The organism is [Pseudopropionibacterium] massiliense, from assembly GCF_900607225.1.
GTDB lineage: Bacteria > Actinomycetota > Actinomycetes > Propionibacteriales > Propionibacteriaceae > Arachnia > Arachnia massiliensis.
Genome location: NZ_LR027842.1, coordinates 505,858 through 563,528, shown reverse-complemented (window position 1 = coordinate 563,528; position 57,671 = coordinate 505,858). Strand labels below are relative to the sequence as shown.

At 67.8% G+C, this 57,671-nt stretch carries 30 protein-coding genes and 2 pseudogenes (1 of these 32 running past the window's edge); 16 read left to right on the top strand and 16 right to left on the bottom strand.

Going from position 1 to position 57,671, the window contains the following annotated elements; translation table 11 throughout:
* The 4 genes and pseudogenes from E0E39_RS16530 to E0E39_RS02305 form a co-directional block, all read left to right on the top strand.
* Positions 1-87: pseudogene (locus E0E39_RS16530) on the top strand (aldo/keto reductase) (its annotated part extends 51 nt beyond the left edge of the window); the annotation flags it as partial.
* Positions 88-169: 82 nt separating this feature from the next.
* The gene (locus E0E39_RS02320; RefSeq protein WP_342770208.1) at positions 170-841 is read left to right on the top strand and encodes an aldo/keto reductase; all 672 of its coding nucleotides are present in this window, start codon (positions 170-172) and stop codon (positions 839-841) included.
* 70 nt (positions 842-911) lie between these two features.
* Positions 912-1,604, top strand: a pseudogene (locus E0E39_RS02315) (flavodoxin).
* A gap of 49 nt (positions 1,605-1,653) precedes the next feature.
* Positions 1,654-2,343, top strand: a complete 690-nt coding sequence (locus E0E39_RS02305; protein WP_207302387.1) for a prolyl oligopeptidase family serine peptidase — start codon at positions 1,654-1,656, stop codon at positions 2,341-2,343.
* 31 nt (positions 2,344-2,374) lie between these two features.
* Here E0E39_RS02305 and E0E39_RS02300 read toward each other — a convergent pair whose 3' ends face one another.
* Positions 2,375-3,643, bottom strand: a complete 1,269-nt coding sequence (locus E0E39_RS02300) for an ATP-binding protein (protein WP_130873299.1) — start codon at positions 3,641-3,643, stop codon at positions 2,375-2,377.
* 223 nt (positions 3,644-3,866) lie between these two features.
* Between E0E39_RS02300 and E0E39_RS02295 the strand changes: the two genes are divergently transcribed.
* Positions 3,867-4,355 carry a flavodoxin family protein gene (locus E0E39_RS02295; protein ID WP_165444604.1) on the top strand — a complete coding sequence of 163 codons (489 nt, stop codon included), beginning with the start codon at positions 3,867-3,869 and terminating at the stop codon, positions 4,353-4,355.
* Positions 4,356-4,419: 64 nt separating this feature from the next.
* On the opposite strand, the gene E0E39_RS02290 is transcribed toward E0E39_RS02295, so the two are convergent.
* From E0E39_RS02290 to E0E39_RS02275, 4 genes are all read right to left on the bottom strand, one after another.
* Complete coding sequence (locus E0E39_RS02290; RefSeq protein WP_130873297.1) at positions 4,420-4,701, bottom strand: type II toxin-antitoxin system RelB/DinJ family antitoxin; 282 nt, start codon at positions 4,699-4,701, stop codon at positions 4,420-4,422.
* Positions 4,702-4,985: 284 nt separating this feature from the next.
* The gene (locus tag E0E39_RS02285; protein WP_130873296.1) at positions 4,986-6,029 is read right to left on the bottom strand and encodes an aldo/keto reductase; all 1,044 of its coding nucleotides are present in this window, start codon (positions 6,027-6,029) and stop codon (positions 4,986-4,988) included.
* A 300-nt stretch (positions 6,030-6,329) separates the two neighbouring features.
* Positions 6,330-7,007: a response regulator gene (locus E0E39_RS02280; RefSeq protein WP_245988170.1), complete on the bottom strand. Its 678-nt coding sequence runs from the start codon at positions 7,005-7,007 to the stop codon at positions 6,330-6,332.
* A complete protein-coding gene (locus E0E39_RS02275) occupies positions 7,004-8,224 on the bottom strand; it encodes a sensor histidine kinase (protein WP_130873295.1) in 1,221 nt (406 codons plus the stop codon). The genes E0E39_RS02280 and E0E39_RS02275 overlap by 4 nt, the downstream gene beginning before the upstream one ends.
* A gap of 106 nt (positions 8,225-8,330) precedes the next feature.
* Here E0E39_RS02275 and E0E39_RS02270 point away from each other — a divergent pair, with 106 nt between their 5' ends.
* The 4 genes from E0E39_RS02270 to E0E39_RS02250 all read left to right on the top strand — a co-directional run bounded on the left by E0E39_RS02270 (position 8,331) and on the right by E0E39_RS02250 (position 12,776).
* The gene (locus E0E39_RS02270) at positions 8,331-9,314 is read left to right on the top strand and encodes an ABC transporter ATP-binding protein (protein WP_130873294.1); all 984 of its coding nucleotides are present in this window, start codon (positions 8,331-8,333) and stop codon (positions 9,312-9,314) included.
* 1 nt (position 9,315) lies between these two features.
* Entirely contained in the window at positions 9,316-10,458 is a 1,143-nt protein-coding gene (locus tag E0E39_RS02265) for an ABC transporter permease (protein WP_130873293.1), read from the top strand.
* Positions 10,445-11,629: an ABC transporter permease gene (locus E0E39_RS02260; RefSeq protein WP_207302386.1), complete on the top strand. Its 1,185-nt coding sequence runs from the start codon at positions 10,445-10,447 to the stop codon at positions 11,627-11,629. Before E0E39_RS02265 ends, E0E39_RS02260 begins: the two co-directional genes overlap by 14 nt.
* Positions 11,630-11,927: 298 nt before the next feature.
* Complete coding sequence (locus E0E39_RS02250) at positions 11,928-12,776, top strand: SDR family oxidoreductase (protein WP_130873292.1); 849 nt, start codon at positions 11,928-11,930, stop codon at positions 12,774-12,776.
* Between the two features lie 134 nt (positions 12,777-12,910).
* On the opposite strand, the gene E0E39_RS02245 is transcribed toward E0E39_RS02250, so the two are convergent.
* Complete coding sequence (locus tag E0E39_RS02245; RefSeq protein ID WP_207302385.1) at positions 12,911-13,495, bottom strand: ATP-binding protein; 585 nt, start codon at positions 13,493-13,495, stop codon at positions 12,911-12,913.
* 168 nt (positions 13,496-13,663) lie between these two features.
* Here E0E39_RS02245 and E0E39_RS02240 point away from each other — a divergent pair, with 168 nt between their 5' ends.
* Entirely contained in the window at positions 13,664-14,632 is a 969-nt protein-coding gene (locus E0E39_RS02240) for a Fic family protein (protein WP_130873291.1), read from the top strand.
* A 7-nt stretch (positions 14,633-14,639) separates the two neighbouring features.
* On the opposite strand, the gene E0E39_RS02235 is transcribed toward E0E39_RS02240, so the two are convergent.
* From E0E39_RS02235 to E0E39_RS02195, 9 genes are all read right to left on the bottom strand, one after another.
* Positions 14,640-15,923 carry an ATP-binding protein gene (locus E0E39_RS02235; protein WP_245988169.1) on the bottom strand — a complete coding sequence of 428 codons (1,284 nt, stop codon included), beginning with the start codon at positions 15,921-15,923 and terminating at the stop codon, positions 14,640-14,642.
* Positions 15,924-16,152: 229 nt separating this feature from the next.
* Positions 16,153-18,795 (bottom strand): YhgE/Pip domain-containing protein, encoded by a 2,643-nt coding sequence (locus E0E39_RS02230; protein ID WP_130873290.1) that lies wholly within the window; start codon positions 18,793-18,795, stop codon positions 16,153-16,155.
* Positions 18,792-21,437 carry an MMPL family transporter gene (locus E0E39_RS02225; RefSeq protein ID WP_130873289.1) on the bottom strand — a complete coding sequence of 882 codons (2,646 nt, stop codon included), beginning with the start codon at positions 21,435-21,437 and terminating at the stop codon, positions 18,792-18,794. Before E0E39_RS02225 ends, E0E39_RS02230 begins: the two co-directional genes overlap by 4 nt.
* A 167-nt stretch (positions 21,438-21,604) precedes the next feature.
* Positions 21,605-22,600 carry a CPBP family intramembrane glutamic endopeptidase gene (locus tag E0E39_RS02220; protein ID WP_130873288.1) on the bottom strand — a complete coding sequence of 332 codons (996 nt, stop codon included), beginning with the start codon at positions 22,598-22,600 and terminating at the stop codon, positions 21,605-21,607.
* Positions 22,601-22,743: 143 nt separating this feature from the next.
* Complete coding sequence (locus E0E39_RS02215; protein WP_130873287.1) at positions 22,744-23,520, bottom strand: thioesterase II family protein; 777 nt, start codon at positions 23,518-23,520, stop codon at positions 22,744-22,746.
* Positions 23,520-29,129 (bottom strand): non-ribosomal peptide synthetase/MFS transporter, encoded by a 5,610-nt coding sequence (locus E0E39_RS02210; protein ID WP_130873286.1) that lies wholly within the window; start codon positions 29,127-29,129, stop codon positions 23,520-23,522. Before E0E39_RS02210 ends, E0E39_RS02215 begins: the two co-directional genes overlap by 1 nt.
* A complete protein-coding gene (locus tag E0E39_RS02205) occupies positions 29,126-41,638 on the bottom strand; it encodes a non-ribosomal peptide synthetase (RefSeq protein WP_130873285.1) in 12,513 nt (4,170 codons plus the stop codon). The genes E0E39_RS02210 and E0E39_RS02205 overlap by 4 nt, the downstream gene beginning before the upstream one ends.
* Positions 41,635-49,617, bottom strand: coding sequence for a non-ribosomal peptide synthetase (locus E0E39_RS02200; protein ID WP_130873284.1), 7,983 nt, complete (start codon positions 49,615-49,617; stop codon positions 41,635-41,637). The genes E0E39_RS02205 and E0E39_RS02200 overlap by 4 nt, the downstream gene beginning before the upstream one ends.
* A 90-nt stretch (positions 49,618-49,707) precedes the next feature.
* The gene (locus E0E39_RS02195) at positions 49,708-49,926 is read right to left on the bottom strand and encodes an MbtH family protein (protein ID WP_130873283.1); all 219 of its coding nucleotides are present in this window, start codon (positions 49,924-49,926) and stop codon (positions 49,708-49,710) included.
* A 1,285-nt stretch (positions 49,927-51,211) separates the two neighbouring features.
* Here E0E39_RS02195 and E0E39_RS02190 point away from each other — a divergent pair.
* Entirely contained in the window at positions 51,212-51,811 is a 600-nt protein-coding gene (locus E0E39_RS02190) for a TetR/AcrR family transcriptional regulator (protein ID WP_165444603.1), read from the top strand.
* A 103-nt stretch (positions 51,812-51,914) separates the two neighbouring features.
* On the opposite strand, the gene E0E39_RS02185 is transcribed toward E0E39_RS02190, so the two are convergent.
* Complete coding sequence (locus tag E0E39_RS02185) at positions 51,915-53,075, bottom strand: hypothetical protein (protein WP_130873281.1); 1,161 nt, start codon at positions 53,073-53,075, stop codon at positions 51,915-51,917.
* Positions 53,076-53,223: 148 nt separating this feature from the next.
* Here E0E39_RS02185 and E0E39_RS02180 point away from each other — a divergent pair, with 148 nt between their 5' ends.
* From E0E39_RS02180 to E0E39_RS02160, 5 genes are all read left to right on the top strand, one after another.
* A complete protein-coding gene (locus E0E39_RS02180; protein WP_130873280.1) occupies positions 53,224-53,631 on the top strand; it encodes a hypothetical protein in 408 nt (135 codons plus the stop codon).
* Positions 53,628-53,957 (top strand): winged helix-turn-helix domain-containing protein, encoded by a 330-nt coding sequence (locus E0E39_RS02175; RefSeq protein ID WP_130873279.1) that lies wholly within the window; start codon positions 53,628-53,630, stop codon positions 53,955-53,957. Before E0E39_RS02180 ends, E0E39_RS02175 begins: the two co-directional genes overlap by 4 nt.
* A 48-nt stretch (positions 53,958-54,005) precedes the next feature.
* Entirely contained in the window at positions 54,006-54,608 is a 603-nt protein-coding gene (locus tag E0E39_RS02170) for an MBL fold metallo-hydrolase (RefSeq protein ID WP_130873278.1), read from the top strand.
* Positions 54,609-55,627: 1,019 nt separating this feature from the next.
* Positions 55,628-56,191, top strand: a complete 564-nt coding sequence (locus tag E0E39_RS02165; protein ID WP_165444602.1) for a CPBP family intramembrane glutamic endopeptidase — start codon at positions 55,628-55,630, stop codon at positions 56,189-56,191.
* A gap of 21 nt (positions 56,192-56,212) precedes the next feature.
* Positions 56,213-56,857, top strand: a complete 645-nt coding sequence (locus tag E0E39_RS02160; protein WP_130873276.1) for a hypothetical protein — start codon at positions 56,213-56,215, stop codon at positions 56,855-56,857.
* The last annotated feature ends 814 nt before the right edge of the window (positions 56,858-57,671 follow it).

Genomic DNA, 57,671 nt, shown 5'->3' with positions numbered 1-57,671 from the left:
GTCCTCGGCTACGGCGTCTTCCAGACCCCGCCGGAGGAGACCGCGCGCTGCGTGCGCGAGGCCCTCGAGGTCGGCTACCGCCTGATCGACACCGCCCAGGCCTACGACAACGAGGAGGGAGTCGGCGCCGGCCTGAAGAGCTCCGGCCTCGCCCGGGAAGGACGTCTTCCTGACGACGAAGATCGCCCCGGTCAACCTCACCCACGACCGCGCCGCCGCCTCCGTCGACGAGTCCCTGCGCCTGCTCGGCACGGACTACATCGACCTGATGCTCCTGCACCAACCGATCGCCGACTACCCGGGCGCGTACCGTGCCCTGGAGGAGGCGTACCGGGCGGGCAAGCTGCGCGCCATCGGCGTGTCCAACTTCTACCCGGACCGTCTGGCGGACATCGCCCTGCTCACCGAGGTCCCGCCGATGGTCAACCAGGTGGAGACCCATCCCTTCCGCCAGAACGCCGAGGCGCACGAGCTCATGACCTCGCTCGGTGTCATCCACAAGGCCTGGGTGCCCTTCGCCGAGGGCCGCAACGGCATCTTCACCGATCCGGTGCTGACCGCCATCGGCGCGAAGTACGGCAAGACCGCCGGGCAGGTGACGCTGCGTGCCCTGATTCAGCAGGACGTGATCGTCATTCCGAAGTCCACGCACCGCAATCGCATGGAGGAGAACCTCGACGTCTTCGACTTCGAACTGGGCGCCGATGACATGGCCGCCTTCGCCGCCCTGGACGACGGCTCCTTCCCACGCATCTTCGATCACCGTGACCCGACGATGATCGCCTGGCTGGTCAGCGAGCGCATCCGCAAGGCCGACCCGTCCGGAGCGGCCCTCTACTGACACACCGGCGGTTCCCCACCCCCGGCCACCACCCTGCCTGAGAAACCATCGCGATCGGAGAAAGCAACCCATGACCACACCGGACAAACCGCACGTCGCCCCGACCCGCAGAACCTTCCTGACCCGAACGGCGCTCCTGGCCACCGCGGCGTCAGGAGCCCTGCTCGCCGCCTGTGGAACGACCTCCCCATCCTCCGGCGGCTCGACGGCACCCGGTGGTGATGCGACGACCCCCTCCCCGTCGCAGAGCGACGCATCGGCCCGGCCTTCCGCGGGTGGTTCCGTGCTGGTCGCCTACTACTCCGCGCAGGGTCACACGAAAACCGTCGCGGAGACGATCGCGAACACGCTCGGCGCCGGTGTCTTCGTGATCGAACCGGAGAATCCCTTCAGCGAGAACGACCTCAACTGGCGGGACACCTCGAGTCGCGTCGTCACCGAGTACGAGAACGCCGATCAGCGCACCACCCGGCTCGTGGCCAACGCCCCCGACGACTTCGCGCGCCACGACACGATCTTCGTCGGTTATCCCATCTGATGGCAGAGCGCCTCCTGGGTGATGACGGATTTCGCCCGCCAGAACGACTTCACCGGCAAGACCGTCATTCCCTTCTGCACGTCGCTGTCCTCGCCGATCAGCAACAGCGGCACCGAACTCGCCCAGCTGGCAGGCAACACGGGGCAGTGGCAGGAGGGCATGCGTTTCTCGGAGAACGCGAGCGCCGAGGAGGTCGCCCGGTGGGCGGGGCAGTTTCGCCCCTGAGGCGCGAGACGCAACGACACCGGGAACGCAGACCTATCGCGGGTTCACGATGGACAACGTGCTGCACTCGTCGGCGCACGGCGACATCCACTTCCACTTGAGCGTTCCGGACGGGTATGACGCGGCCACACCCCACGCGTTGTTCGTCACGCTGCCCGGCTGGCAGGGGCTCTACTTCCAGGGCGTGGGCGTCAACCTGCGAACCGAGGAATTCGCCTTCGAGGCTCCGGCGCATCGCGGCGACATGATCATCGTGGCGCCGCAGCTGAACGACTGGGGACAGACCTCGGCGGACCAGACCATCGCGCTCGTGGAATACCTGGAGGCGACGTACTCGATCGACCGTACCCATGTGTTCCTGGAGGGGTATTCGGGAGGCGGCGAGACGGCCTCGCTCGCGGCCGCCACACGCCCCGACCTGTTCTGCGCGGTGCTGCACTGCGCCTCCCGGTGGGACGGTGACCTGGCGGCCGTGGCGGATGCTCGGCTGCCCGTGCGCTTCGTGATAGGAGAACGCGACGAGTACTACGGCGCCGAACCCGACCGAACCAGCCACCGCCAGCTGGTCTCGCTCTACGAGGCCCGGGGTGTCGGTACGGATGAGACGGCGCGGTTGGCGGTGCTCGACGTCAAACCGGACTCCTACTTCTCCGAGCGCGGCGCCTCCGACCAGCACGGCGCCGGCAACACCCTGTTCGCCCGGGACCGGGAGGTCATGGCCTGGCTCTTCAACCGCTGATCCTTGCTCACTCGCGGCGCCCCAGCCGGCTTCAGGGTCGAAGCTCGTGCAGTGGGAATGTGATCGTGCCATCCGGCAGGGTCGCCTTGAACCCTGTCCCGGTGATCACCGCTTTGAATGCGGGAGGTGCCATGTCGATCTGGGCGATGGCTGAGGCCAGGCTCTGGGCTCCGCGCTGTACCTGCCCGCCACCGATCTTGACCTCAATGGCGGCCCAGGTTCCATTGGGCATGGTGATGACCGCGTCGATCTCGTGTCCGTTGGAGTCGCGATAGTGGTAAAGGTGCCCTCCCAAGGCCTCGGTGTAGACCAGCAGGTCATGGATGACCGCGGACTCGAACAGGAAACCGAGCGTCTCGAGATCTGCGCCAAGGCGGGCGGCGTCAGCATGCAATGCGGCCGCGGCCAGCGCCGGGTCAGCCAGGTGGTACTTGGGTGAACGACGCAGACGGGCCTTGGAGCGCAGGGAGACCGCCCAGGGCTGGATCGTCTCAAGGATGAAGACGCGCTCCAACAGCTCGAGCAGCTTGGCAACAGTGGCCTCCGACGGTGCGGGTAGCGTTCGCGATATGTCCCGACGCAGGGTCGACTGGGAGACATCGCTTGCGGTGGAACGGGCCAGTGACGTGATGAGCTGCTCGATGACTGCGGGCTCGGAGCGCAGGTTCGCAAGTCGGTTGAGGTCTGTGGTTGCGATGTCCTTGATGTAGCTCTCCATACTGCGTGCCCCGATGTCTGATGGAGCGTTCAGCAGACCAGGGAATCCAGGGCGCAGGATGGTGCGGATGATCTCGTCGAGCGGAGCCGTGGACATGGACGACGACGGGCGGGCCCCGTCGAGCAGCGCGCGCAGCGAGACGCCGTCGTCGTTGAGACGGTTGTCCTTCTCCGCCCAGGTCATGGTGCGCTGCCGGACTCGGATGAACCGTGCCGCACCGGTGTGCCGGATGGGGTCGGCGGCCGGGGTGGCCGAGCCGGTGAGGATGAAGCGCCCGTGCTCGGCAGAGAAGTCGACCTCTCTGCGTGCGAGGTTCCAGATCTGGGGAATGAGCTGCCACTCGTCAAGGAGACGTGGGCTGGCTCCGACCAGCAGCACATGCGGATCGATCTCGGCAGCCGTCTGTGCCTCAGGGGTGTCAAGCAGGGCATAGGAGGACGCGTGCGCCAACCCCGTCATTGTCTTACCGCAGCCGCGAGGGCCTTCAAGGATGGCCGCCCCGGTCGACTCCAGGACGCGGGTCATCAGCGGATCAATGGCACGCGGCAGGTAACTGGTCCCCGTGACCTCAGCGGTGTCCATGCCGTCAGTCTAGGTGAAGCGAGGAACTTGCAGGAAGTCTAGTAGAGAATCTGCAGGCGCCGTAGTGAGGAGTTTGCAGGGATCGACGTGAGGAATCTGCAGAACTGGGGAGAGGTATCCCCCGCCGCCGGCTTGGCAGGAGACGTCCGTGCAGAGCACCGGATGGGCTCATCGACCGATGGTGAACAGCTACCCTTGGGACGGCCACGTCGAAAGGACACTCATGCTTCTGTTCGTCAACGCCTCCTCCAAGCGTGACGGCAACACGACCGCCATGGCGGAGAGGCTTCTTGCAGGAACCGGCTACGAGACGCTCCACCTCATCGATCACGCCATCCACTCTCGCGGCTCTTCACTGCCCGGTGACCAGTGGCCCCGGGTCTGGGAGCGCATGTGCGCGGCGGACGCGCTCGTGTGGGGTACGCCGGTCTACTGGCACGGCATGACCGGTGCCCTCAAGACCGTCATCGAGCGGATGAACGACGAGCCCGCCGAGCAGATCGCCGAAACTCCCCTGGCCTTCTTCTTCCAGGGCTCCGGGCCCGGCCCTGCCGTCGCCGAGGTCATGCGCACCACCATCGAACGGCTCACGGAGTTGTACCGCATGCCACTGCTCGGCATCGCCGACGGCGCCCGCGGCATCCCAGCCCTGCGGCGGCAGATCGCCCGGAACCGAGGCGACAGCCCCGGTCACGGTCGAGGATCGGAATGACTTCCGGGTTTCTTCGCTCGCTTGAGGGCCTTCCTGCACTTGTTCGAGACAACGATCTCGAGCATCAAAGATCCAGGTCTTTGCGCAGGTCAACAACACTGCGATAGCGCGTGGCAGTGCCCGCGGCGATTGCTGCGTCAGTCTCCTCGTAGGCGCGCCGTGCCTCAGCACTCATGCGGTAAGGGCGGGAGGTGTCGAAGGGGAATCCCTGGAAGTCATTGAACGCACGCACGAACATGCGTATGGCATTGGAGGGGGTCGTCCCCATCTGATGAACGAGTTCGACGAACAGGCGCTTGTCCTCGGCGTCGATCTTGACGTTGAGATTCTCCATGGCAGTTGACATCGCACCCTCCTCCCCTGACACAGGGGATAGCACGGCGTATCACGGTGGGACACGATGTCGCCAGTACATCAGCGCGCCCCTTCACCAGGTTCACCCGGCCTGGGCGAAACGAAACCTCTTCTTCACCGACGACGAACGACGTGGTCGCCTGGAGCCGCCAGTCAGCTGGCGCATTTTCGGCCACTACGACCTGCAACCATCACGTGGCTGCTGCGCGACCACGTCAGTTGGGCAGCGCATCTATCGCACACCCGGGCATGCTCTGCCGTTCCGGGGCCGCGCGGTCATCGCTGTGGGGTGTCCTGTCCGGTGAGCGTCACCCGATCGGTGGTGGAGCCGGGCAGCGGGGCGTCCCCGGGCCGGGCCAGCGGACCCACGAGCTCGTGGGGGACGTAGGGTTCCTCGAGGAAGGCGACCTCCTCCCCGGTGAGCGTCAGGTCGAGGGCCCGCACGGCGTCGTCGACGCGGCTAGGGCGCGAGCAGCCGACGATGGGGGCGGCCACCCCCTTGGCCCACAACCAGGCCAGGGCGACGTCGGACATGGGCACCCCGTGACGCCCGGCGAGTTCGGCGACGCGCCCGATGATGGGCATGTCGGTCTCGCGGTCGCGGTCGTACTTGCCGCGCATGGTGGCGTCGGTGGTGGAGCGCACGGAGTCGGAGTCCCAGGTGGGGCGCGTCAGGTGCCCGGATGCGAGGGGGCTGTAGGGGGTCAGTGACATGCCGTACTGGCGGCACACGGGGATCATCTCCCGTTCGTCCTCGCGGTAGAGCAGGTTGTAGTGGTTCTGCATGGAGGCGAACCGGGCCCAGCCGTGGGCGTCGGCGCTCACCTGCATGGTGTGCAGCTGGTAGGCGTACATGGCCGACGCACCCAAGGCCCGCACCCTCCCGGAGCGCACGAGGGAGTCGAGGGTCTCCATGGTCTCCTCGACGGGGGTGTCGTAGTCGAAGCGGTGGATGATGTAGAGGTCGAGGTGGTCGGTGCCCAGGCGCTTGAGCGTCCCGTCGATCTCCCGCTCGATGGCCACCTTCGACAGGTGCCCCTCGTTGAAGTAGACCTTGGAGGCAAGCACCACGTCCTCGCGCCTGACACCGAGGTTCTTCAGCGAGGCCCCGATGAACTCCTCGCTCGTGCCGTGGGCGTAGACGTTGGCGGTGTCGATGAAATTGACGCCCAGCTCCAGGGCGCGGGCGATCACCGCCTGGGTGGCCTCCTGGTCGATGACCCACTGGTGGAAGTCCGGGAAGACCTCCCCGAAGCTCATGCCCCCGATGCACAGCCGGGGAATGGTGATGTCCGTGGTGCCGAGTCGGGTGTATTCCATCGCCTGTCCTTTCAGGTCCCAACGGCTCTCACATCCGGGCGACGGCGACCGGCCGTTCCCCGGAAGCAGCGGGTGGAAGCAGCCCGCCGCGCGGAGCGCATGTCCGAAACGCTACCACCCCTCCCTCCGCGGCCCGGCTGCTGAGAGGGGCACTGTCAGACCCTGGCTCACCTCACCCGGCGCCCACGGACAAGGGGTTGTTTTCTGCCCCGCCATGCGGACGCGACGCCCCACCCCGGTCGATGAGACCCCCGGCGCCTCGTGACACGAGCCGGTGGGGCACGTCAACGGGAACCACTGTTACCCGGTCTGCGCACAGCGGTAGTACAGCACCGCCACCTGGGTGCGGTTGCGCAGGCCCAGCTTGGCCAGGACCGAACTGATGTGGTTGCGCACCGTGCCCTCGCTCATGAACAGCCGCGCCGCCACCTCGGCGTTGTCCAGCCCCTCGGCAACGGCCTCGACAACCTCGTACTCGCGGTCGGTCAGGGCCGCGAAGGCCGTGCTCCTCGGGGCCCGGCCCTGGTCCGCCCCCGAATCGCTCCGGCCGCTCAGCCCCATGGTGGCGCTGCGTTCGAGCACCTCCCCCTCCAGCACGCACACCCCGGCCATCACCGACCGCAGCGCCGGGACGATCTGGGCGACGTCCTGTTTGATGAGGTAGCCGCGCGAACCCATCCTGAGGGCCCGCACGATGTACTCGTCGTCGGAGAAGGTGGTCAGGAAGACGATGCGCGCTCCTGCGTCCTCGGCCAGGATCCGCTCGGCCGCGCTGAGCCCGTCGCCGCCGGGCATCTGGATGTCCATGAGCAGGATGTCGGGTTTCAGTTCCCGGTACCGCTCGACGGCCTCGGGCCCCGAACCTCCCAGGCCGACGACGTCGACGTCCTCCTCGACCGACAGGATCGTGGTCAGGGCCTGGGCGACGAGCGCGTCGTCGTCGACGATGAGAACCCTCATCGGGGTGGCTGCCTTCACTGTTCTCCTTCCCTGCCTGCTGGGTCCCTGGGGATCGTGGCGAAGACCGTGAACCGCGGCCGCGGTGTGATCCGCACCCTACCGCCCAGGGCCTCGACCCGCTCGGTCATGGAACGCAGGCCCAGGCCGGCGTTCCCGCCGTCCACGGGTGGTTCGTCCCCGGGCGCGACGACGCCGTCGTTGTCGACCGTGACCTGCCAGAACGCGGGATATTCGGCGACCGCCACGCGGGCGGAGGCGGCCCGGCCGTGACGGGCGGCGTTGGTGAGGGCCTCGCGCACCACGGCGACGACGCAGCGCACCACCGCAGGCGGGGGCTCCGCCTCGATTGAGCAGTCGACGCTCACCGTGGCGATACCGCAGCGAGAGCCCAGCAGGTTGAGGGAGGTGGCCAGCTCCTCGCCCTCGTCGGACAGGGCGTGGACGGACCGGCGCATGGAGTCGAGGGCCTCGCCGAGCCCCGAATCCAGGGCGGCGAGGTCGGCGACGACGCCCGGTTCGTCGCGGTGGGTGACCTGGAGGGCCTTGAGCTGCAGCAGGAGGCGGGTGAGGACGTGCCCGACGCCGTCGTGGATCTCGCGGGCGATCCGGGTGCGCTCGGACAGGGCGGCGGCGCGCAGCTCGTGGTCCTGGGCGCGGAGCAGCCGGGCGTTCGCGCCCTGCAGGGCGAGGACCTTCTCCCGTAGGTCGTCGCGCATCGCGTGCAGGCGCGCCCGCGAGGTCTCCTCCTGGGTGGTGCGCAGCGCCAGGAGGGCCGCGAGCGCGCAGGCGACCAGGGCGAGCGCCAGCACCGGCGTCCCCGGCACCCGCCCGGCCACGACCACCAGGAACGGTGCGCAGCCAATCGCCGCCACCACCCGCTCCCGCCGGGTCCCGAGGACGGCGAGGCGAGCCAGGTCGTAGGCGGCCAGTGGCGCCCCCGCCACCGATGTCGACGCCGTCGCGAGGGTTCCGAGCAGGAGGTAGCCGGCCGGGACGGCAACGATCCAACGCCGCCGGTCGGCCGCCACGCTCAGTCCGCTCGCGGCCACGGCCAGGAGCAGCCAGATCACGGCGGCCGCGTCCACCCCACCGGCGAGCAGGGCCAGCAAGGCGCAGCCGCACAGGATCACGCCTTTGTCGACCAGGACCTTCACGCCTCGATTATCGGCGATGACCGGCGCTCCGGCCCGCACCCCGTTCCCGGCGCCCGTGACGAGGCTCGTGACAGATGTCATGGCCGCCCGCACCAGGTCATGACAGCAGGCACTTCTGCCGCGACCGGCCCGGCGGGAGCATGGGAACCGTGAGCCGGGAAGCACCGGCAGGAGGCAAGGAGTTGAGATGGAACCCAAGGGGAGAATCCGGGACGCGGATCACGCCGTGGAGGTCGAGTCCCTGGTCAAACGCTACGGGGAACTCGTCGCGGTGGACGGCCTGTCCCTGAGGATTCCGCGCGGTCAGGTGCTGGGCCTGCTCGGACCCAACGGTTCGGGCAAGACGACGACGATCAGCTGCATCCTCCAGTTGCTCACCTACGACAAGGGGTCGATCCGGGTCTTCGGCCATCCCATGGCGCCCACCGCCTACGGGCTCAAGCGCCGCATCGGTGTGGTACCCCAGGACGTCGCCGTCTTCGACGAGCTCACCGTGGCGGAGAACGTCAACGCCTTCTGCGCCCTGTACGTGCGCGACCGCGCCACCCGTCGCCGCCTGGTCGACGAGGCGATCGCCTTCGTGGGCCTGGAGAAATTCGTGAGGTTCAAACCCAGGAAGCTCTCCGGTGGTCTGCTGCGCCGCCTCAACATCGCCTGCGGGATCGCCCACGGCCCCGACCTCATCATCCTGGACGAACCCACGGTCGCGGTCGACCCGCAGAGCCGGGGCGCGATCCTCGACGGCATCAGACGCCTCAACGAGCGGGGCGCCACCGTCATCTACACGAGCCACTACATGGAGGAGGTGGAGCAGCTGTGCGACCGGATAGTCATCATGGACCGCGGCAGGCAGGTCGCCTCCGGCACCTCCGACGAACTCAAGGCCATGATCGGCACCGGTGAGCGCATCCGGGTGGAGATCGCGGACCCGGTCCCGCTGGGCGAGGAGACCCTGGAGGGTCTGCGCCGCCTGGAGCACGTGCGCACCGCCACCTACCGGGAGCCGGATGTCCTCGTCGAGTGCTCTCCCGGGGCGCACAACCTCTCCGACGTCATGGGGGCACTGGCCGCGGCAGGCGCGACCTGCGGCCGGGTGACCTCCGAACCCCCGACCCTCAACGACGTCTTCCTGGAGATCACCGGGCGGGCCCTGCGGGACGAGGCGGCCTGAGATGCTGACCGTCTTCTCCCACCAGGTGCTCAGGCTCCTGCGCGACAAGGTCCTGCTCGTGTGGACGCTCGGTTTCCCGATCGTCCTGTCCATCATCTTCATGGCGCAGTTCTCCAACCTGGAGGAGGCCTACGAGGCCAGCCCCATGAGCTTCGGCATCGTCCAGGACGATGCCTACCGGGCGGCCCCCGGCCTGGACGCCCTCGTGGAACGGATCTCCGCCGACGACGCCGACCCCCACCTCATCACCAGGGTCACCCACTCCACCGCATCCGAGGCCGAGGTCGCAGCGAAACGCGGGGACACGAACGGCTACCTCGCCGTCGAGAACGGCGAACCCGTGCTGCACGTGACCCAGAAGGGCGACGCGCAGGAGTCCCTGCGGGTCCTGCGGGTGGTCATGGACTCCTACACCCAGACCCGGGCCGAGCACGAGGCCCTCATCGAGGCCGGGACACCACCGGAGCAGGTGGCGTCCCTCCCGGCCGGGCACGACTTCACCCAGCCGGTCTCGGTGACGCCGGCCCCCGTCAAGCCCGCGACCCGCTACTACTTCGCGCTGCTGGCCTTCGCCAGCGGCATGGGCACGACCGTCGCGATGATCGCCGTGCAGGGCATCATGGCCACCTCGCCCCTGGGAGCGCGGTACACCTTGGCGGGCCTGCCCCGCTGGAAGGTGCTCACGGCCACGCTCGCGGCCTCGTGGGTGTGCGTCCTGGGCTGCCTGCTCATCGCCTTCGCCTTCATCGCCACGGTGGTGGGGGTGAACTTCGGGCCCCACGTGCACCTGTGCCTGGTGGCGATCGGGGTGGCCAGCCTCATGTCGAGCGCGGCGGGCGCCGCGCTGGGAACGATCGGAAGACTGGGGGGCGGGTTGGTCTCCGCAATCACCTGCCTGCTGTCGCTGTTCACCGGCCTGTATGGACCCGGGGCGCAGTCGCTGGCCGACTCCGTCGAACGCGGTGCCCCGCTGCTGGCGCAGGCCAACCCCCTGTGGCAGGCCGCCCGCTGCTTCTACGGGCTGCTCTACTACGACTCCCTGGAACCCTTCGCCCGCAGCTGCGCGGCCCTGCTGGGCATGACCTGCCTGTTCCTCACCCTTGCCCTGATCCGCGCCAGGAGGCTGAACCATGAGCACCTTTAAGACATCGTTGAAGATCGTGGCGGCCCATCGGGTCTACATCCTGATCTACCTGGTGGCGCTGTCCCTGCTCGGCCTGCTCGCAGGGATGACCCAGGCCCAGGAGACGTCCAGCCAGGTCAAGCAGGCCACGGCGAGTGTCGCCGTCATCGACCGCGACGGCTCCACGATCTCCCACGGGGTCAGGGACTACGTCGAGTCCGTCGGCGAGGTGAGGCCGCTGGAGGACTCCAGGCAGGCCATCCAGGACGCAACCGCGCAGAACCGCATCAACTACATCCTCATCATCCCCGCCGACTACGGGCAGCGACTCCAGGAGGCAGCCCGCCGGGGCACCGAGCCGCCCCGGATGGACACGGTCATCGGCTACGAATCGGCCGCGGGATCGCTGATGAACGTGCGCACCGACTCCTACCTGGGGCAGGTCGCCGACTACCTCTCGACGCTCACCGACGACCCGGCCCGGGCCGTCTCCCTGGCCCGGGACACGATGAACCACTCCGCCCCGGCCGAGCGGGTCGCCCAGGACGCGACGCCCCTGCCGTACAGCCTCATCGTCTACGCCAAGTTCTCCATCTACCCGATCATGGCCTTCGCGATCGTGACGATCTCGACGCTCATGGCGTCGCTGGGGCGCCGGGCGGTGCGTTCCCGTCTCACCGCGGCACCGGTGAGCAGCAGGTCCCGCAGCCTCGGGGTCATGGGCGCCTGCCTCGTCATCGGCCTGGTCGGGTGGCTGTGGATCTCCGGACTGGCCGTCGCGGCCTTCGGGGCCGGTGCAGTGACGACATCGGCGCCGCTGCTGGGGGTTGTCGGAGCGGCCCTGGGTGCCTACATGCTCGTGGCGGTCTCGCTCGGATTCCTCATGGGCCAAATCGGCCTGGGCCAGAACTCGGCCAACGCGGTAGCCAACATCGGCGGCATGGCGCTGTCCTTCCTGGCCGGGACCTGGGTCTCCATGGAGTGGCTGCCCGATGCCGTCGTCCAGGCCGCCAGGCTCACCCCCGGTTACTGGGCCAGCCAGGCGATCTCCGGAGCGTTCACGGCCGCCTCGACATCCGCCGACGTCATCGGTCCCCTGCTCGTCGACTGCGGGATCTGCGCCCTGTTCGCCGTCGCGATCCTCTCCGTCGCCATGGCCGTGGGCCGCACCCGGGCCCGGTCATCGCTGTGAGACGATTTCCCCACGATGCCCGCGGGCGCCGCCGGCCAGGAATACTGCGCCTGCACCTCGGCCAGCAGGTACTCGACGGCCGGGTAGTAACGGTAGAAGGTTTTCTTGTTGATACGCGCCCGCGCACTGAATGCGGCCCACCCGCCAAGGGTACGGCCATGCGCCTCGAGTTGCTCATCCACCCATTCGTGCCGGAACAGGCCATCGACGGCGCTCGCGCGGCCCCGTAGATTGAATGCGGACGAACGGACGAGCAGCAGCGATTCGCACTGCAGGTGCTCCACGAAAGGACCACCGAATGATCTTCGACCGCAACGAGAACCGGCCCGTCACCGCCCTGCTCGGGGCCGGCTCCATGGGCACCGCCATCGTCCGCCGCATCGCCGGCGGCGGACGCATCCTGCTCGGCGACGTCTCCGGGTCGAGCCTGGAGGCCGCCGCCCGCGATCTGACCTCCTCCGGACATGACGTCACCACCCAGCGGGTGGACGCGCTGGACCGGTCCTCCGTCGAGGACTTCGCCGCCAGAGCCGCCTCGCTCGGTGAGGTCCGCCACTTCGTCGACACCGCCGGCGCATCCCCCAACCAGTCCTCGCCCGAGCACATCGTCGCCCTGGATCTGGTGGCCACCGCGGTGGCGATCGACGTCTTCTCCGGCGTCATCGCCCGCGGCGGGGCCGGGCTCGTCATCTCCAGCCAGGCCGGCCACATGATGCGCCTGAGCGACGAGGTCGAGCGGCAGCTGGCGCTGTGCCCCACCGAGGAGCTCGCCGACCTCGACTTCGTCAGGAACGACGCCGTGGCGAACCCCGGGATCGCCTACATGGTGTCCAAGCGCGCCAATCACCTGCGTGTGCGCACGGCGGCCGCGACCTCCTGGGGCGACCGCGGGGCCCGCATCAACACGATCAGCCCCGGCATCATCGTCACCCCGCTCGCCTACGACGAGTTCCGGGCCGCGGGCGAGGGCTACCAGGCGATGATCGACGCGTCCCCCGCGCGGCGCGTGGGAACCCCCGACGAGATCGCGGCGGTTGGCGCCTTCCTGCTCGGGGAGCAGGCCTCCTTCATCACCGGCACGGACCTGCTCGTCGACGGCGGCGTCATCGCCGCGATCAACGCCGGCCGCTACACCCTGGGAGGTTGATCGCGCACACGACGACGGCCCACCGAGGAAGGGATCAGGGCTTCAGGACTCGCTCCGCCCCTCGCCGGCGCGGACGGCGTCGTGGCCGCACCCGGGCCCGGTCATCGCTGTGAGCCGTCCTCTGCCCGGCGCCGTCAGATCGACCAGACGGGGATCGCCTTCACTGTGGCCGTCACGGGGTAGGGCTCCCGGGTCTGGCAGATGACGGCGCCCGCCCCCACGTCGTAGTCGCCGAGGTCGTTGAGAACGGAGAAACCCGCTGCAGCCTCACGAGTCACCGTTGCCGACGTCTTGATCTCGACGGGATGCAGCACACGCCCTTCCTGGATGATCAGGTCGATCTCCCGTTGACGGGCATCCCGGTAGAAATGCACATTCCGGGCGTCGCCGCCGGCGTTGAGACAGGACTTGATGACCTCGCCGACGACGAGGGTCTCGAACATGGGGCCGGCCATCGCCCCTCTGCGCAGGGTCTCCGGAGAACTCCATCCCAGCAGGTGACAGGCCAGCCCCGTATCCGTGAGGTAGAGCTTGGGAGTCCTGGTGAGCCGCTTGGTCGCATTGGACCAGAACGGGCGCAGCAGGCGCACGACACCGGAGGCCTGCAGGACCGAGAGCCAGCTCTGCGCCGTCTTGGTGTCGACCCCGGCATCCCGGGCGAGGTCGCTGTGATTGACGAGCCTGCCCGTGCGTGCGGCACAGGCGACGAGGACCGGCAACAGGTTTTCTCCCCGATCACCCGGCGCTTCCTGACACAGGTGAGCGCGACCCTCGAGGAGGAAACCACGAACGCGGCCGGCAGTGATCACCGCCACTGGCGGTAAAATGTGGCGGTAATCGTCTTCACGCCCCGAACACGACGACAGCGACACCTGAGGGGCAATCGCATGGTCTACGAGCCGCCGCTGAACCGCACCTCCGAGATCGACGGGTTGTGCATGGAGATCGCCGAACTCGTCGGGACGCTCGGCCCCGCATCGGCCCTGGGGACGAACCCCGTGCTGCACCGCGAGCTGCGCATCACCACCATTCACTCCTCCCTCATGATCGAGGGGAACACGCTCTCACGCGAGGCCGTCACGGCCATCCTCGACGGCAAGCGCGTCCTCGGTCCCGCTGATCAGATCCTCGAGGTGACCAACGCTCGTCGCGCCTACCAGCTCATGGATGACCTGGACCCCCTCTCCCCGGACGATCTCCTGCGCGCCCACGGCATCATGATGCGCGGGCTCATCGGCGACGCCGGACGATGCCGCTCCGGGAACGCGGGGATTTTCGAGGGGAGCAGGCTCATCCATGCGGGCACACCGGCCCGATACATCCCCGAGGTCATGTCGGATCTGTTCGGCTGGATGGCCTCGACCGATCTCCACCCGCTGCTGGTCTCCTGCGTCTTCCACTACGAATTCGAGTTCATCCACCCCTTCTCGGACGGAAACGGGCGGACGGGACGCCTGTGGCACACGCTGTTGCTGTCGCGGTGGCGGCCGACGCTGGCGTGGCTGCCGGTCGAAAGCGTGATCCGGGACCGCCAGGAGAGCTACTACAGAGCCATCGCCCGCTCGAACGCGCAGGGCTCAGGTGAGGCCTGCGTAACCTTCATGCTCACGGTCATCCGTGACGCGCTCACTCCCTATACGACGACTCCCTCGATTCGGGACCGCCGAGAACGGGCGCTGTCGTTCCTCGGCGCCAACCCGGATGCGACCATCGCGACGCTGGCCGAGCACCTGGGATGCTCGCGCAGGACGGCGGAGCGCCTGGTCGCCGGGCTGCGTCGGTCGGGACGTCTGGCCCGGCACGGCAGCGCCCGGGCGGGGACTTGGCGGATCATCGGCGACGCCGACCCCACGTGAATGCCGGTCAGGGTCGCAGGGCCTGCAGCGGGAAGGTCACGGCACCATCGGGGAGCGGCATCGTGGGGCCGTCGGCAGTGACGACGGCCCTGAACTCGGGAGGAGGTGTCCGGGTCGTGTCGATATCACCCACGAAAGCCATCAGCGATGCCTGGGCCGCCGGAATCTGTCTCTGCCCCAACTTGACCTCGAAAGCCGCCCATCGCCCGTCGTCGAGCTCGACGATGACGTCGGCCTCCCTGCCCGATTTGTCCCGGAAGTGGTAGATCCGGCCACCCAGCGCCTCGGCAAAGACACGCAGGTGTTGCACGACCTGCGACTCGAACCAGAGTCCGGCGGTCTCCAGATCCTGCATGAGCCGGTCCGCTGATGTCGCTGTCACCGCCGCTGCGAGGGCCGGATCGACGAAGTGCAGTTTCGACGACATCCGCACCGCGTACCGGGACCTCAGATGAGGTGCCCACGCCGGTTGCTCCTCAACAATGAACAGCCGTTTGAGCGCGTTCACATAGGCGATCGCGGTCTCGGCCGCCAGCGACTGCCCCGCGACGTCCTTCGCAATGGTGGTGAATGAGGCCTCGGTCGCCACATGCCGGGCGAGGGAGCGTATGAGGGCCTGCATCCTCACGGGATCCCGCCGCGGTTCACCATCCAGCCGGCCAACATCGACATGAATGATGTCATCGACGTAGTCCCGCAGGTGACGCTGCGCCTGTCGGGTCGTCAGGTCACGGTCCCCCGGCCAGCCCCCGTGGATCAAGGCGTCCAGGGCCTCACGCACACTGATGCCCGAGTCGAACACCGGGCCGGGCATCCGGCCATCGAACAGCTCGGCGAGCGACACACGTGCATCACCCAGGCCGCGCTCGAACAAGGTCATCGGCCGCATCCGGATCCGAGAGACGCGGTGCGCCCCCGAGTGCCGTGCCGCATCCTCGGCCGGGGCAGAGGAACCGGTGAGGATGAACTGTCCCGGGGCCCGGCGGGAATCGACCTCCCTGCGCACGAGGTTCCACAGCGATGGTTCGATCTGCCATTCATCGATGAGGCGCGGTGTATCACCGGTCAGGAGCAGGGAGGGGTCGAGATCCAGGGCCGCACGTAGCTGAGGCAGTCCGGAATCGAGCGCAACCTCCGAGGATGCGTGCCGCCGCCCGGTCATGGTCTTGCCACACGCCCGAACCCCCTCGAGGAGGACGCCCCCCGAGTAGCCGAGGCCATCCTTCACCATCCGGTCCACGACCCGCGGCAGGTAGTCGTCCTGAGCCGCCATTCCTCTCGTCCCCTTCACCAGCTGCCATCCCAACCCGGTAGTTGGCGCCCATTCAACCGTCCATATGGCGTCTTTTCAACCCTGCAAACGGCGCCACTTCAACCGGGCGTTTGGCGCTTCCGCATCAGTTGGACGGCACCCGGCCGTGCTCTCCCGGGACACGACCACTGCGGCATGGATCCCACTCGACGTCCGGGTTCTGTTCCGAAGGTGCCACGCAACCGGGCTTCCTGACGCCCACGCTCGGCTACACCCCGGCACCCCCGACCACGCGGCTGCGGAACTGGTCGGCGGTCAGGTGCCGGCGGGACGCGATCGCCAGGTACGACAACCCGACGGCGACAGCCCCGAACAGCAGCGCCGCCCCGCCGAGCGCCACCAGACCCGACCCACTGGCCAGGAAGGTGCGCACCAGCAGCAGGCCGTTGTGCAGCGGCGAGATTCCTGCGATTCCCTGGACCCAGCCCGGTGTGGTGGAGGTCAGCCCGAGGGCGACGGTGATCACCAGGGCCAGCACCGAGATCCCGCGCCCCACGTTGCCGAACCAGCCGGTCAGGGCGTGGTTGACGACGGCGAAACTCGCCCCGACCATCGTCAGCAGGGCGGCCGCCCCGATGGTGCGTCCCGGCGTCAGGTCGAGCGCCATGCCGACCGCGACACCGAACAGCAGGCCCTGGACAGCGCCGAGCGCGGCCGGGGGCCAGAGGGTGCGCAGCCACAGGGTCGCGCTGGTGCGGGAGGACGCGATCAGGTCGGAGGGAACGGGACGGGCGAAACTCCACGACAGCAGCGACCCGAGCCACAGGGCCGCCACCGCGAGCAGCGCGGCCAGCGGCACCATCATCGCCTCGTAGACGTTTCCGTCCTTCAGCACGGGCGAGGCGACCACCTGCGACAACGTGTCACGGTCGGAGTCGCTGTAGCTGGGCAGTTTCGACTTTGCCTCGGAGAGCCTGTCGTGGAAGGCCCCGAGTCCCTGCGACAGTTCCCGCGACCCCGCTCCCAGCCGCAGCAGCCCAGCGGCGAGCTGGGTGGCGCCGTCGGCGGCCTGGCCGACGCCGGTCACGTACCTGCCGGTGCCGTCGGCCAGTTGCCCGGCCCCGGAGGAGAGCTGCCCCACCCCCGAGGAGAGCTGCCCGGCCCCATCGGCCAGCTGCGATGACCCGTTGGCGAGCTGGTTGGCCCCCTCGGCCAGGCGGGCCGTCGCGGCCGGGAGCGCGGAGGTCTGGTTCCGCAGCTGCTGCAAACCACCCAGCAACCGGGTGGCGCCGGTGCCGAGCTGTTCGGCGTTGGTGCGCAGCGGCTCGGCCTTGGCGAGGATGGTGTCTGCGCCCTCACGAAGCTTCGTGACCCCGCCGTTCAGTTTCTGCACCTGCTCGGTGATCCTCGACGGCAGCTGTTCCAGAGCGGCCAGGGGATCGGTTCCGGCGGGCACGATCTTCGCCATCGCGTCGCGCAGCTTGATGATCGACTCGGTCATGCCCAGCCCCATCCGCGAGAACCCGCGGGCGGTTTCCAGCAGGGTCCTGCCGGTCCTCGGGTCGGTGCGCTGCAGCACGCCGAGGGCAAGTTTCGCTCCCTGCTGGAAACCCGTGGTCAGGGCGTCGCCGACCCCCTCCTGGTAGGCGTCGCGGAGCAGCTTGCAGGTCTCGGCGTCCTCGATCGGGCATTTCCAGTTCGCGACCAGTCGCTGGGCGAACTCCTTCAGCTCCGACGGCGGCGGCGTCTCGCCGGAGGCGTACCCGGCCAGGGTGGAGTCGAGCTTGTCCAGCTGGGCGTCGAAGGCCGCGAGCTTGGAACGCACCTCCTCGATGGTGATGTCGCTCACCCCCGGGAAGTACTGCGTGAGGGCCTGCCGGGCCTCGCGCAGGGTCGGGACGAGCTGCCCGAGGGCCGCCTGCGCCTCCTTCATGGCCTCGGGGTCGAGCTGGGAGTTCAGACCGGATTCGAGCTGGGCCAGGCCGTCTCGCAGCTCGCCCACCCCGTCGAGGACACCGACGGTGCCCGAGGTGTATCCGGGGACCCCCTCCAGCAGCGGCGTGGCCCCATCGGTGAGCTGGTTGACCCCGTCCGCGAGCCGCGGCGCCTGGGCGTTCAGCTGGGCGATGCCGCCCGCGAAGGTTCGGGTGCCGTTCGCGAGGTTCCCCGCCCCGCCCGCGAGGGTTCCGGCGGCGTCGGTGAGTTTCTGCGATCCCTCTGCCAGGGTGGTCGCGGCGCTGTTGAGTTTCTGCCCCTGCGTGGACAGCTCACCCAGCCCGTCGGCGAGTTTCCCGGAGCTCTCGGCGGCGGTTGATGCGCCGTCGGCGAGCTGGGAGCCGGCCTCGTCGAGTTTGCCCGCCCCGTCGACGACCTGCGTGAACTGCTCCCCCACCCTGTTGAAGCCGATGTAGATGTTCTCCAGGTAGGCCTTCGTGAGGGTGGCGTTGATGGTGTCGGTGGCCAGGCCCGCGATGTCGTGGGCGAGGGCCGCATCGGCGAAGGGCGCGTTCTTGGAGACCACGACGTTTATGGTGGCCTGTTTCGCGATGGCGGCGTCGTTGCTGCTGAAGGAGGTCGCGGCCTCGGAGAAACCCTCGGGGATGGTGACCACGGCGGAGTAGCGGCCGTCGTTCAGCCCGGCCTCGGCGTCCTCGGCGTCGGCGATGGTCCACGAGATGTTGGGCCCCTCACGGGCCACCATCTCGGAGGCCAGCTGCCGCCCCAGCGGCACTGTCCGGCCGTCGACGGTCACCGCCTTGTCGTGGTTGACCACGGCGGCGTGGATTCCCTGCTCGTTGCCGCCGCGCACCACCCCCAGCAGCGCACCGACCGCGAGCAGCGGCACCAGGGCCAGCACGACGAGCCCCGGCCAGCCGAGGCGATGTCCGGAATGAATGCTTTCAGGTCTCATCGGATACTCCTGACGGGCTGGCCGACGACGAACACGCCGTCGACGGGAAGGGCTTCGAGGATCGATTCGCTGCTGGCGCACAGCACCAGCGCCGAGGTTCCGTCGCCGCGGAACCGGTCGATCAGATCGGCCAGGCGTTCGTCACCGACGTCGATGGTCTCCACCGAGTCGACGAACACGACACTACCCGGCATCGGACGCAGCAGGACCAGGGCAGCGGGGTCATTGGCCAGGTCGGTGTAGCGGGTGCGGCGGTGCACGGCGGTGGCGGCTCCGGGGAGCAGCTCCCCCGCCACCCGGGCACGCCCCGAGGTGATGCCGAGCCTGCCCGACAGCGCCAGCGCCAGCCCGGTGCGGGAGGAGACGGGACCCGCGACGCCGATCACGTTCCCGGCCTCCAGCACCAGGCTGGTGGGCGGCAGCAGGCCCTCGACCGCCACGTCCTCGGCGTAGAGCACGTGGCCGCCACCGGGCCACCGGGCCAGTTTCAGTTTCTCCGTGAGGACCTCCCCCTCGACGTCGAAGGTGGGCAGGATCCTGTCCAGCCAGCGCGGCAGCCACCAGGCCCGCTCCCCCAACAGCGCCATCACCGCGGGCACCAGCGTCATGCGCACGCAGAAGGCGTCGATCGCCACACCGACGGCGAGGGCGAAGGCGATCTGCTTGATCGAGCCGATACCCTCCGGAACGAAGAACGCAAACACCGAGAACATGATCACGGCGGCGGCCACCACCACCGGCCCGGATGCGACCATGCCGTCGCGGATCGCGTCGACGGGTTTCTTGCCGTGCACGTACTCCTCGCGGATCCGGGAGACGAGGAACACCTCGTAGTCCATGGCCAGGCCGAACAGGATTCCCATCAGCAGGATCGGCAGGAAGGAGATCACCGGCATCCCGCGCTCCAGGTTCACCATTTCCTTCAGGTATCCGTCGTTGAACACGAGTGTGGTGGCACCGAAAGCGGCCCCGACCGACAGCAGGAAACCGAGGGTGGCCTTGACGGGCACCCACACCGACCGGAACACTGCGGCCAGCAAAACCAGCGACAACCCGACCACGAGCACCCCGAACGGCAGCAACGCCCCCACGAGGCGGGAGTTGACGTCGATCTGCAGGGCGGTCATGCCCGTGACTGCGGTCTCGACGCCGTAGCGTTCCAGCCACTGGTCGTTCCGGTCGCGCAGGGTCTGGACGAGGTCGGCGGTGGCGGGGTCGTCGGGTCCGGTGGTGGGCACCACCTGGAGCATCGCGACCTCCGCGTTCTGGTTGGGGGTGGCCAGCGGAACCGCGGCGACGCCGTCGATCGCCTCCACCTCCTCCTTGAGGTCGGCGACCAGTTTCAGCGGGTCCCTGCTGGAGATGACGTCGGCGGTCAACACCAGCGGGCCGTTGCGCCCCGGACCGAAGTGCTGGGAGATCAGGTCGTAGGTGACGCGGTCCGGGGCGCCGACGGCGTGCTGCCCGGAGTTCGGCAGGGCGGTGCGCAACCCCAGCCCCGGGATCGTCAACGCCCCGAGACCAATCACCACGACCAGCAGTACCACGACGGGATGCCCGGTGGTGACGCGACCCCACCGGGCGAACACACCGCCCCCGCGGGACCCGCGGCGCCGGGGCTTCCTCGGCCGGGGCCGCAGTCGCTCCCCCAGCAACCCCATCAGCGCGGGCAGCATCGTCAGCGCGATGATCACCGCCAGCACGATGCCCAGGGCCGCGAAAGCGCCCATCACGGTGAGGAACGGAATCCCCGAGACCCCGAGCCCCAGCAGGGCGATGAACACCGTCAACCCCGCGAACACCACCGCCGAACCGGCGGTCCCGACGGCACGGGCCGTCGATTCCTCCGCCGTCATGCCCTCGCCGAGCTGGTTGCGGTGGCGGGAGAGGATGAACAGGGCGTAGTCGATGCCGACCGCGAGTCCCAGCATCACCGCGAGCATCGGGGTGGTCGAGTTGATGCTGGCCAGGCGGGTGATGAGCAGCATGACCGACATCGTCACCGCCACCCCGGCCACTGCCGTCACCAGCGGCAGCCCGGCGGCCACCAGGGAACCGAGCACCACCATCAACACCACGAGCGCCACCCCCAGCCCGACGGCTTCCGTGACGCTCAGCCTCGGCAGTTCGATGTTGAAGGCTTGCCCGCCCATGTCGAGGGTGGCGCCCTGCGGCAGCCGCTGGGACATGCGTTCGGCGACGGCGGTGAGCTGCGCGAGCTGCTCGGTGGTCGGGGCGCCCTTGACGTCGATCAGGATCGCGACGATGGCTGCCCGGCCGTCGTCGGAGACCATTCCCGTGATTCGCTCGTTCCACGGCGAGGTGGCCGAGTTCACGAAGTCGATCGCCTCCAGCTCCGTGATGGTGTCCTCGATGACGTCGCGGAAATCGTCGACCCGGCCGCCCTCCGGTGCGACGAAGATCGCTGCCGCCTGGGTCATGGCACCTTGCGGGAAGGTCATGCGCAACTTGTCGAGGGCCACCTGGGAGGGGGACCCGGGGATCTTGAACACGTCGGCGAAACTTCCCCGGAAGGCCAGGGCCGCACCGCCGACTGCCAGGACGACGATCAGCCAGGCGGCGAGGACCAGTTTCGCGTGTTGGAAACACCAGCGACCGAGGGCATAGAGCTGAGCAGACATCTTCTTCCATCAGTGCAGACTTGGATTCGGGGCACAGCCTACTGCGCGCACCGATGCCTCCACATCCGGGAAGACCGGGATCCCGGACGAAACACCACTGCTCCGTCCGGGACCCGCCGTCACTGCGAGCGATCCTTCCGGCGAGGTCCCCCGATCTGCTCCGGGGATCAGGTCAAGGAGGCTCCCTCGCCTTCGGCGTGCTGCTCCGACTGGATGGGCTCAGGCCTTCTGCGTACGGACCAGACCGGCGCCACGACACGCTCGTGACCACGCCGCGCCAGCATCACGACCAACACGATGGTCAGAATAGAGATCATGCCCACGGTGACACCGCTGCTCTCGGCGCCGAACTCGCCTCCGGTCAGCCAGTCCGGTCCGGTCACGGTGACCTGCAGGAAGGCCGGCAGCTCATTTCCGGAGACCGGTATCCCCAGCAGCGGGCCCTGCACGACGTTCCAGGCGGCGTGGTAGCCGATCGTCACCCACAGGGAACGCGTCAGGGCGTACAGCGTCCCGAGCAGCATCCCACCGGCCAGGGCCACCGATATGCCTCCCCACAGGGTGGCACCGGGATTGGCCATGTGCATGAGCCCGAACACCAGCCCGGATCCGATGATGGCCGCCCACGTGCCGAACATCTGCTCCATCAAGCGGTAGCCGATCCCGCGGTACAGCAGTTCCTCACCGATAGCCGCGCTGGCACCTGCCCCCAGGATCGTCACGGCGATGGCCCCCAGGTCCGGCTGCTCCACGACGCTCCACCGGTACCCACCGGCCAGCGCGATGACACCGCAGCAGACGAGAAAGGCTGCCGCACCACCGGCCAGGCCGATCGCCAGCCCCCGGACCCAGTGCGTTCTGAGCTCATGGATGTTGCGACGCCGTTCCAGAAAGCGGACGACCAGAAAATACACACTGCTCAGCGTCACTATCTGTATGAGCGCAGCGGGAACGGCAAGGACCGTTTGCAGTTCCTCCGCAGGCACGAAGTTGGCCATGACGGCGGTCAAGATCTGGTTTACCAGGATCGTGCCGATCACGAAGACGACGAGCCGGACGACGATGCCGGCAGCCGTCCCGACCCGCCCAGGACCCCAGTACGCGCGTGTTGGGATGTCGGGCACGAGGCCGTCGGATCGTGGTGTGCCGGGTTTTTCGGACAAGTGGACAGAGTTTGTCACCAGTGAACCTCCTCGTGGTGGAAAACGTGGTTCGGGTACAACATCGACAACAGCAGCACCGGGGCCGTCCCGTTGACGCGAGACCGCTCCCGAAATTTCTCGTCACACATGCTCACGACTCCGTTTCAGCCGCGGGAGAAAGCGGCAATGGCACCGGATACGTGAGTGCTGACGATGCTCAGGAACCTCTCCAGGTCATCACGGTAGTAAAAATGTCCGCCCTCGAAGAGAGATATCCGAAACTCGGCATCGGTGCATTCCCTCCAGAAGCTCAGGGCCTTCGGATCGACACGATCATCGCCGTGTCCGCCCAATGCCACGATGGGGATGTCCAGACGAGGAAGTCGATGACCGTGGTACCGATTCGTCGCATCGTGATCGGCCCGGATCGCGGGCCACACCAGTTCGCGCAGCTCCGGATCGTTCAACACCTCACCAGTGCCCGGATCCATGTCGCACAGCGTCGCGGCCAGCTCCGCGTCGGACTGGTGTCGTCCCGGCGTGAGTGCCGCGACCGGGAGCCTCGCGGAGACCAGCAGCAGCGCGACGGGCAGCCCGGCCCCGCGCAGGAGCACCGCCACCTCGTGGGCGATGGATCCGCCCATGCTGTGTCCGAACAGCACCAGCGGGAGGGGCGCCTCGGCGTGCAGGTTCTCCAGATCAGCGGCGACCATTCGCGCCATGGCGCGAAGGGACGGCACCGGAGGGTCGAGGAGACGGTCCTCACGTGCCGGATAGCGCACGGCAACCAGTTCCACATCCTCCGCGCCCCCTGCGAGCCCGTTCCGCCACGCGGCGTATGCGCTGGCGTTCCCCCCTGCGTGGGGGAAGCACACCATCCGGACACCGGGGCAGGGACCGGTTGCGCCGTAGTCCCGCAGCCATTCCCGGCGTCCCGACATCAGGATCCCACCTTCTCCAGCTCCGGCTCCAGGGTCCCGGTCTCCTCGATCGCACGTACGACATCCGTCCTGCCGTCGCGACGTGACCTGGACTGCGCCAGGCCGATGAGGTCATCCGGGCGCGCATCGGGCACCTCGTCGTCGAACCGGACCAGCGCGTTCCACCGCCTCGTGGAGATCACCAGGGCGAGAACGACCAGGCCGCACACCACATAGACCATGGCGATGGCACGCCCGGGGCCGTCACCCAGCACCGCATGGACCGCGGGTTCGACTCCGGGAACGTTCGCCATCAACCACTCCATCAGAACCGTGCCCTGGGGTGCCAGCACGCCGAAACCCAGCGGCGCACTCGCGGTGGACACCATCGTGTTGATAGCGAACACGCGGCCCTGGAGACGGGCCGGCACCTTTGTCTGGATGATCGTCATCACGACACCGTTGACCAGCAGGATCGATCCTGCCAGCCCGAAAACCCCCACGCACACCAGCGGCAACCAGGGCCGGGAAGCGATGATGAGGGCACAGACTCCCAGCACCACCGACATCACGCGCACCGCATCCATGCGACGGCGGCGTGGGCCACCCCAGATGCTCATCACGATTCCGGCGAGGATGCCCGCGCCGCCGGAGACCGCCGTGACGACGGCAACCTCGCTCAGGGACGCGAAGGTCAGCACCAGTGGAGCGACCAGCGAGAGGAGGGGCGCCAGGAACAGATTGATCAGCGCGAAGTACAGCAGCATGGAGCGGAAGTACCTGTTGCGCATCGAGAACCGGAAACCACCGCGGATCTCCTCCCACAAGGACTCCGGGACCTCCGGCATGGCGGCCGGGAAACGGATCAGGACGACGGTGGCGATCGCGAACACGTAGGAGACGACGTCGAACGCCAGAATTCCCGGCAGTCCGAAGACGGCGAGCAGGCCGACCCCGAACAATGGGGCGATGAAGTTCGCGGCCCCGATGGCGGATTGCAGCATGCCGTTCGCGTGTCCCAAGTAGCGCTTCGGGACGATCTGCGGCAGCGCGGACTGGAAGGCCACACGTTGGAAGGTGACGGCACAGGCCACGAGGCCGAACACCACCATCATGTTCCACAGCTCCATGGTGTTGGTGGTCGCCAACAGCAGAAGCATGCCGAGCAGCGCCATGCAGGCCGCGTCGAAGATCATGATGAGCGTGCGGCGGTTGAACCTGTCCACGATCGCCCCCGCGATGGGGGAGACGATCAGATTTGGCAGGACTCCCAGCACCCCGACGATCCCGAAGAGCATCAGGTCGTTGGTCTGGGTCAGCACCCACAGCGGCAATGCGAACTCGGTCAACGTCGATCCCGTGAACGAGATCATCTGCCCCGATGCGATGATGGCGAACTTCCCCAGTCCGGGTAGTGTTTCGGCGGATTCCCGACCGCTCGGCAGCACGGACCCGAGCCTGGGCTGGTGGCCGGGTCTGACCGTTTCCCTCGCGACCCTGCTGTCGTGCAGCCACCACGTCGCGGCGCCCCCCCGGGCGGGACGGGTGAGACCGGACTCCGTGTGCTCCGCGACCCGGTGATGCACCGTGGTGAGGATCTCGGCCAGTTCGTCGGGTCGGTAGTTGAGGAAGTAGTGGCCGGCGTCCTGGATACAGACGGACGCGGTCCGATCGGAGTACACGGACCATTCGTCGCTGCGTTCCTCCCAGAACCGGGTGGCCTGATCGGCTTCACCGATGACGCTGATCACCGGGGCCTGGATGCGTTGTACGTCGCCGCTGAAGACGTCGGTGAAGTAGTCCTCCGCGAACCGGGTGTCCTGGCGCATGGCCTTGACCATGTGGGCTGCGTGTTCCGCGTCCATGGCGTTGATGTCGGTCCCCATGCCGGCCAGCCAGTTGGCGTGGTTCCTGTCTGCGGTGAGCCGGTCCCGGGCGGACCACCTGGACAGGGTCGCGAGAATCCTGTTGGCCGGCCGGGCCACGGGAAAGGCACCCCCGACGTAGAGGGCCTCGATGTCACGTCCCCGGCGGGTGAGTTCCTCCGCGAGGGCAGCGGCCACGGCAGATCCGGGGACGCAGTGCCCGTAGATGATCAGCCTGCCGTTGATCCGCTCACATATCTCGTCGGCGACGGCTGCGGCCACCTCGGTGGTGGGGAGGACCTCCTCGCCCAGAGTCACGTCGTGGCCCGGTGGCTCCACGGAGTGGAGGGAGTATCCCCTCGGAAGTGCTCTGGCCAGATCGCCGAAGACGCTGGCGTTGGCGCCGCCGTAGGGAACGGCGATGATCGACGCGACCCTTTCCCGGGCGTCGAGTGGTTCGGTGAGTTCGTACAGCAGACGGGTCTCAGCACCACCGCCGCCTCGCCTGTCCTCGATCAGACCCGCCAGCTTCTCGACCGTGGGATGGGAGATGATGTCCATCACGGCGACGACCACCTCATCCCCCACGATCCTCCTGATACGGGAAACGGCCTTCGTCGCCAGCAACGAGTCGCCACCCAGGTCGAAGAAGTCCGCGGCCACGCTGGGGATCTCGATGTCCAGCAGGTCGGCGTAGACGGCGGCGAGAGCCGCCTCCAGTTGGGTGCGGGGAGCGACGTCGGGTGCCGCGACCACGCCGCGTTCCGGCTCGGTCAGGGCGGCCCGGTCCACCTTGCCGTGTCCCTTGGTCGGGAACACGTCCACCGTGGCGTAGGCCCGGGGAATCATGTAGTCCGGCAGGGTGCGCGCCAGGTGGTCACGAATGCCGGCATCGGCGACGGGCACAACACCCTCGGCCCACCGGATCCACCCCACCAGTCGCTCACGGCCGGGCTCGCCCCGCAGGTCGACGACGCACTGCGCGACACCGTCCATGGTCGCCAGGGCGGATTCGACCTCGCCCAGTTCCACGCGGTAGCCGCGGATCTTGATCTGGTCGTCGGCGCGTCCGTGGAAGGCCAGCTGCCCGTCGGGGCGCCAGCTCACCACGTCACCGGTGCGGTACATGCGTTCACCGGCACCGCTCAGCGGGTCGGCGACGAACCGCGACGCGGTCATGCCCGGGCGCGACAGGTAGCCGCGCGCCAGGCGGCCGGAGATGTACAGCTCCCCGCGCACCCCCGGTGGTACCGGACGCAGCCGGTCGTCGAGCACGTAGGTCCGCACGCCGGGCATCGGAGCGCCGATCGGCCACACCGCCTCGGGATTCTCGACGTCGGGATCGACATCGGTGGTGGTGCAGGCCCCGATGGCCTCGGTCGGGCCGTAGTTGTTGATGACACGGCAGTCGACGCTCCTCGCCAGGTCACGCATCCACTGCGAGGGCGCGCCCTCGCCGGAGAGCACCAGACCGCGACGCGGCGCGACGGATCTCGCATCCACCTGGGCGGTCAACGCCGCCATGTGCGAGGGCGTCATCTTGAGGTGGTTCACCTCGTGACGCGCCAGGAACTGCGCCAGTTCCTCCCCCGTGATGCGGCCATCCATGGCGTGGAGAGTGCCGCCATGGGCCAGGGGCAGGTAGAACATCGGCAGGCTGAAGTCGAATGCGAGCGACTGCAGCAGCGCGTACGAACCGCCGCGCACGACACCCAGATCGGAGGCGACGTCCCGCAGATAGCGCACGACCTCGCGCTGCTCGACCTCCACTCCCTTCGGTCTGCCCGTGGTCCCGGATGTGTAGATGACATAGGCGAGGTTGCTCGGGGCAGCCGGGGTGGGCACGGCGACCGACCTTTCGGTCAGGAGGTCGTCGTAGGAGATGGTCTCGACGTCCGTGTCCACGTCGAGGGTGCCGTCGTGGATGCACAGGGCGGCACGGGAGTCGGCCAGGATGTACTCGAGCCGATCGCGTGGCATGGCCGGGTCCAACGGCAGGTAGGCGCCACCGGCTGCCAGCACCCCGAGGATCGAGGTGGCCGCGGGGATCGCCCGGTTGAATGCGATGGCCACCTTCACATCGGGGCCGATCCCCTTGGCCGCCAGGCGTAGGGCGATCCTGTCGGCGCGCCCGTGCAACTGGCCGATGGTGATCATCTCGTCGCCCTCGGCCACCGCCGGACGCGACGGGTCGCCGTCCGCGCCGAACCGGATCAGCTGGTGCAGCGTATGATCGGGCGCACCATCCGGGGCCGGTCCCTGCGCCCACACGCGCGTGACCAGGTCATGTTCGGCATCGGTGAGCAGGTCGATGTCGAGCACACGAGCCGTGGGATCGGCGACGACACGGGTGAGCAGCATTTCCAGGCGATCGGCCAGTGCCCTGATCCGGAACGCGTCGAACAGATCGGTGCGGTACGTCAGGGACGCCACATAGCGGCCGGCGTCATCCGAGCAGACGTGCAGCCCGAGGTCGTAATGGGTTACCTCGGTGGTGGCCCCGATCTCGCTGAACCGGAGCGCACCGGATCCGCTCACGACGGGTTTCACCGCGGTGGCCAGCTCATCGACCGCCAGACCGACCTGGAAGAGCGGCGAATTGTTGGCGACCCGCGGCAGGGCGAGCGCCTTGGCGATGTCGACGAACGGCACGTTCTGGGAGGAGAACGCATCCAGCGCGGTCTCGCGGCTGCGGGAAAGCAGTTCCCGGAAACTCGGGTTACCGTCCAGCCGGGAACGCATGGCCACCATGTTCACGAAGTTGCCGACCACGTCCTCGACCCCGCTGGCGTCGCGGTTCGCCACGGACGTGCCGATCACGAAGTCTCGTTGGGCGCAGTGGTTGGCCAGCAGCACCTGGTACAGCGCGAGCATGGCCATGTAGAAGGTGGCCCCTTCGGCGGCCGCCAGTACCTTGAGTTGTTCGACGAGCCCCGTCGGGAGCGTGAACTCGTGGGTGCGTCCCCGGTTGGACAGGACTGCCGGGCGCGGCCTGGCGATGTCGAGCTCCAGGTTCCGGGTACCTGCGAGTCTTCCCACCTGCTGCGCCAGTCCCCGTTCGCGTCCGGCGACACGCTCAGCTCTGGCTTCGTACACCGCGATGTCCTCGTACTGCAGGGGACGCGCGCCAAGATCGATGCTGCCGTTGCGAACGGTCTGTTCGAGTGCCTGCCGCAGGTCTGATTTCAACAGTTCCGCTGACCACCCGTCGACGATGATGTGGTGGGCCGTGAAGAGCACCACATGGTCATCGTCGGCGAGCACCAACGTCTGGAAGCGCGCGAGAGGACCGGCTGCAACATCAAACGGTGTTGCACACATGCGCGAAAACTCCGTCTCAGCCGAGGCCAATGGGTCGTCGACACCACGCAGATCCGTGACCGGAACCTCCACTCCGGTGTCCTCGTGGAGGACCACCGTCGGATCCCCCAGGTCATCCGCGGGGTAGCTGACACGCAGGATGTCGTAGCGGGCCGTCAACGCCCGGCAGGCCTCCCGGATCCGTTGCTGATCGACCGGCCCCTGAACCCTGAGGCCGAAACCCACCACGTAGGCGGCGGACCCCGGGTTCATGCGATCCTCGACCCACAACCCGGTCTGGGCGGGACCCAGCGGGACGACGGCATCGGCCTGCCTCGGCCCGGGACCGGAGGGAAGCGACCGGGCCCTGCGCAACCGTTCGGCCAACAACTGCTTCCTGCGTTCCTGTGCGACAGCCGCAGCACTCTGCGTTCTCACCGGGTCGGGAATGGATGTGTGGGTCATGATGCGGGTTCTTCCTCCAGCTCGGCAAGCAGAATGGCTTCCAGGATCGCCGCCTGGTCGCGCAGCACGGGCACCTCGAAGATGGTGCGCAACGGCAGATCAACGGCCAGCCGGTCGTTGACACGTGCCGCCACCTTGGCTGCCAACAGTGAGTTCCCGCCGGAGCCAAAGAAGTTGTCCAAGGCTCCAACCCGGCGACCATCCGCGAAAGCCTCCGTCCAGATCTCGGCCAGCAGCGCCTCGACCCCATCCTCCGGGTCGACGTGATCGCGTTGATTTCCCCAGTCCGGAACGGGCAACCGGGCACCGTCGAGTTTGCCGTGTGCTGTGGCGGGGAACGCATCCATCGCGACGATGGACGCTGGTATCGCGTGCGCGGGCAGGACATCCGCGAGAGCCAGACGGCACGCCTCGGTGTCGAAGGTGTCCGCGGGTGGTGCAGCGACCCACGCAACGAGTCGGGACTCATCATCGCCGACGTGCAGCGCCCCGACGTGTGCGGCGAGAACCCCATCGACGGCCAACAACGCCTGCTCGATCTCACCGGGCTCCACACGGAAACCCCTGATCTTGATCTGCCGGTCGCTGCGGCTGACGAACTCGTAGAACCCGTCCGGTCGCAGCCGCACCAGATCACCGGTGCGGTACATGACCGCCCCGGGCTCACCCCAGGTCGCAGCGACGAAACGCGACGCGGTCAGCCCGGGACGACGGTGGTAGCCGCGGGCGAGTCCGACCCCGCTCACGTACAGCTCACCCACCGCCCCGGGGGGAACGGGCCGCAGGTGCTCGTCGAGGACGGCGACGGACAGGCCGTGCACCACCTCGCCGATCGGAACCATTCCGGTTTCGGAGCCGTCCAGGCGGTACCTGGTGACGTCGATCGTCGTCTCGGTCGGGCCGTACAGGTTGAGCACCGGACGTCGTCCCACCTCATCGGCGACCGTGGCCGCCGGCAGCGCCTCGCCGGCGACCATGAGGGCAAGTCTGGGGGGCAGGCAGTCCTTCGGCAGCGCCCTCAGGGTGGTGGGGACGAAAATGGCTCGGCGGACGTCATGGCGTCGCAGGTAGTCGCCGAGCGCAGCGTCCGGGGCACGCAGTTCTTCGGGCACGAGCACCAGGCAGGCGCCGTGGAACAGCGCCATCGTGAGTTCGGAAACCGATGCGTCGAAACTGAACGAGGCGAACAGCAGCATCGTCTCATCGGGGCCCGCGCCCTGCCCTGCACGTTGCGATGCGGCCAGGGCGGCAAGGCCGCGGTGCGTGACAACGACACCCTTCGGTCTGCCCGTGGAGCCCGAGGTGTGGATGAGATAGCACGGATGATCCGTAGAGGGGGGAACGCGCAGCTCACCGACCCGGATCGGCCCGTCGTCGCAGGCATCGATGTCGGCAACGGTGTCCGGGGCGTCCAGCAGCACCGCGGCGTCGAAACGATTCGCGTCGGCAGCGGTGGTGATCACCAGGTCGGCCCCGGAGTCGTTGAGCAGGTAGGAGATGCGCTCGACGGGATGGTCGGGGTCGATGGGCACGTAGGCGGCACCCGCTTTCTCGACGCCGACGATGGCGACGACCGCCCGGACGGACTTGCGCAACGACAGCGCGACGATGTCCTCGGCGCCGATCCCCCGCTGGATCAGCCAGCGGGCGAACTGGTTCGAGGCGGCGTCGAGTTCCGCATAGGTCAGGACATCGCCGCCGCACCGCACGGCATCGTGATCGGGGTCGATCCGAACCGCCTCGGCGAACAGTTCCGAGAACGTACGCGGTTGCCCGGCGACCGGTCCGGTCCGGACCGCGGCGTCGCGTTCCTCGTCGCTGAGGACGTCGATGGCGCTGATCCGCCTGTTCGCATCGGTACCGAGGGCTTCCAGGACCCTGAGGAGCCGGGTGACGATGTCCCCGGCGGCCCGGGCGTCGAGGCGATCCGTGGCGTAGTCCAGCTGGATGCTGAGTTCCGTTCCGTCAGGCCCGGGCACCTCACCGACGCTGAAGTCGAGGTCGAACTTGGCACCCAACGGCCCTGGGTGCAGATCCTCGGTCTCCACACCGGGCAGCGTCAGTCTCGCGGTGTTGCCCCCGCTCTCGGACATGTGATTCACCATGACCTGGAACAACGGGTGGCGGCCCGGGACTCGGGATGGGGCGACGGCGTCCACGACCATGTCGAAGGGCACCCGGGAGTGTTCGACCGCCCCCAGGATCGCCTCCCGGGCCCTGTCGATGGTCGCGGCGACCGTCGGATTCCCGGTGAGGTCGTGCCGGATCGCCAGTGTGTTGACGAAGAAACCGACCAGCGGTTCCAGGGCGGAATCGCCGCGTCCCGCGGTGACGGCGCCGAGCACGACGTCCTCCCCCGCTCCGAGACGATTCAGCAGCACGGCCACGGCGGCATGGCACACCATGAACACCGACGCGCCGTGTTCGGAGGCCAGATGCTGCACCCGGGACAGGGCCTCGGCCGGCAGCACCCCCTCCACGGTGCCGCTGGGACGCGCACCCGAGGACGTGCCTGGTTTTTCTCCCGGCAGCCGGGTCTCCTCGGGCAGCCCCGCCAGGGTGGCGCGCCACCATTCGATCTCCTCGCCCTGCCCGGCCGAGCGTTCATGCTGCCGGAGTGTGTGATCGGCGTAGGTGACGGGAAGCGGGATCCACGCGGGGGCCCGGCCGGCTCTCCGGGCGGCATAGGCGTCCTGCAGATCGTGCAGCAGGGGCGCCAGGGACAGGCCGTCGCTGGCGATGTGATGCATGACCAGCACGACGATGTGACTGTCGACGGCCTCCCGGAGAACCCAGGCGCGGATCGGCAGGTCGCGTTCCAGGTCGAAGGGACGTGCACTGTACTCCTTCACCAGCGCCAGGCGTTCCTGTTCGTCGAGACCTGACACGTCGAGCACGGTGCACAGATCGGAGGCCTCAGGAACCGCCATCAAGCGCTGGAAGGGTTCGCCGTCGATGGGAATCATGACGGTGCGCAGGGTGTCCTGGCGTTCGACGACGTCACGCAACGCCTGCTGCAGCGCGGGAACGTCGAGGACACCCCGCAACCGGGCGACCAGGGGAATGTTGTAGGCGGAGGATGCCCCCTCCAGACGTGTGACGGTCCACAGCCGGCGCTGCGCGAACGATGCCGGCAGCTGCTCGGGCCGGGGGCGATGGACGATGCGTTCGCCCCCGGCCCGGATGTCCGGTACCGGTCCGGCGGGCAAACCGTGGGGTCCCTCCAAGGCGTCGTGCCGGCTCCCGGCCGGGGCGACGGTGTCGTGGGCCGGCTCCAACCGGGCCGCCAGGGCGCGGGCCGTCGGCGCCTCGAAGACGTCGCGCAACCGCAGCCGCTTCTCCGGGCCACCGAGTCGCGACACGATCCGGGCAGCGCTCAGTGAGTGACCGCCCAGCAGGAAGAAGTTGTCCTCCGGGCCGACCACGTCCACCCCCAGTGCCTCCGCGAAAACTGCGCACACCTGTGCCTCCAGGGCAGTGGCGGGTTCCTGCGAGGGGGGTGCCACCGTCGCCGGTGGAAGGGCCCGCCGGTCCAGCTTGCCGTTCGGTGTCCTCGGGAAGGAGTCCAACGCCATGATGACCGCCGGAACCATGTGCGGGGGCAGCACCGCCTCGGCGCGGGACCGGACGGCCGTGGTGTCGACGTCCTCACCGGTGACATACCCCACCAGCCTTCCCGGGGAGTCGGGAGCCTCGATGACGACGGCCCCCGTCACGCCGGGAACATCCGCCAGGCACCGCTCGATCTCGCCCGGTTCGACACGGAAACCGCGGACCTTGAGCTGCGAGTCGGCGCGTCCGAGATACGTGAGCTCCCACGATCTGTTCCACGCCACGACGTCACCGGTGCGGTAGAGGACCTCGCCCTGCCGGAACGGATCGGCGACGAAACGACTGGCGGTCAGTCCCGGCCGGTTGAGGTATCCGATCGCCAGGCCGGGGCCACCGATGTACAGCTCGCCGGGAACTCCCGGTGGAACGGGCTGCAGGAAATCGTCGAGCACGACCAACCGGACGGCATCGAGGCCGCGACCGATCGGTGGTGCTTCCTGACCCGGAGAAGGGGAAAGCGGACCGGCGACGGCGACGGCAATCGTCGCCTCGGTGGGACCGTAGGCGTTGAACAGCGTCCGGCCGGGGGCGAGACGTGCGACCAGGTCAGCGCTCAACGCCTCCGCGCCCGCCACCAGGACTGGAACGCCGTCCAACGGGGTGTCGAGGGTGGTCAGCACACTCGGGGTCAGCAGAGCCGCGTCGACGTGTTCGAGTGCCGTGCGCAGTTCATCACCGGCGAGCGGGCCGGGCTCGGGAATCACGAGGCTCCCTCCGGCCCCCCAGGCCATGCACAGTTCCATGATGGCTGCATCGAACGACAGGGATGCGGCCTGCAACACCCGTATCCCGGGCCAGGCACCGATCCGCCGGGTCAGTGAGCGGGTGAACACACCGAGACCACGGCGGGTCATGCACACTCCCTTGGGGCGACCGGTGGAGCCGGAGGTGTGGATCACGTAGACCGGTTCCTCCGCGGCGAGAACGCGTGGTGGCAGCGGCCCCGGTTCCCCGGGGTCGGGCGATCCCATCTCGAGCACCGGGAGATCACAGGAAGCGGTCATGGCGGACACACCCGCGCCGCGCGCCAGGATCAGGCGCGGAGCCGCATCCGCGGTGACCTGGGTCAGGCGCGCCGTCGGGTAGGTGGCGTCCAGCGGAAGCAGAGCGGCACCGGTTCGCGCGACGGCCAGCACGGCCACGATCATGTCCGCGCTGCGGGGAACGCAGACGCCGACGACATCACCTCGCCGCACCCCTTCTGCGAGCAACCGGTGGGCCCACCAGCGACTCTCCCTCTCCAGGTCGGCGTAGGTCAGCTCCCGGTCACCCGTGACGGCGGGTGCGTCACCGCCCACGAGGGCGTGTGCCGAGGCGAACAGGTCGTCGAGGCCCATCGCGGGAACCTCCGGCTCCGGCGCGGAGGAGCCCATCGCTCGCAGCGAGTCGAGTTCCCCGGGCAGCAGCACGTCGAGTCCTGAGACCGTGGTTGAGGGGTCCTTCGCGAGCTGATGCAGCACCCGCGAGAAGCGGGCGGCCAATTGCTCGACGGTGTTCACGTCGTAGCGGTCGGTTGCGAACTCCAGCTCCAGGGCGAGGCCGCTGCCCACCTGACCGAACGCAATGGTCAGGTCGAACTTCGCACTGGCCAGGCCGTCCTCGACGAGGCGGGCGCGACCGGTGCCGAAGGGAATCTCCACGTCCACCGGTCCACGGTCCTCGAATGACGTGAGCAGCGTCTGGAACACCGGGTGACGGCCGGGTACGCGTTCCTGCCGCAGCGCCGCCACGACGTCGTCGAACGGTACGCGTGCATGGGCCAGCGCTTCGGCGTCACGGCGGCGCACCTCGGCGAGCCAGTCGACGAAGCTCGGATCCCCTGCCAGCCGTGTGCGCAGCGCGATCGGGTTGACGAAGAATCCGACGGTTTCCTCGAGGGCGGCGTCGTCGCGTCCCGCCGTGACGGTTCCGAGCACGAGATCCGGCCCGGCACCCAGACGGCTCAGCAGGGCCGTGAAAGCGGCGTGCACGACCATGAACAGAGTGGCTCCTTCACGACGGGCCAGGGCGCGCAAACCGTTCAGTGTGGCCATCGACACATCGGCACGAATCATCCGGGGGGCGGCAACGCCCTTCTCGGTGGACGACATCCCGGGCAACCCCGACCGGGCGGGCGCATCGGCCAGCCGGGCCCGCCACCACGCGGTCTCCCGTGCCGTCAGCGAGTCCGGGTCGTCGGCATCGCCCAGGATGTGTTCCTGCGCGGCGGCCCAGTCAGCGGGCTGCAGGCCGGGCCTCCGCCAGGACGGCTCCTCACCGTTCTGACGGCAGCCGTAGGCGTATGACAGGTCCCTCAGCAGGGGGGCGATCGAGGATCCGTCGATCGCGATGTGATGGAACACCAGACCGATCCGCCCTCCACCGGCCCTGGGAAGCACCACCACACGCAACGGGATCTCCGCCGAGATGTCCAGGCCGCTGCTGAGCGCCGTGGTGAAGGCGTCGGGGTCCGGCACCACGTGGATGCGCTCCGGTATCCGGGCCATTGCCTCGGTGGATGTCATGATGCGCTGCCAGGGATCACCATCGCGCTCGACGACGAGGGTGCGCAATGCCTCATGGCGGCCGGTGACGTCACCGAGCGCACTCCGCAGGGCCTCCATGTCCAGGACACTGACGTCGAGAACGACCGGGAGGTTGTAGGCGACCGGGTCCGTGACGAGGTCCTGTTCCAGCCAGAGCCGGCGTTGCGCCCGCGATGCGGGCAGCATGCCATCCGCCGGACGGCTCACTGCACGCACCGTCCCCGTCGCGGGGCCGTCACCCGCGAACCGCGCCCACGCCCGTGGCACCGGGTCGGCGAATAGGTCGCTGATGGTGATCGTGAATCCCGCCCCACGAAGCCGGGACACCAACCGGACGGCGAGCAGCGAGTGCCCACCCAGTTCGAAGAAGTTGTCGTCGACACCCACTTCGTCGACACCGAGTACAGCTGCCAGGGCCGCGCAGGCCTGCTCCTCGGCCGGCGTGGACGGCACCCGGCCACTCCGTGTCGCGACAACCGGGACGGGCAACGCCTTGCGGTCGACCTTGCCGTTGCGGGTCAAGGGCAGGGCGTCCAACATCACGATGTGGTCGGGCACGGCCTGCTTGGGCAGCCCGGCGGCCAGGATGCGTCGCGCGGCCACGGGATCGATGTCGCCAACCAGATAGCCCACCAGCACCGCATCGGGCCCGAGGTCGCGGCGCGCCATCGCCGCGGCGGCCGTGACCCCGGGCAGCGCTGCGAGCGCGGCCTCGACCTCACCCAGCTCGATGCGGAAACCGCGGATCTTCACCTGGTCGTCGGCGCGACCGATGAACCGCAGCGCGCCGTCACGGCCCCTGCGCACCAGGTCACCGGTGCGGTACATGCGTTCCCCACTGCCGTCGGGGTCGGCCACGAACCGGCTGGCCGTTGCCCCCGGCCGACCGGCATAACCACGTGCCAACGCGGCTCCTGAGACGTAGAGTTCACCGATGCAACCGACGGGCACGGGGTGCAGGAACTCGTCCAGCACGGTCACGGTCTTGGCCGGGACGGGATGACCGATCGGCACCGGATCGACGTCACGATCATTGACGGGGTGGTAGGAGATGTCGACGGTGGTTTCGGTCGGACCGTAGACGTTGAACAGCCGCACCCGCTGGCCGATCTCATCGACCAGCTGCGCGGGAAAGGCCTCGCCTCCCACGAGCAGGGTCAGTCCCGAGGGGATGTTGGATGCACCCAGGGCCAGCACCGACGCGGGTGTGAGGAAGGCGTGGGTGCAGCGCTGAAGAATCCGCGCGCATCCGGGGCCGAGGTTGCGCTCCTGTTCCGGCACCATCACCATGGTGGCACCTGCCAGCAGCGACATTCCTATTTCCGATACGGCGCCGTCAAAGCTGTGCGATGCGAACTGCATGGCGACGCTCGCCGGCGTGATGCCGTAGAGGGCGTATCCCTGGGCCAGCCCGGCCAGACCTGCGTGGCTGACGACGACACCCCGGGGGCGCCCGGTGGATCCCGATGTGTGGATGATGTAGGCAGCGCCGTACACCCCCGAGGGGCCGGCGGGGACCGCGGTGGCGGCTGAGAGCAGATCCGCGGTTTCCGGCGAGTCGACTGCGAGCGTCGGCGGGGCGAAGCGATGGGCCGAGGCCTCCTCGCACAGCACCAGGGCGGCGCCGGAGTCCCCGAGCAGGAAGTTGATGTGCTCGTCGGGATGGGCCGGGTCGACGGGCTGCCACACTCCCCCGGCCTTCATGATCGCCAGTAGAGCGACGATGGAGAACGCGGATCGTGGAAGACAGCTCGCGACGACGGTTTCCGGCCCAACCCCCAGCCCGGCGAGCACCCGGGCCCACCGGGTCGACTGTTCGTCGAGTTCGGCGAAGGTGATTCTCTGGTCACCGCATTCGACGGCGATCCGGGTGGGATCGGCAGCCACCTGACGTGAGAACAGTTCCGGGAAAGTGGCCAGATGCGCGACGGGTTCCCCGGTTTCGCGTTCCCACCCGGTCTCGGACGGCAGGACGACGGTTGCCTGCGAGAAGCGCATCGAGGGGTCGGCCACCACCTGGCGCAGCACCGAGAGGACACGCTGGCCCAGTTGCTCCACGTCGGCCTCGTCGAACAGCTCGGTGGCGTAGTCGATGGTGCCGGTCATCCCGGCGGCCTCGTCGTCGACGCGGTGCTCGTCCAGGGAGAAGGTCAGGTCGAATCGGGAGAACTGGGAATCCTGGCCCAGTACCGTGACAGGCAACGATCCCAGCGACCATTCCGGTTCACTGTTCGCGGTCATCACGGTCAGCGCCACCTGGAACAGCGGGTGGCGGCCCGGTTCCCGTTCCGGCTGCAGTTCCTCGACCACGGTCTCGAAGGGAACATCCTGATGGTCGAAGGCGTCGAGATCGGCCTCACGCACCCGGGTCAGCAGGTCACGGAAGGCCGGGTTGCCGGAGACATCGGTGCGCAGCACGACGGTGTTGATGAAGAAACCGATCAGGTCGGACAACTCTTTCCGTTCCCGTCCGGCGACCATCGTCCCGAGGGGAATGTCGTCGCCCGCCCCGAGAAGACGAAGGGTCAGGGCCGTCGCGGCCTGGAGCACCATGAACGTGGTGACCTCGCACTCATGGGCCAGGTCATCGATCCGGCGATGCAGTTCCGCGTCGATGGAGAACGGCACCCAGGAGCCGGCGTTGGTCGGCTGGGCAGGTCTGTTCCGACCGCACGGCAGGGGAATCGCGGCGGGCAGGTCGGCGAGGGCACGGGCCCAGTACTCGGGACCGTCCCCCTGGCCGTCCGTTCCGGTGCGCCGCCGCAGCCACTCGGTGTAGTCGGCGTACTGCACGGGCAACGGTTCCCAGTCCGGCGCAGTGCCACGGTCACGAGCGGCGTAGGCGAGACCCAGGTCCCGGGCCAGCGGCGTCAGGGACCAGCCGTCGGTGGCTATGTGGTGCAGCACCAGGGCCAGCACGTCACGGGTCCTGCCCCGCACGACGGTGGCGCGCAGCGGGATCTCGCGACCCAGGTCGAAGGACTCCCGGGCTGTCCGGGCAAGGATCGCGTCGACCTCGTCGGCATCATCTGCCTCCACGACATCCAGGGGCACCGGGGTGCCGGCCGGTAGAACCCGCTGATACGGCGTGCCGTCGACATCCGGGAAGATCGTGCGCAGGCTCTCGTGGCGTCCGGCCAGATCGTTGAGCGCCGCCTGTAGGACGCCCTCGTCGAGTCGGCCCGCGACCTGCAGCACGATGGGAACGTTGTAGGCGGCGGCTCCGTCGCGAGTGCTGAGGAACCACATCCTCCTCTGAGCGGCCGACGGTGGGACGTCACCGTGTCGTTCACACGGCACCAGATCCGGTTGCGACGCCGCTTCGACGACCGACCGGTCCAGCAGACCGAGGGGGGTCGGCGCCTCGAACACGTCGCGCAGCGTGATGGAACCACCGACCGTCTCCTGCCAGCGGCCGACCAGCCGGGTCGCGAGCAGCGAATGCCCACCGAGGTCGAAGAAACTCTGGTCCGTGTGGACCTCGTCCAGGCCCAGCGTCTCCGCGAAGCAACGGCAGGCGGCCTCCTCCCGTGGCGTGGCGGGTCGTCGTCCCGGGCCCGGGTTCTCCACGGTCGGCGCAGGTAGAGCGCGCACGTCCAGTTTGCCGCTGACCGTGAGCGGCAGCGCGTCAAGGATCACGACGGCGGAGGGCACCATGTATGCCGGAAGCTGTCGCGCCACCCGGCGTTTGATCCCCGCCCCGTCGACCTCCCCGACGACGTAGGCGACGATCCGCTGATCCCCGGGGGTGTCCTCACGAACGATCACCGCGGCGGCCCGCACACCCTCGACCGCCGTGACCTCGGATTCGATCTCACCCAGTTCGATGCGCAGCCCACGCACCTTCACCTGGTCGTCGCTGCGGCCGATGAACTCCAGTTCCCCATCCGCACGCCACCGCACGACGTCGCCGGTGCGATACATCCGCTCACCCGGCGCATCGAGGTCCGCGACAAAACGCGACGCCGTCAGGCCGGGACGACGCCTGTAGCCGCGCGCCAGGCCCGGACCGGACAGGTACAGCTCCCCGGGGACGCCCGGGGCCACGGGCCGCAGTCTGTCGTCCAGCACCCGGGCGACGAGACCATCGGTCGGATGCCCGATCTCCGGTTCCCGCAGGCCGTCCAGCGGCCACGACACCACGCTGGTGACGGTCACCTCCGTGGGACCGTAGGTGTTGAGGATCCTGCGCTCACCCGCCCACGCCCGCACCAGCTGCGCCGGGCAGGCCTCACCGCTGAGGTTGATGTTGCGCAGCTGCTCGAAGGCTCCCGGTTCCAGGCTCTGGAGCCGCGATGGCGTGAGCTCGCAGTAGGTGATGCGATGGTGGTGCAGGAGCCGGGCCAGGTCATCGCCCGCGACGACCCCCTCACCGGGCAGCACGACGGTGCCGGCCACCGCGAACACGGTGAGCAGATCGATGACGGACACGTCGAAGCTGAACGACGCCAGCTGCAGGAGTTTCAGGGACCCGTCGAGACCGAAGCCGCGCACCTGCGAGGCAACCGTGCCCGCCAGGCCGCTGTGGGTGACCTCGACACCCTTCGGGCGTCCGGTCGACCCGGAGGTGTAGATGACGTAGGCCACCTCCGAGATCTCCGGGACCGGCCACGTCACAGGACCCGTCACCTCCATCGCAGAGGTGGTGTCAACGACCGGCAAGGACCCGAAACGCCGCCGGTTCACGGAGTCGGTGATCACGGCGATCGGTTCGGCGTCCTCGACCATGTAGCGGATGCGATTGTCGGGCTGGGCCGGGTCGATCGGCAGATAGGCCGCACCCGTGCGGCACACCGCCAGAATGGCCACGACGGCGTCGATGCTCTTCGGCAGACTGACCGCCACCACGGCCCCGGGGCGGGCCCCCAGGGCGTGGAGTCCGCGGGCCAGGGTCTCGACGCGCACGTCCAGGTCGGCGTAGGTGAGGGTCCGCGCCCCCTCCTCGACGGCGATGCCCGTGGGATGCGTCGCCACGGCGTGGTCGAAGAACTCGATGAAGCGCACCGGTTCCGGGCACGGCTCACCGATGCCCCACGCGGTGACCTGATCGACGATGTCGGCCGGGACCACACCCAGTTCGGAGATCGAGGCATCGGGATGTGTGCTGACCCCGGCGGCGAGTTCGCACCAGGCCCGGCCGAGGTAGCGGGCGCGCGCCTCGTCGTAGACGTCGGAGGAGAACTCCACCTCGATCTCGGCGCTGCCGTCGGTCCGGTCGAACAGGCAGAAGTTGAGGTCGAACTGCGACGTGCCGAGGTCGAGGTCGGTGACGGCGGTGGCGGGCACCCCGAGGTCGAGGTCGATGTCGTCGCCCTGCCGGGCCGCCACACCGATCTGGAACACCGGATGCCGGTTCATGGTCCGTGCCGGGTTGAGCTGCTCCACCAGGACGTCGAAGGGCAGGTCGGCGTGCTCCAGGCCTTCCAGCGTGGCGCCGCGCACGTCGTCGCACAGCTCGGCGAACGTGGTGGACGCGGAGACGCGGTGGCGCATCGCCAGGGTGTTGACGAACAGACCCACCAGGTCGTCGAGGCCCTCCTCGTCACGGCCGGCGACCTGGGTGCCGAGCACGACGTCGTCGACGCCGAAACGACTCGCCAGGGCAGCCACCAGGGCCTGGTTCAACATGTGGGGGGTGCAGCCCAGGCCACGTTCGAGGTCCCGCAGGCGGTCCCGCAGAGCCGCGGGAACGGTCACGAACACACGCGACCCCTTGCCCGTGGCGACGGCCGGGCGGGCGGTCGCCAGCGACAGCTCGGTGTCCTGGGGGGCGCCTGCCAGCCGGGTGCGCCAGTACTCGGTCTGCTCGTGGGCGAGCGAATCCGGGTCGTGGATGTCGCCCAGCAGTTCGCGCTGCCAGGCGGCGAAGTCGGCGTACTGGACCTCCAGCGGTTCCCGGGTCCATGGCGTCCGGTCGCGATGGGCGGCGTAGGCCTCGCCGAGATCACGTGCCAACGGCGCCATGGAGATCCCGTCGGCCGCGATGTGGTGCACGACGATCAGGAGGATCCACCCGCCGGGCTCGGCGATGAGGTGCACCCGGATGGGCAACTCCTCGCTCAGGTCGAACGGTTCGACGGCGAGACGGCGCATCGTGGCGTCCGGATCGCTGACACGGGTCATGCACCGCACCAGCTCCGGGAGATCCCCCGGTGCCACGACATCGAGCACGGGCTCGCCGTCGACCACACGGATGTGGGTGCGCAGCACCTCGTGCCGGGTGGCGAGGTCACGGACCGCCCGTGCCAGTGCGGTCCGGTCGACGTCACCGGCCAGGTGCATCGCGAGCGGAATGTTGTAGGCGGGGGATTCGGGCTCCGTCCGGGCCATGAACCAGAGCCGGCGTTGACCGTGGGAAAGGTGCTGAGTCATGTGTTCCTCCCAGAAACTCGGGCGCGGGAGCGTGGGGTCAGGCGGGGACGCGAACGACGCGGTGCGACGACGGCTCGGGACGCCAGCCCGGCCGGTGTGGGGGCCTCGAACAGGTCGCGGATGCCGACCGACCAGCCCGCGGCCGCCACGGCAGCCACCACCCGGGCCGCCGCCAGGGAGTGCCCCCCGATTGCGAAGAAGTTGGTCGTCGGCCCGACCCCGGGGCATCCGAGGACTGCCCCGTAGGCCTCGCAGATGACGCGTTCCACGTCGGTGCGCGGGGCGACGGCGGTGTCACCGGTTCCCCTCCCTCCGGGGTCGGGGAGAGCCGTGAGGTCGAGTTTTCCGTTGGTCGTCAACGGAAGGGCGTCGAGCGCGATGACGTGCGACGGCACGGCGTAGGGGGGGAGTTCCGCCCCGGCACGCTCCAGCACCGCGTCGGCGGAGATCCCGACCGGGGTGACGTAGGCGACGAGGACCGGGTGGCCCGCCCGGTCCTCGCGGACCATCACGTGCACCTGTTCCACCCCGTCGACGGAGCGGATCACGGCGGCGATCTCGCCGGGTTCCAACCGGAACCCGCGAAGCTTGACCTGGTCATCGCTGCGGCCACGGAAGATCAGCTCCCCCGACCGGTTCCAGCACACCACGTCACCGGTGCGGTAGACCCGTTCCCCGCTGCCACCGGGATCGGCGATGAAACGGGACGCGGTCAGGCCGGCGCAGTCGCGGTAACCGAGGGCGACACCGGGTCCCCCGATGTAGAGCTCGCCGTCGACCCCGATCGGGACCGGGCGCAGCAGGGAGTCCAGCACGAGCAGGCGCGCAGCGGCCAGCGGACGGCCGATGGGTGGGCTGCCCCGACCGGCGTCGAGCGGCCCGCAGACCGTGGCCGCGACCGTGGTCTCCGTCGGACCGTAGGCGTTGAACATGGAACGTCCGGGGGCGAACCGCGCGACCAGATCGGCGCCGCAGGCCTCGGCGCCGACCAGCAGCGTGCCGAGACCCTCGACGCCGGCGGGGTCGACCGTGGCCAGGGCGCTCGGCGTGACCAGTGAGACGTCGCAGCGCGACAGCCACTGCGCCAGGTCGTCGCCGACGAGCACGCCCGGCGGTGGAACGACGAGGGTGCCGCCCGCGGGCCAGGCGAGACAGAGCTCCAGGATCGACGCGTCGAACGCCGGGGATGCGAGCTGCAGCACCCGCGTCCCGGGGGTGGGGCCGTAACGTTCCTGCTGTGCCCGGGCGAACACCCCCAGCCCGCGTTTGGGCACCTCGACGCCCTTGGGTCTGCCCGTCGAACCGGAGGTGTGGATGATGTAGGCCACATCGCCTCCGCGTGGCGTGGCATCGGGCAGGCACCCGTCACCGGCCATGTCCGCCAGATCGAGCACGGGGGTTGTCGTGCCGGTCCGCTCCAGGGCCTCGACTCCCCCGCCCCCGGCCAGCACCACACGCATGTCGCAGTCCCCGACGAGTTGACGCAGACGTGCGGCGGGGTGGGTGGCCTCCAGCGGCACCACCGCCGCCTGTGCCCGGGCCACCGCGAGCAGGGCGACGATCGTGTCGACGGACCGCGGCACACACACACCGACCCGGTGGCCCGGCCTCACACCTCGCGTTCGCAGCCAGTGGGCCATCCGGGAGCTGCGATGGTCGAGTTCACCGTAGGTGAGACGACCGTCGTGCGCCTCGACCGCGAGAGCGTCCGCACCGGCGGCGCGCAGCGCGTCCGCGAACAGGGACTCCAGACCGGCCGGCGCGAGGTCGGCCTCCGCGGGTGTCCCCCAGGACCGCAGCAACGCGGCCTCCCCGGGGGCGTGACCGCGCAGCTCGTGCATGCGCAGCGACGGATCGGCGACGACGTGCCGCGCGAGCGAGACGTAGCGCTGCAGGATCGCGGCGACGGTCTCGTCGTCGAACAGGTCACGCGAGTAGTCGGCGACGACACCGATTCCGTCGATGCGCTCCTCCAGGGTGAGGGTGAGGTCGAACTTGGAACCCATGACGAGGCTGCGGGCACGTGCTGCGTCGAAGATCGCCCCCGGAGCCGCCACACGGCGGTGGTCCTGCACGGTGAACATGACCTGGAAAACGGGGTGACGACCTCCGGAACGCTCCGGGTTGAGACGCTCCACGATGCTGTCGAAGGCCACGTCGGCACGCGCCAGGCAGTCGGCGTCGGACGACTTCAGACGGGCCAGCAGTTCGTCGAAGGCCGGATCCCCCGACAGGTCGCTGCGCAGGACCAGCGTGTTCACGAAGAAACCGACGACATCCTTGAGTTCATCGGTGTCGCGGCCGGCGGTGACGGTACCGACCACGACGTCCTCGCCCGCGCCGTGAAGATTCAGCAGCACCGCGAACAGGCCGTGCAGCGCGACGAACGAGCTGACGCCGGCCCGTCCCGCCAGGGCTTTCAACCCGCGCTGCGTCGCGGCGTCGATCTCCGCGCGAACCTGCCCCGAGCCCCGCCCGGATGCCACGCCACGGGCCCGATCCGGCGGGAAGGTGACCTCATCCGGCAGCGACCTCAACCGGTGCTCCCACCACGTGGTCCGTTCTGCCGGAACAGCCGGGTCGGTCGTCGCCGCGGCGTTCGCCCAGTCGTGGTACTGCAACACCGGTTGGGGCAGGTGTGGGTCTCGTCCCGTCGACCGGGCCGCGTAGGCCGTCTCCAGGTCGCGCAGCAGCGGTTCCATGGACCAGCCGTCCGCGGCGATGTGATGCAGCACCAGCACCACCGAGCAACGGTTCCCGCTCCGGATCACGCTGAGCCGGACGGGCAGTTCCTCGGTGAGCCGGAACACGTGACGCGCCGCCGCATCGATGGCGGCATCGACGTCCGGGGCGTGGATCTCGTCGATGACCGGAACCAGCGCGGCCGCCTGATCCGCGGGGAGGACTCTCTGTCGTAGCTCGGCACCCGCCACCACGACACTCCGCAGCGATTCGTGGCGGGCGACGACGTCCCCGAGAGCGGCCTGCAGCGCCGCGAGATCGATGTCCTCGGCATCGAGCACCACCGGGATGTTGTAGGTGGGCGAGGCGCCGTCGATCTGTTCGACGAGCCAGAGCCTGCGCTGCGCCTCCGACATCGGCACGATGCCGTCGGCGGGCCGGGGCGCCCGCCCGATACCGGGCACCGGAGCGCCGCCGCGGGAGCGGGTGAGGAAACCACGCACGGTCGGTGCCAGCAGCACGTCACGCACGGCGATCCGGATGCCGGCCGCGGCCAGCCGCGAGACGAGTTTCACGACGAGCAGTGAGTGCCCGCCGAGGCGGAAGAAGTCGTCGTCGGGGCCGACCCGGGAGGCCCCGAGCACCTCCCCCATGATGCGACAGGCCTCGGCCTGTTCACCGTTCTCGACCGTTCTCCCCGAGCCGCTCGGGGCCGGTGCCGGTAGGGCCTCCCGGTCGAGCTTGCCGTGGATCGTGACGGGAAGCTCGCCGAGGACCACCCAGTGCGCCGGAACGGCATGGGCCGGCAGCGATGCGGCGGCGTGGGCGCGCACCCGCTCCACGTCCACCCCTGCACCGGCGACGTGGGCGACCAGGGCCCTGCCACCAGCGAGATCGTCGCGCAACGACACCGCGGCTCCCGTGACGCCCGGGCCGCGACCGATGACCGCCTCGACCTCGCCGAGCTCGACGCGGAAACCGCGCAGCTTGACCTGGTCGTCGTTGCGTCCGACGAAGTGAAGACGGCCCTCCGCGTCCAGGCGAACCAGGTCGCCGGTGCGGTAGCGGCGGCCCCCGTCCGGCCCCGCGACGAAGCGGGACGCCGTCAGGCCGGGTGCTCCGACGTACCCGCGGGCGACACCGGGACCGCTGATGTAGAGCTCGCCGACCACCCCCGGGACGACGGGGCGCAGGGTGGTGTCCAGAACCTCCAGTCTCGCGCCGTACACGGGTTTCCCGATCGGCACGGAGTCCCCGCGGGCTCCGTCGAGGCGATGCCCGGACGCGAAGATCGTGGCCTCGGTGGGTCCGTAGAGGTTGACCAGCACAGTGCGCCCCGCGAGAGCGGTGGCGAACTGTGCGGGGAAGGCCTCCCCCGCCAGCACCAGGGTCACGCCCGCCGGGATGGTCTCGGGATCCAGGGACAGTGCGAAGGATCCGACCATGAAGGCGTGGGTGACGCCCAGTCGTGTCCACTCGGCAACCAGCCCGCCACCGGCGTCACGGTGTTCGTCGGCGATCACCGCTCCGGCGGCACCGGTCAGCAGACCCATCGTCAACTCGAACACGCTCGCGTCGAACCCCGGGGAGGCCGCCTGCGCCACGACGGCACCCTCCCCCACACCACACCACCGGCGTTCGGAGGCCACCATGTCGGCGACACCCGCGTGGGTGACGTACACCCCCTTGGGGCGGCCGGTGGATCCGGAGGTGTGGATGACGTAGGCGCCGGCCTCGGGTGGAAGGGTCGCGCCGGGGCAGTCGGTGATCGGGGCGATGGTGGCCAGCAGGTCCGCGATGCCGGTGTCATCCGCGACGACCAGGGGCCGCCCGTCCCAGCGGGCCGCATCCTCCGCGAGCGTGATGACGATGGTGGCTGCCGTGTCCGCGACCACCATTCGCTGTCGTTCGTCCGGGTAGTGCCGGTCGATCGGTTGCCAGACGGCCCCCAGCAGGCTCACCCCGAGGAATGCCGCCACCTGGTCCGCGCCGCGCGGAAGCGCGCACGCGACCACATCCTGCTCCACGACGCCCCTGCTGCGCAGCAGGGCGGCCCAGCGGCGGGCACGTTCGTCAAGCTCTGCCCGTGTCCACCGTTCCTGCCCCGCGATCAGCGCGACGGCCCGCGGATCGGCATCCACCTGCGCACTCCACAGGGCCGCGACCGTGGCGCCGCCGACGGAAGCCGGCCCCACCATGTCGGCCGCCTCTCCGGGCAGCAGGAAATCGGTCCCGGCCAGCGGCGCATCGGGGCGGGTGGCGACCTGTCGCAGCACGGATTCCAGCCGACGGGCCAGCCGTTCGGCGTTCTCGGCGCCCACCTCCGCCGCATATTCGAGGGCCCCTGCGATTCCGTCCGGGGTACCGGCCCTGAAGCGTTCGGTGAAGGCCCACGCCAGCTGGAAACGGGCGGCGGGCGCGGGGGTCGGCTGCTGCCGGACCCCGGGCAGGCCCGGGAGTTCCAGGGTGGCCCCGGACGCGCCGTGCGATGCGTAGTCGGGAACGAATCCGCGCTCTGCGGCACCCATGCTGATCAGGACGTCGATCCACGGGGTGCGCCCGGGTTCGCGTTCCGGGTTCAGGGCCTCGACGACGGAGTCGAATCCGATCCCGGAGTTCCGCATCGCCGTCAGATCGCCCTCACGCAGTTGCGCGACCAGTTCCGTGAACGTCCCGCCGGGATCGACGTCACTGACGAGAGCGATCGTGTTGACGAGTGGTCCCACCATGTCCGCCAGCCCCGCCTCGTCGCGCGCACCGACGGCGGCACCCATGCTGAAACGCCGCCCCGCGCCGAGACCGGCCAGCAGCACCGCCATCGCCGCGTGCAGGACGACGAACGGTGTCGTTCGGAGTCGTTGCGCCAGGGCAAGCAGCGCCCGATGAACGCGTGCATCGATGTCGAGCGCGACGTACCCCGCTCGTCCGTGGCCGTCCTCGACGGCGGGTACCTGCGGACACCCGGCGGTAACGTCGCGCAGACGATCCCGCCAGAAGGCGATCTGCTCGGTGGTGGCCACTGGGTCGGCGGCCCGAAGCACCTGCTGGGCCGCCACGTCGGCGAACTGCAGTGGCAGCGGCTGCCACGGGGGCGCGGAGCCCCGGGAACGGGCCGCGTAGGCGGCATCGATGTCGCGGTCCAGCAGCATCATCGACCACCCGTCGCAGGCGATGTGGTGCACGACGAGCACGAACACGTATTCGGCGGGTGTCCGCAGCAGGATCGGCCGGACCACCTCGTCGGCCAGGTCGAAACGATCGTGCACGGCGCGGGCCACGGCCTCCTCGACCTCGCCCGGGTCGATCTCGCGGACCCGAAGGCCGTCCCGGGCGGGATCGAGGGCGTCCACGCGCTGCCAGATCCGTTCGCCGTCGCTGCCGTAGCGGGTGCGCAGGATCTCGTGGCGTTCCACCACGTCCAGCCAGGCCCTTTCCAGGGCGCCGACGTCGAGGCCGCGCCCCAGACGCACGGCGGCGGGCACGACGTAGCCGGAGGACCCGTCGGCGGATTCCTCGGCCAGCCACATCCGCTCCTGCGAGGGTGAACAGGCCATGCGCCCGGTCCGTGGCGCGGGAGGCGGTCCCGGCTGATCCCCGGCGCATCCGGCGTCGAGCAGGGCCGCGACGTCACCGATGCGCGGCGACGCGAGAACATCCGCGACGGCCGGGGAGAATCCGGTACGTACCCGCAGGTCGGCGACGATCCGGGCCACGTCGAGCGAATGACATCCCAGATCGACCAGCGAGTCCTCGACCGTGAGGTCGCCGATCCCGGTGATCCGTTCCACCGCCTCCGCCACCACGCGTTCCGCGGCCGTGCGTGGCGGTTCCCCGCCGGCCCGCAGCCACACCGGTTCCGGGAGCGCGGAACGATCCACCTTCCCGCTCACGGTGAGGGGCAGCTCGGAAAGGATGGTCACCGAGGCGGGCACCATGTAATCGGGAAGTTCACGGGCCAGTGCGGCGCGCAGGCTGCGAGGATCCACGGTGACGCCGGGCAGGGGCGCGACGTGGAGCAGCAACTTGTCGGACTGCGGGCCCTGCCCCGTGGTGACGACCGCACCCCCCACTCCGGGAAACCCCAGGGCCGTGGCCTCGATCTCACCGGGTTCGACGCGGAAACCGCGTACCTTGAGCTGGTCATCGGTGCGTCCGAGGTAGTGGATCTCCCCCGTCTCGTCGATGCTCACCCGGTCACCGGTGCGGTACATCCTCTCGCCGGGAACCAGCGGATCCGCGACGAACCGACAGGCCGTGAGCCCGTGTTGCCCGGCGTAGCCACGCGCGAGACCGGCCCCGGCGACGTACAGCTCGCCGTCGGCGACCGGGGCCAGGGTTTCATCGAGGACGTAGGCGCGCATCCCCTCGATCGGATGGCCTATGGGCACCCGGTCACGGCTCGGATCGAGGTCGTGGGAGTGCAGGCAGGTGACCGTGGCCTCCGTCGGGCCGTAGGTGTTGACCATGCGCCGCCCGTCGCGTGCCCATTCTCGGACCAGGGCCACCGGGCACGCCTCGGCCCCGACGAAAAGGCATTCGGGCCCGCCGACGCCCGGCGCATTGGCACCGGCGAGAACCGGCGGCGGAACCAGCGCATGAGTGATGCCCCAATTCGTCATTTGATCGACCAGGGCCTGTCCGCTCGCCCGATTCGGGGCGGGCAGCACGAGTGTCGCGGCCGCCCACCACGTGCCGATGATGTCCTTCACACTGGCGTCGAAGGACAGAGCCGCGGTCTGCAGAACTCGACTCCGGGTCGTCAGGCGCCAGGATTCGGCCTGCGAACGTGCGAGCGCTTCCAGTCCGGAATGAGACACCACCGTTGCCTTGGGTCGTCCTGTCGTGCCCGAGGTGTAGATGATGTAGGCAGCTGCTGACAATGGAACCGGCAATCGCACGGATGCTCCGGGGACAGTGCTCACATCGCCCATCTCCACCAGGTTCTGCCCGGTCGGGAAACACCCCGCCGTCTCATTGGTGACGACGATTGCCTGCGGCCGGGAATCCTCCACCAGGTAATGCAACCGCGACCGGGGCTGGGAGGCCTCGAGAGGAAGATAAGCGGCTCCCGTGCGCACGATCGCCAGCAGCGCGACGATCATGGCGGCGGAACGCGGGACACAGACACCGACGATGCGTTCCGCCCCCCCGAATCCCCTTGCCACGAGCAGTTGCGCGAGCGCCTCGGCCCGGGCATCGAGTTCACGGTAGGTCAATCGGGCGTCGTGGGCATCTATCGCGATGCCTTCGGGGTTGATCCCGAGGGCCCGGTCAAAAAGGGCGGAATATGTCAGCATCAAGAATCCTTTGCACAGGGCTAGGTGACCCGGGCGGCGGGGCACAGTGCCGAGTGAGCACGGGCATGCAGAATTGGATGGAACTCGAGGTCAGAACGAGGACCGAGAATCCATCTCCTTGATCAATGAGGCGGGCCGCATATCAGTCCAGTGGGAGTCAACCCATTCCATTGCGATTTTCTGTTTCATCGGCCCGGCGACCTTGACCCACCCGGAGGGAATATCAGCGAAAACAGGCCACAACGAGTGCTGGTTTTCCGCATTGACCAGAACCAGGAAATCGGCGTCTTGATCATCGAAAGGATTCATGGGAAGCTCCAGTTGATAAATGATATGAAATACGACTGCATTCGCACGAAAATCGCTGTTTCCTCACGGAATCACCGCCACTTGAAAGCAATCAGGATTCGCGAAGAAAATCCTATTGAACGACAAGCGGAAGGAGAGGAATGGGAATTTTGGAACATCGCATGAACAGCATTGCTCCAGAATTCGAACGTTTCACTCGGGGACCCGTCACAGCAGCGCGGACGGCAGCCACCGCCGGCGATGCCCCGGCACGGTCGCGAACCGCCCCGGGACCCGGAGGACCCGGGGCCACGGGCGCCGCATCAGGAGACGGAAGCCCTCGCACAGGAGCCAACCGACGCCCGCGGGGCAACACGGGGTGAACGAAAACGACGGAAACATCCATAACATCCATGACCCACCTCACTTCGCCCTGCACACCGGGGCCACCCACACGCGGGCGCCACCCGGACACGAACAGGACGGACACCATTCAGGCAACGCGTTGGACGATCCGAATTCCCTCGACACCTGCGAGAGCAGCACATACCCGAGCGACCACGGTCGACACGGATTCGACCGCACCCGCCCCGGCACGTCGAGTGACGGCACCGAACCCCCGCAAGCACACCACCAAGAAGAACAACGACGGCCATCCAGTGGTCACGATCGAACGCAGAGTCGGCAACGGGGATCCACGACACACCGCAGATCCCCAGCGATGCGAACATCGCGACTCCCAGGACAGGCCACATGGCCACTTATGATAATTACCAATACGGCATGGCGCAACCCGATTCGACAAATTAATCCAACGCCACCTGCCCGAAGGTTGTTGAAAGTTTTCCTTCCCTTGTCACGAGGCCATTGCCGCTCATTCGCTTTCGTGAATCAACCTACGAACTGGTGACGTATATTATCATCGAGCCATCCCGCGTCGCCGGCCACGAAAACATCTCGGAAACGCCCTGGCTAAAAGTTATGTATCCAAAGACGGGGCTCCCCCAAACCTTTCGTCACATCGATACGAACTCGACGTACAATCTCGACGTACAATTGCGTTCGCGGAATCCCGACAGGATTCGCGGGAGAAACCCACGACTCGCACCGGACCGCTCCCCTCGGGCTCCGACGGAAAGCGCCCGATGACCCGAACCCGGACGCCATCGGCCACCACGCGCCGGGATACGGTGACGTCGAGGACTCCGTCGCCACGCGGTTCGAACCGACACCCGAACCACACGGATTCACCCCGACAGCGATTCGGTGCCACCGCGAGGTTCAGGTTGACACTACAATGCTTAACATGACCGACCTGACGCCACGGCGGGAGGCCACTGTTGGTCGCTTGGTCAAAGCTGCCATCACCCAGTTCGCCACCCGAGGCATAGACGCCACCAGCGTGGAACACCTGTGCGAAGCCGCAGGATTCAGCCGAGGCGCGTTCTACTCAAATTTCACATCCAAGGACGACCTGTGCATCGCGGTGGCCGAACGCTACCGCGACGACGTACAGGCCAGCCTGCCCGAAGCCGTCGCGAGCCTACCCTCCGGGGAGGACATCGCCCTGGTGGCCGATGCCGCCCTGGAGCGCTTCCTCAAGATCCTCTCCCCCAGCCGGGAGATGACGATCACCCTGTTGGAGATCCGCATGCGGGCGCTGCGCAACCCCAAGCTGGCCAGCCATCTGGAGCGGATCAACACCGAGACCCGCCCGGCGCTGGTCAACTTCGTGGACGACCTGACGAAGCGTCTCGGCATCTCCTTCGTGCTGCCGACGGAGCACATCCTCGACCTCTTCGAGGCGCTCTACTACTTCGAGTTCAACCGCTACGGGAAGTACAGCATCCGCCCGCTCCTGACCCCCCTGACGCTCTTCCTCATCCGTCCGGAGACGGACTCCTGACAACGGGCCCCTCGACGGCGGGGATCCCCGCTCTCCGTGACCGCTGCGGCCACGCACCAGGGATCGCCCGGCGGCGCGCCGTACCCCGCATCGCTCATCCCTCTCAGAGGGTCAGGCCCCGCAGCCTGGCGTAGTCCTCCTCCGAGGGATGGGCGATGATCACGCGTGGCGGGTGCGTGCCCGGATGTGGCATGACGAGGTGGGGCAGCTGCGTGGCGACCTCGGCGTACGGAACGTCCAGGACCGAGTGCCCGTGCTCGAAGGCGATCACATCCACCAGCGGGATGCTGGCGCCAGGCACCCCCTCGGGGACGAAGGCCATCGAGAAGAGTTCGTCGTCGAGTGCGTAGAGGTCCTCGTAGTCCGCCACGTGGTGGGGGTATTCCTGCTGAACGGATTCCTTGAGGACGTTGTAGACACGCCCCTCCGCGCGCTGCCTGAGCCGTTGCAGTCGTCTCCCGAGCTGGGAGGTCCTCGGCGGCAGGCTCAACTGCCATCGCCGGTTGGCCACGACATGGGGCAGCGGGTGGATGCCGTCGCGGGCAAGGGCGGCCTCTTCCAGATCGTCGAGGAGGTCACCCCAGCGGTCCGTCGCGACATTGACCAGGAAGATGTCGTTGCGACGCGCCGGGATCACCGCCCAGGCGGTGCCCGTGCGCTCGCCGAGCCTTCCCAGGAGCTCCTCCATGGCCGCGGCATCCGCGAACCAGGCCGCCTCGTTCCCGGGCGGAGCGGTCAGGACCAGCACATCGGGCCCGAGTCCCATCTCGGAGAAGGCCATGGCCTCCTCCATGGTGCGCAGGTTCCCGATGGCCCTGCTCTGGAGCTCGATGTCGTACTCCGCGATCCTATCGCCCGGCAGCTCCGTCTCGGGGACGATGCGCAAGGTCTCGGGTTCGTCGATGGCCAGCCCGAAGCCGATGAAGTCGGTGAGCCATCCGACCGCGGCGGGGGCCAGCTGCCCCTGCGGCACGAAGTAGTCGGCGCTGCGAACCAGCGGAACGACGGTCTCGAGGTCCATTCCGCCCGCATCCCCGGAGGCACTCACGACGTCCACGGCACGGTGCAGACGGGCAACGCGGGCCGCCTCGGGCTCGTCGGCGCGGACGGGATCGGCCAGGCGGGGGTCGATCCTGATCACCTGCTCGTCCTCGAGGCGCAGCATCAGCATCTCCGAGTCCGGCTCCCCGGGCCGGGACGCGTCCAGCACCTCGACCACCCCGGGATGCGTCGCGAGGATCCTGATCGCTTCTTCTCGACTCATGAGGCCGACCATACGTGCGGGCGGCACGCCACCGGATGATTGACATCAAAACTGGCCACCTGACCGACACAGCCCAGACAAGTACTTGCATACCTGGAAAGTATTTGTTAACCTGACGTCAGTCGATGCACAGTTTCAGGAGGACGACATGACCAATCACCCGAACCCCACCCCCGAAGAGGCAACAGACATGCTGCGGCAGGCCGAGACCGCCCTCACCCGCACCAGGGGCATCGCCGGGTGGCCGACGATAGCCACCCAGATGAGCATGGGTGCCGCCACCTCCGTGTACCTGCTGGCCAACCGCGACACCGATTTCGACGCCGTCTCCTTCGTCGGCATGATGGTCTGGATCCTGGCACCCATGATCCTCGTGGTCGCGTTCGCGAAGGTCGCCAAGAACGGTTTCGCAGTCCGCTGGGGCGTCTACATGGCGGTCTGGGCCCTGTGCTGGGGCATCTCCATGCTCTTCCCCACGGCCGTGGTCCGGGTGCCGCTGGCGGTGGTGATCGCGGTCACCAGCTTCGTCGGCGCTCTCGTGGAGGCGCGCAGATGAGCACCGAACACCCCCGCCACAAGCTGGTCGACGAGTTCACCAACCCGGTTCGCTTCTCGCTGGTGGCAGGACTTGCCGGGGTCGAGCAGATCGACTTCGCCACCCTGCGCAACCACATCCAGGTCTCCGACTCCGTGCTCTCCCGCCAGGCCAGCCAGCTCGAGGGCCTCGGGATCGTCGCCGTCCGCAAGGGCTACATCGGGAAACGCCCCCGCACCTGGTTCAGCCTCACCCCGAAGGGCCGCACGCTGTGGAAGTCCCACCTGGCGGCGCTGCGGGCCATCGCCGAGGACTCCGTCCTCGCCGCTCCGGGTGACGGCTCCTGACCCCTGCGGTCTCCGGAACGATCCGGCCAAGCAGGCAGACTGGGTGGTATGAACATCGAGAAACTGATCACGGAGGCCCCCGGGCAACCGGACTTCACCAACAACGCCTGGATCCTCGGCGACGACCGGGAAGTGATCGTCATCGACCCGGCCCACCAGCCCGACCGCATCGCGCTCGCCGTCGGCGACCGGAAGGTGAGGGCGGTGCTGCTGACCCACGGGCACTGGGACCACGTGACGGCCGCCCCGGCCTTCGCGGCCCTGATGGGCAATCCGCCCGTCCACCTGAACCCCGCGGACGAGTTCCTGTGGCGGGAGACCCACCCGCACGAGGCGTTCCGGTCGCTCGACGACGGCGACGAGTTCACGGTCGCCGGGATCACGCTGCGCGCGGTCAGCACCCCGGGACACACCCCGGGAGCGACGTGCTTCCTCACCGATGGGGTGGTCTTCACCGGCGACACCCTCTTCGAGGGCGGCCCGGGGGCCACCCGTTGGGAGTACTCGGACTTCGACCGGATCATCACCTCGATCCGGGAACGCCTGCTCACCCTGCCCGACGACACCGTCGTCAACACGGGCCACGGCCCCTCCACCACCATCGGGAAGGAACGCCCGCACCTGGACGAGTGGATCGCCCGGGGATGGTGATGCCCACCCCAGACAGCCACTCGAACCAGCCTGACAAGGGCAAACGAAGAGCTGCACATCTTCTCCTCGGACACCCTTGACTCTCCCGCTCGAAGCGACTACATTATCGTCCAATAGCCACTTGACGTCAAAGCCACAAGAAAAGCATGACAGACAACTAGATATCGGGGTACGTTCATGGGTGGCGCATCATTCAATCAAATTCTTTCTGAATTTTGTTTTGTGAACCACCATGAATGAGGTTCATTCACAGCCTCTCCGAAGCTGGTTGAGCCGGACCGCGACGAAGGAGCAGTCCGTGTCGAAACCATCAGAGCTCGCCGCAATTCCCAAGATACGACCACCAGAGGATTGCGCTGACCGGTACCCCCTGTGAATAAGCCTCACTAAACCTCGTCAAGGAGGAAGTTCATGCACAGCGAACTCAAGAAATACTCAAAAAAAATTCGCGCCTTTGGCAATCACAGCAGCGTTTTTCGCTATGCCGTTGTTGAGCGGGTGCGCAGCAGGGGTTGGCACCGCTTGGTGTGATTTCAGCACCAACAATGTTCACAACTCCAAAGGAACACCATCGGACATGGTGGCAAAGTCTAGAGCTACCTGCAGTTCTGCCGTTCATGTGAGCGGGTACATTGAAATCGAGAAACAAGGATTTCTCGGAACGTGGAGCACATACGCCCATCAAGAGATCGAGCCATTCACCGCAACCCCGGGGGAACAAGTAACTCGCCAAGTTGCAGCCCCATGCGCAAAGGGAAGCTTCCGGAACAAAACGCACGTGATAGCATCCTATGATGGCGAAACAAAGTCAGGAACCATGGTTTCTAATCCGACAGAGAATCCTTGTGGGTGATGTGCCGCAAAAGAGCCCTGGAGTCACATTTGGACTCATAGGGCTAGCCAGCATTGCACTAGGATTCATAGGTTGCCCCCCGATCCCTTGGGGGGCAACCGCTATTTCAATTACGTTATCAGTGATACTGACAATACGAAAACGCTTGACATGGTCGAATGCACTCTTGGCCTCCGTCCCAGCAGGAGCAGTTCTCAACACCGCAGGGCTGGCTTGGCATATCGCACCCATTGCCATTCTTCTACTTCAGCTAGCCCTCTCTTTCAGAAAGAAGGCCCCAAAAGAAGTGAAGATTACTTCATTGCACAAGATGAACACGCCACTGACACTTCTGACAACTGCAGGAATAACATGCCTGGCCTCAACGTTCATGATCTGGTACGCAAGTTCAAGGATTTTACTGATAAGTTATTCACCTTGGCTCCCTGTATCATTTCAAATCTTTACCGCCTCTATTATTAACGCACTCATGGAGGAGATAATTTTCCGCAAAACACTGTTTAGAACCTTGGAAGATTTTGAGTCGTCGATAATAGTAGCCGCGTCGGGAATCACTTTTGGACTCGCGCACTGGTCCTCCGGCATCCCCTTCGGATTAATTGGCGTAACCTCCACCACGATTTACGGCCTGGCTCTATCCTTGTTGTACAATAAAACAGGTTCGTTGACACTCCCCGTGCTCAGCCACATCATTGTCAACGCCATAACCCTAGGAAGTTTGACCTGCTAGCACTCGATATGGCATCGCATCATGAACAAAATACTGATACCCAACAAATCCTATCGGAATGACAACACCTGGGCATCCATGGTCGGAGCCAACTGGCTCTTCCATTTACGCATCCTGCACCCAGCGGAGCGCTTGACTTCAGACGGTTCTTGGCGCCCTGTCAGGTGGAAAGAGATTGCTTCAGCAGACATCGAATTGGCTACAGCGAGCTGGTTCGATGTCTCCAAAGTACAGCTACACAGCGGTCCATCCGGAGACGGGTGGGATCGCGAACCCGACATCGGCCCCGAAGATGTAAGTTTTCGAGCGCCCCTTCTGAAGTGCCTGTTCGAGGAAAATCCGACCACAATATGGGTTGGGCAGTGGGATGGCTGGGGAAATTTCTCAAAACCCAAGCAGGCATCCAAACTTGAGATCCCAAGCATGCTCCGCAGCTACTACGTGGTGGCTTTGACCCAAACACTCGAAGAGAATCTGACAAATTGCGAGAAACCAGACATACTACCAGATCTTATATGGGACGAGGCTGGAACCTTCATGTGCGTTTCCGATATCGATCTCCCCAGCACTATTATCGGCTGCAACGAGGAGATCGCCGAGAGACTCCTCCGGAATCCCGCTTTGGAAACCGTGAGAATTAATAGCGGTGCGCCCATTGTCATCTGACCCCACCCGTAAGTATAGTGGGAATGAAATAAGATTCGTGTCGATTGGGCATGTGGCCGATACGGGTTCCTGGCGTGCGACCGACGTTGTTTGATGGTTTCATCACCGCGTTTGTCGTATACTTGAGAAGCGTGGATACGGTCGCGATTTCGGATGATGAGTGTCGGATTCTCCAAGAATGAGGCTTATTCACAGGCGCGCGTCAACCAGTGAAACCCCTAGTCAGAGCAGGCTTGAGGACGGCTGTGAATAAGTCTCAATACAAGAAGAAAGCACCCTTGGTGTCAAGTGGTGGAGGCAACGAGTAGGCGTTCGTATGCTTCGCGTGGAGTTGGGCCACCCCAGGGCTGCTCTGGGGCGTCCACCCAAGCTCTTCAGCGATGGCGCCTGTGGTAGGGCTGATGTGTGGTGATCCGGGTGCCTTTGGGTAGGTACTCACAGATTCAGCCCGCCTGTGTTCTCGATGGGTTCCCCGCTCCCTACGGGGGAGCGAGGACGAGACGAAGACACATCTTCATGTCGGTTGCCAGGGTGAGTGCGGCATGACAGGTGCATCTTTCGAAACCGTGAAACCGAGGGCACGGAGACCCCGCATCACATCAGGGTGTGGTGTCGGTTGTGATCGATCAAAGACATCACACAACCCCTCAGATGTTCCTTTCCCAACGGCAGGGGCGAGGATCATCCACGGATCCGGGTGGTGCGTCCCCTCCAGGATCCGCCGCTGCTGAGGCGCCATCGGTTCCCGATTGTTCAGGACACACCTCCCATGTGTTCCCGGAGGGTTCTACGATCATCCACATCCTCGGGGCGG

Coding starts and splice junctions, on each gene's coding strand:
- E0E39_RS02170 (WP_130873278.1), top strand. CDS start 54,006: ATGAACATCGAGAAACTGATCACGGAGGCCCCCGGGCAACCGGACTTC.
- E0E39_RS02305 (WP_207302387.1), top strand. CDS start 1,654: ATGGACAACGTGCTGCACTCGTCGGCGCACGGCGACATCCACTTCCAC.
- E0E39_RS02160 (WP_130873276.1), top strand. CDS start 56,213: ATGAACAAAATACTGATACCCAACAAATCCTATCGGAATGACAACACC.
- E0E39_RS02215 (WP_130873287.1), bottom strand. CDS start 23,520: ATGTCGGGACGCCGGGAATGGCTGCGGGACTACGGCGCAACCGGTCCC.
- E0E39_RS02300 (WP_130873299.1), bottom strand. CDS start 3,643: ATGGACACCGCTGAGGTCACGGGGACCAGTTACCTGCCGCGTGCCATT.
- E0E39_RS02225 (WP_130873289.1), bottom strand. CDS start 21,437: ATGTCTGCTCAGCTCTATGCCCTCGGTCGCTGGTGTTTCCAACACGCG.
- E0E39_RS02285 (WP_130873296.1), bottom strand. CDS start 6,029: ATGGAATACACCCGACTCGGCACCACGGACATCACCATTCCCCGGCTG.
- E0E39_RS02275 (WP_130873295.1), bottom strand. CDS start 8,224: ATGACATCTGTCACGAGCCTCGTCACGGGCGCCGGGAACGGGGTGCGG.
- E0E39_RS02200 (WP_130873284.1), bottom strand. CDS start 49,617: ATGCTGACATATTCCGCCCTTTTTGACCGGGCCCTCGGGATCAACCCC.
- E0E39_RS02250 (WP_130873292.1), top strand. CDS start 11,928: ATGATCTTCGACCGCAACGAGAACCGGCCCGTCACCGCCCTGCTCGGG.
- E0E39_RS02175 (WP_130873279.1), top strand. CDS start 53,628: ATGAGCACCGAACACCCCCGCCACAAGCTGGTCGACGAGTTCACCAAC.
- E0E39_RS02290 (WP_130873297.1), bottom strand. CDS start 4,701: ATGTCAACTGCCATGGAGAATCTCAACGTCAAGATCGACGCCGAGGAC.
- E0E39_RS02270 (WP_130873294.1), top strand. CDS start 8,331: ATGGAACCCAAGGGGAGAATCCGGGACGCGGATCACGCCGTGGAGGTC.
- E0E39_RS02260 (WP_207302386.1), top strand. CDS start 10,445: ATGAGCACCTTTAAGACATCGTTGAAGATCGTGGCGGCCCATCGGGTC.
- E0E39_RS02295 (WP_165444604.1), top strand. CDS start 3,867: ATGCTTCTGTTCGTCAACGCCTCCTCCAAGCGTGACGGCAACACGACC.
- E0E39_RS02210 (WP_130873286.1), bottom strand. CDS start 29,129: ATGACCCACACATCCATTCCCGACCCGGTGAGAACGCAGAGTGCTGCG.
- E0E39_RS02195 (WP_130873283.1), bottom strand. CDS start 49,926: ATGAATCCTTTCGATGATCAAGACGCCGATTTCCTGGTTCTGGTCAAT.
- E0E39_RS02240 (WP_130873291.1), top strand. CDS start 13,664: ATGGTCTACGAGCCGCCGCTGAACCGCACCTCCGAGATCGACGGGTTG.
- E0E39_RS02230 (WP_130873290.1), bottom strand. CDS start 18,795: ATGAGACCTGAAAGCATTCATTCCGGACATCGCCTCGGCTGGCCGGGG.
- E0E39_RS02265 (WP_130873293.1), top strand. CDS start 9,316: ATGCTGACCGTCTTCTCCCACCAGGTGCTCAGGCTCCTGCGCGACAAG.
- E0E39_RS02190 (WP_165444603.1), top strand. CDS start 51,212: ATGACCGACCTGACGCCACGGCGGGAGGCCACTGTTGGTCGCTTGGTC.
- E0E39_RS02180 (WP_130873280.1), top strand. CDS start 53,224: ATGACCAATCACCCGAACCCCACCCCCGAAGAGGCAACAGACATGCTG.
- E0E39_RS02185 (WP_130873281.1), bottom strand. CDS start 53,075: ATGAGTCGAGAAGAAGCGATCAGGATCCTCGCGACGCATCCCGGGGTG.
- E0E39_RS02205 (WP_130873285.1), bottom strand. CDS start 41,638: ATGACTCAGCACCTTTCCCACGGTCAACGCCGGCTCTGGTTCATGGCC.